The sequence below is a fragment of the Micromonospora andamanensis genome (assembly GCF_016863495.1).
Taxonomy (GTDB): domain Bacteria; phylum Actinomycetota; class Actinomycetes; order Mycobacteriales; family Micromonosporaceae; genus Micromonospora; species Micromonospora andamanensis.
The window spans coordinates 1-56,687 of sequence record NZ_BOOZ01000005.1 but is presented as its reverse complement, the minus strand read 5'-3'; the positions used below and the strand labels follow the sequence as shown (position 1 = coordinate 56,687).

52 protein-coding genes, 1 tRNA gene, 2 pseudogenes and 1 riboswitch (1 of these 56 running past the window's edge) are annotated in these 56,687 nt (G+C 70.8%); of the genes and pseudogenes, 24 read left to right on the top strand and 31 right to left on the bottom strand.

Features of this window, described 5'->3' with window-relative positions:
• A protein-coding gene (locus Van01_RS06820; protein ID WP_204002192.1) for a carbonic anhydrase crosses the window boundary here: on the top strand, positions 1-558 show its 3' portion. 141 nt of this gene lie to the left of the window's left edge; 558 of the gene's 699 nt are visible here — the last part of the coding sequence; its start codon lies off the left edge, out of view; it ends in the stop codon at positions 556-558.
• Positions 559-697: 139 nt separating this feature from the next.
• Here the strand turns inward: Van01_RS06820 and Van01_RS06815 are convergent, their stop codons facing one another.
• The 3 genes from Van01_RS06815 to Van01_RS06805 all read right to left on the bottom strand — a co-directional run bounded on the left by Van01_RS06815 (position 698) and on the right by Van01_RS06805 (position 3,934).
• Entirely contained in the window at positions 698-1,714 is a 1,017-nt protein-coding gene (locus Van01_RS06815; RefSeq protein ID WP_204002189.1) for a coiled-coil domain-containing protein, read from the bottom strand.
• A gap of 4 nt (positions 1,715-1,718) precedes the next feature.
• A riboswitch (cyclic di-AMP (ydaO/yuaA leader) is annotated at positions 1,719-1,849 on the bottom strand.
• 166 nt (positions 1,850-2,015) lie between these two features.
• Positions 2,016-3,362 (bottom strand): YibE/F family protein, encoded by a 1,347-nt coding sequence (locus tag Van01_RS06810; RefSeq protein WP_204002186.1) that lies wholly within the window; start codon positions 3,360-3,362, stop codon positions 2,016-2,018.
• 275 nt (positions 3,363-3,637) lie between these two features.
• Entirely contained in the window at positions 3,638-3,934 is a 297-nt protein-coding gene (locus Van01_RS06805) for a metal-sensitive transcriptional regulator (RefSeq protein WP_099847797.1), read from the bottom strand.
• Positions 3,935-4,049: 115 nt separating this feature from the next.
• On the opposite strand from Van01_RS06805, the gene Van01_RS06800 reads away from it, so the two are divergent.
• From Van01_RS06800 to Van01_RS06785, 4 genes are all read left to right on the top strand, one after another.
• Entirely contained in the window at positions 4,050-4,256 is a 207-nt protein-coding gene (locus Van01_RS06800) for a heavy-metal-associated domain-containing protein (RefSeq protein ID WP_204002183.1), read from the top strand.
• 32 nt (positions 4,257-4,288) lie between these two features.
• Entirely contained in the window at positions 4,289-5,263 is a 975-nt protein-coding gene (locus Van01_RS06795; RefSeq protein WP_204002181.1) for a DUF8832 domain-containing protein, read from the top strand.
• 11 nt (positions 5,264-5,274) lie between these two features.
• Positions 5,275-7,524, top strand: a complete 2,250-nt coding sequence (locus tag Van01_RS06790; protein ID WP_204002178.1) for a heavy metal translocating P-type ATPase — start codon at positions 5,275-5,277, stop codon at positions 7,522-7,524.
• A gap of 71 nt (positions 7,525-7,595) precedes the next feature.
• Positions 7,596-7,769: a CsbD family protein gene (locus tag Van01_RS06785; RefSeq protein ID WP_169598605.1), complete on the top strand. Its 174-nt coding sequence runs from the start codon at positions 7,596-7,598 to the stop codon at positions 7,767-7,769.
• A gap of 62 nt (positions 7,770-7,831) precedes the next feature.
• On the opposite strand, the gene Van01_RS06780 is transcribed toward Van01_RS06785, so the two are convergent.
• Both Van01_RS06780 and Van01_RS06775 read right to left on the bottom strand, forming a co-directional pair.
• Positions 7,832-8,791 (bottom strand): anti-sigma factor RsbA family regulatory protein, encoded by a 960-nt coding sequence (locus tag Van01_RS06780; protein ID WP_204002175.1) that lies wholly within the window; start codon positions 8,789-8,791, stop codon positions 7,832-7,834.
• Positions 8,788-9,633, bottom strand: coding sequence for an MEDS and STAS domain-containing protein (locus tag Van01_RS06775; RefSeq protein ID WP_239098909.1), 846 nt, complete (start codon positions 9,631-9,633; stop codon positions 8,788-8,790). The genes Van01_RS06780 and Van01_RS06775 overlap by 4 nt, the downstream gene beginning before the upstream one ends.
• 117 nt (positions 9,634-9,750) lie before the next feature.
• Here Van01_RS06775 and Van01_RS06770 point away from each other — a divergent pair, with 117 nt between their 5' ends.
• Entirely contained in the window at positions 9,751-10,329 is a 579-nt protein-coding gene (locus Van01_RS06770) for a sigma-70 family RNA polymerase sigma factor (RefSeq protein ID WP_373306217.1), read from the top strand.
• A gap of 14 nt (positions 10,330-10,343) precedes the next feature.
• Here Van01_RS06770 and Van01_RS06765 read toward each other — a convergent pair whose 3' ends face one another.
• The 3 genes from Van01_RS06765 to Van01_RS06755 all read right to left on the bottom strand — a co-directional run bounded on the left by Van01_RS06765 (position 10,344) and on the right by Van01_RS06755 (position 13,728).
• On the bottom strand, positions 10,344-11,195 hold the full coding sequence (locus tag Van01_RS06765; protein ID WP_204002172.1) for a zf-HC2 domain-containing protein: 852 nt from the start codon (positions 11,193-11,195) through the stop codon (positions 10,344-10,346).
• A gap of 69 nt (positions 11,196-11,264) precedes the next feature.
• Positions 11,265-13,064 (bottom strand): glycoside hydrolase family 15 protein, encoded by a 1,800-nt coding sequence (locus tag Van01_RS06760; protein ID WP_204002168.1) that lies wholly within the window; start codon positions 13,062-13,064, stop codon positions 11,265-11,267.
• A gap of 37 nt (positions 13,065-13,101) precedes the next feature.
• On the bottom strand, positions 13,102-13,728 hold the full coding sequence (locus Van01_RS06755; RefSeq protein ID WP_204002166.1) for a universal stress protein: 627 nt from the start codon (positions 13,726-13,728) through the stop codon (positions 13,102-13,104).
• A gap of 117 nt (positions 13,729-13,845) precedes the next feature.
• On the opposite strand from Van01_RS06755, the gene Van01_RS06750 reads away from it, so the two are divergent.
• The 3 genes from Van01_RS06750 (at position 13,846) to Van01_RS06740 (ending at position 16,591) form a co-directional block, all read left to right on the top strand.
• Positions 13,846-15,063: a D-arabinono-1,4-lactone oxidase gene (locus Van01_RS06750; RefSeq protein WP_204002163.1), complete on the top strand. Its 1,218-nt coding sequence runs from the start codon at positions 13,846-13,848 to the stop codon at positions 15,061-15,063.
• Complete coding sequence (locus tag Van01_RS06745; protein ID WP_204002161.1) at positions 15,063-15,428, top strand: sensory rhodopsin transducer; 366 nt, start codon at positions 15,063-15,065, stop codon at positions 15,426-15,428. Before Van01_RS06750 ends, Van01_RS06745 begins: the two co-directional genes overlap by 1 nt.
• A 62-nt stretch (positions 15,429-15,490) precedes the next feature.
• Entirely contained in the window at positions 15,491-16,591 is a 1,101-nt protein-coding gene (locus Van01_RS06740) for an FUSC family protein (protein ID WP_239098907.1), read from the top strand.
• Position 16,592: 1 nt separating this feature from the next.
• Here Van01_RS06740 and Van01_RS06735 read toward each other — a convergent pair whose 3' ends face one another.
• The 4 genes and pseudogenes from Van01_RS06735 to Van01_RS06720 all read right to left on the bottom strand — a co-directional run bounded on the left by Van01_RS06735 (position 16,593) and on the right by Van01_RS06720 (position 21,279).
• On the bottom strand, positions 16,593-18,206 hold the full coding sequence (locus tag Van01_RS06735) for an ABC transporter permease (RefSeq protein WP_204002157.1): 1,614 nt from the start codon (positions 18,204-18,206) through the stop codon (positions 16,593-16,595).
• Entirely contained in the window at positions 18,203-19,087 is an 885-nt protein-coding gene (locus tag Van01_RS06730; RefSeq protein ID WP_204002522.1) for an ABC transporter ATP-binding protein, read from the bottom strand. The genes Van01_RS06735 and Van01_RS06730 overlap by 4 nt, the downstream gene beginning before the upstream one ends.
• Positions 19,088-19,177: 90 nt before the next feature.
• A pseudogene (locus Van01_RS06725) lies at positions 19,178-19,588 on the bottom strand (cation transporter); the annotation flags it as partial.
• 80 nt (positions 19,589-19,668) lie between these two features.
• On the bottom strand, positions 19,669-21,279 hold the full coding sequence (locus Van01_RS06720) for a potassium/proton antiporter (protein ID WP_204002155.1): 1,611 nt from the start codon (positions 21,277-21,279) through the stop codon (positions 19,669-19,671).
• 306 nt (positions 21,280-21,585) lie between these two features.
• On the opposite strand from Van01_RS06720, the gene Van01_RS06715 reads away from it, so the two are divergent.
• A complete protein-coding gene (locus Van01_RS06715) occupies positions 21,586-22,341 on the top strand; it encodes a potassium channel family protein (RefSeq protein WP_204002153.1) in 756 nt (251 codons plus the stop codon).
• A gap of 212 nt (positions 22,342-22,553) precedes the next feature.
• Entirely contained in the window at positions 22,554-25,205 is a 2,652-nt protein-coding gene (locus Van01_RS06710) for an HAD-IC family P-type ATPase (RefSeq protein ID WP_204002520.1), read from the top strand.
• Between the two features lie 55 nt (positions 25,206-25,260).
• On the opposite strand, the gene crcB (Van01_RS06705) is transcribed toward Van01_RS06710, so the two are convergent.
• The gene (crcB, locus tag Van01_RS06705; protein ID WP_204002151.1) at positions 25,261-25,635 is read right to left on the bottom strand and encodes a fluoride efflux transporter CrcB; all 375 of its coding nucleotides are present in this window, start codon (positions 25,633-25,635) and stop codon (positions 25,261-25,263) included.
• Positions 25,632-26,114: a fluoride efflux transporter CrcB gene (gene crcB, locus Van01_RS06700; RefSeq protein WP_204002149.1), complete on the bottom strand. Its 483-nt coding sequence runs from the start codon at positions 26,112-26,114 to the stop codon at positions 25,632-25,634. Before crcB (Van01_RS06700) ends, crcB (Van01_RS06705) begins: the two co-directional genes overlap by 4 nt.
• Positions 26,115-26,304: 190 nt before the next feature.
• Here crcB (Van01_RS06700) and Van01_RS06695 point away from each other — a divergent pair, with 190 nt between their 5' ends.
• The 3 genes from Van01_RS06695 (at position 26,305) to Van01_RS06685 (ending at position 29,815) form a co-directional block, all read left to right on the top strand.
• Entirely contained in the window at positions 26,305-26,640 is a 336-nt protein-coding gene (locus Van01_RS06695; RefSeq protein WP_204002147.1) for a YnfA family protein, read from the top strand.
• Positions 26,641-26,663: 23 nt separating this feature from the next.
• Positions 26,664-27,668 (top strand): glycosyltransferase, encoded by a 1,005-nt coding sequence (locus tag Van01_RS06690; protein WP_204002143.1) that lies wholly within the window; start codon positions 26,664-26,666, stop codon positions 27,666-27,668.
• A gap of 260 nt (positions 27,669-27,928) precedes the next feature.
• Entirely contained in the window at positions 27,929-29,815 is a 1,887-nt protein-coding gene (locus Van01_RS06685) for an ABC transporter ATP-binding protein (RefSeq protein ID WP_373306219.1), read from the top strand.
• A 230-nt stretch (positions 29,816-30,045) separates the two neighbouring features.
• On the opposite strand, the gene Van01_RS06680 is transcribed toward Van01_RS06685, so the two are convergent.
• Genes Van01_RS06680 through Van01_RS06670 form a run of 3 tightly spaced genes read right to left on the bottom strand, consistent with a single transcriptional unit; the run spans position 30,046 to position 32,512 of the window.
• Positions 30,046-30,684, bottom strand: a complete 639-nt coding sequence (locus tag Van01_RS06680) for a copper resistance CopC family protein (protein ID WP_204002137.1) — start codon at positions 30,682-30,684, stop codon at positions 30,046-30,048.
• Positions 30,685-30,701: 17 nt separating this feature from the next.
• Positions 30,702-31,904 (bottom strand): Dyp-type peroxidase, encoded by a 1,203-nt coding sequence (locus Van01_RS06675; protein ID WP_204002518.1) that lies wholly within the window; start codon positions 31,902-31,904, stop codon positions 30,702-30,704.
• A 17-nt stretch (positions 31,905-31,921) separates the two neighbouring features.
• Positions 31,922-32,512 (bottom strand): copper chaperone PCu(A)C, encoded by a 591-nt coding sequence (locus Van01_RS06670; RefSeq protein WP_204002135.1) that lies wholly within the window; start codon positions 32,510-32,512, stop codon positions 31,922-31,924.
• 138 nt (positions 32,513-32,650) lie between these two features.
• Here Van01_RS06670 and Van01_RS06665 point away from each other — a divergent pair, with 138 nt between their 5' ends.
• On the top strand, positions 32,651-33,472 hold the full coding sequence (locus Van01_RS06665; RefSeq protein WP_204002133.1) for a helix-turn-helix transcriptional regulator: 822 nt from the start codon (positions 32,651-32,653) through the stop codon (positions 33,470-33,472).
• Here Van01_RS06665 and Van01_RS06660 read toward each other — a convergent pair.
• Positions 33,447-33,878: a DUF2000 domain-containing protein gene (locus Van01_RS06660; protein WP_204002131.1), complete on the bottom strand. Its 432-nt coding sequence runs from the start codon at positions 33,876-33,878 to the stop codon at positions 33,447-33,449. The genes Van01_RS06665 and Van01_RS06660 overlap by 26 nt on opposite strands.
• A 54-nt stretch (positions 33,879-33,932) precedes the next feature.
• Positions 33,933-35,984 carry a copper-translocating P-type ATPase gene (locus Van01_RS06655; protein WP_239098906.1) on the bottom strand — a complete coding sequence of 684 codons (2,052 nt, stop codon included), beginning with the start codon at positions 35,982-35,984 and terminating at the stop codon, positions 33,933-33,935.
• Between the two features lie 323 nt (positions 35,985-36,307).
• On the opposite strand from Van01_RS06655, the gene Van01_RS06650 reads away from it, so the two are divergent.
• The 3 genes from Van01_RS06650 to Van01_RS06640 are packed head-to-tail and all read left to right on the top strand — an operon-like array spanning position 36,308 to position 40,465.
• Entirely contained in the window at positions 36,308-38,812 is a 2,505-nt protein-coding gene (locus Van01_RS06650; protein WP_204002129.1) for a sensor histidine kinase, read from the top strand.
• Between the two features lie 40 nt (positions 38,813-38,852).
• Positions 38,853-39,257 (top strand): roadblock/LC7 domain-containing protein, encoded by a 405-nt coding sequence (locus tag Van01_RS06645; protein ID WP_204002551.1) that lies wholly within the window; start codon positions 38,853-38,855, stop codon positions 39,255-39,257.
• On the top strand, positions 39,254-40,465 hold the full coding sequence (locus tag Van01_RS06640; protein WP_204002127.1) for an ABC transporter substrate-binding protein: 1,212 nt from the start codon (positions 39,254-39,256) through the stop codon (positions 40,463-40,465). Before Van01_RS06645 ends, Van01_RS06640 begins: the two co-directional genes overlap by 4 nt.
• Before the next feature lie 112 nt (positions 40,466-40,577).
• On the opposite strand, the gene Van01_RS32885 is transcribed toward Van01_RS06640, so the two are convergent.
• Entirely contained in the window at positions 40,578-41,831 is a 1,254-nt protein-coding gene (locus Van01_RS32885) for a cellulase family glycosylhydrolase (RefSeq protein ID WP_239098914.1), read from the bottom strand.
• Between Van01_RS32885 and Van01_RS32880 the strand changes: the two genes are divergently transcribed.
• Positions 41,778-42,101 (top strand): substrate-binding domain-containing protein, encoded by a 324-nt coding sequence (locus tag Van01_RS32880; RefSeq protein ID WP_308442366.1) that lies wholly within the window; start codon positions 41,778-41,780, stop codon positions 42,099-42,101. The genes Van01_RS32885 and Van01_RS32880 overlap by 54 nt on opposite strands.
• 35 nt (positions 42,102-42,136) lie before the next feature.
• Here Van01_RS32880 and Van01_RS06630 read toward each other — a convergent pair whose 3' ends face one another.
• The 6 genes from Van01_RS06630 to Van01_RS32875 all read right to left on the bottom strand — a co-directional run bounded on the left by Van01_RS06630 (position 42,137) and on the right by Van01_RS32875 (position 47,374).
• A complete protein-coding gene (locus Van01_RS06630) occupies positions 42,137-43,141 on the bottom strand; it encodes a polyprenyl synthetase family protein (RefSeq protein WP_204002122.1) in 1,005 nt (334 codons plus the stop codon).
• A 48-nt stretch (positions 43,142-43,189) separates the two neighbouring features.
• Positions 43,190-43,606: a hypothetical protein gene (locus tag Van01_RS06625; protein ID WP_204002118.1), complete on the bottom strand. Its 417-nt coding sequence runs from the start codon at positions 43,604-43,606 to the stop codon at positions 43,190-43,192.
• A 104-nt stretch (positions 43,607-43,710) separates the two neighbouring features.
• A complete protein-coding gene (locus tag Van01_RS06620) occupies positions 43,711-45,000 on the bottom strand; it encodes a GAF domain-containing protein (protein ID WP_204002115.1) in 1,290 nt (429 codons plus the stop codon).
• A 130-nt stretch (positions 45,001-45,130) separates the two neighbouring features.
• The gene (locus Van01_RS06615) at positions 45,131-46,162 is read right to left on the bottom strand and encodes a sporulation-delaying protein SdpB family protein (protein ID WP_204002112.1); all 1,032 of its coding nucleotides are present in this window, start codon (positions 46,160-46,162) and stop codon (positions 45,131-45,133) included.
• Positions 46,156-46,725, bottom strand: coding sequence for an SdpA family antimicrobial peptide system protein (locus Van01_RS06610; protein WP_204002099.1), 570 nt, complete (start codon positions 46,723-46,725; stop codon positions 46,156-46,158). The genes Van01_RS06615 and Van01_RS06610 overlap by 7 nt, the downstream gene beginning before the upstream one ends.
• 58 nt (positions 46,726-46,783) lie before the next feature.
• Positions 46,784-47,374, bottom strand: coding sequence for a sporulation delaying protein family toxin (locus tag Van01_RS32875; protein ID WP_239098904.1), 591 nt, complete (start codon positions 47,372-47,374; stop codon positions 46,784-46,786).
• Between the two features lie 15 nt (positions 47,375-47,389).
• On the opposite strand from Van01_RS32875, the gene Van01_RS32870 reads away from it, so the two are divergent.
• Positions 47,390-48,076, top strand: a complete 687-nt coding sequence (locus tag Van01_RS32870; protein ID WP_239098903.1) for a helix-turn-helix transcriptional regulator — start codon at positions 47,390-47,392, stop codon at positions 48,074-48,076.
• Between the two features lie 137 nt (positions 48,077-48,213).
• Here the strand turns inward: Van01_RS32870 and Van01_RS06600 are convergent, their stop codons facing one another.
• Both Van01_RS06600 and Van01_RS06595 read right to left on the bottom strand, forming a co-directional pair.
• The gene (locus Van01_RS06600; protein WP_204002093.1) at positions 48,214-49,779 is read right to left on the bottom strand and encodes an SGNH/GDSL hydrolase family protein; all 1,566 of its coding nucleotides are present in this window, start codon (positions 49,777-49,779) and stop codon (positions 48,214-48,216) included.
• A gap of 431 nt (positions 49,780-50,210) precedes the next feature.
• Positions 50,211-51,473: an ATP-binding protein gene (locus Van01_RS06595; RefSeq protein ID WP_204002090.1), complete on the bottom strand. Its 1,263-nt coding sequence runs from the start codon at positions 51,471-51,473 to the stop codon at positions 50,211-50,213.
• Between the two features lie 200 nt (positions 51,474-51,673).
• Here Van01_RS06595 and Van01_RS33745 point away from each other — a divergent pair.
• A pseudogene (locus Van01_RS33745) lies at positions 51,674-51,793 on the top strand (IS110 family transposase); the annotation flags it as partial.
• Between the two features lie 206 nt (positions 51,794-51,999).
• Positions 52,000-52,072 (top strand) — tRNA-Arg (locus Van01_RS06590).
• A gap of 411 nt (positions 52,073-52,483) precedes the next feature.
• Here the strand turns inward: Van01_RS06590 and Van01_RS06585 are convergent.
• Positions 52,484-52,726, bottom strand: coding sequence for a hypothetical protein (locus Van01_RS06585; RefSeq protein WP_204002088.1), 243 nt, complete (start codon positions 52,724-52,726; stop codon positions 52,484-52,486).
• Entirely contained in the window at positions 52,719-52,973 is a 255-nt protein-coding gene (locus tag Van01_RS06580; RefSeq protein ID WP_204002085.1) for a hypothetical protein, read from the bottom strand. The genes Van01_RS06585 and Van01_RS06580 overlap by 8 nt, the downstream gene beginning before the upstream one ends.
• A gap of 383 nt (positions 52,974-53,356) precedes the next feature.
• Here Van01_RS06580 and Van01_RS06575 point away from each other — a divergent pair, with 383 nt between their 5' ends.
• Positions 53,357-54,580: a helix-turn-helix domain-containing protein gene (locus tag Van01_RS06575; protein ID WP_204002082.1), complete on the top strand. Its 1,224-nt coding sequence runs from the start codon at positions 53,357-53,359 to the stop codon at positions 54,578-54,580.
• 24 nt (positions 54,581-54,604) lie between these two features.
• Positions 54,605-55,072 (top strand): NUDIX domain-containing protein, encoded by a 468-nt coding sequence (locus Van01_RS06570; protein WP_239098902.1) that lies wholly within the window; start codon positions 54,605-54,607, stop codon positions 55,070-55,072.
• A 423-nt stretch (positions 55,073-55,495) separates the two neighbouring features.
• Here the strand turns inward: Van01_RS06570 and Van01_RS33455 are convergent, their stop codons facing one another.
• Positions 55,496-56,038, bottom strand: a complete 543-nt coding sequence (locus Van01_RS33455; protein ID WP_204002079.1) for a cell division protein SepF — start codon at positions 56,036-56,038, stop codon at positions 55,496-55,498.
• Positions 56,039-56,687 lie beyond the last annotated feature (649 nt).

Sequence of the window (56,687 nt, the reverse complement as noted above, 5' to 3'; positions counted from 1 at the left end):
CCCAACCAGAATGCCGGGCGGCGGGCCGCCGTCGCGGCCGAACAGCATCCCTTCGCGGTGATCGTCGGCTGCTCCGACTCCCGGCTCGCCGCCGAGATCATCTTCGATCGCGGGCTCGGTGACCTCTTCGTGGTCCGCACCGCCGGGCACACCGTCGGCCCCGAGGTGCTGGGCAGCGTGGAGTACGCCGTGGCCGTGCTGCGTACGCCGCTCGTGATGGTGCTCGGGCACGACTCGTGCGGTGCCGTACAGGCGGCCCGCGACGCACTCGCCACCGCCACCACGCCCCCGGGCCACCTGGGTGCTGTGGTCGACGCCGTGGTGCCCAGCCTGCGTCGGGCTGAGGAGGCCGGAGTGCAGGATCTGGACGGGATCGTGGACATCCACATCGCGCGGACCGTCGAGGCGATGCTGGAATCCTCCACGGCCCTCGCGGCTGAGGTGGCCGCCGGACGGTGCGCGGTGGTCGGCATGTCGTACCGGCTGGCCGCCGGTGAGGTGCGGGCGGTGGCCGCGGAACCCGCCGAACTGGTCGGCGCGATGGTGGCGGCGCCCTGATCCGCGACCTCGCCGGCTGACCCGCCCAGCCATCGGCGACCAGCAGTCTGCACCGGCCGTCGAAGGTGGCCCGCTCCGAACGACGAGGGCCGTCCCGCCACGGCTGGCGGGACGGCCCTCGGTGCGTCGTGTCGGGCGATCAGAGCAGTGACACGTGGACGTGGTCCGTGTGGTTGGACGGGCCGCTGTAGGAACTCCAGCGTTCCGTCGCCGCGAACCAGATCTGCCGATTCCAGATCACGTAGTAGACGCCCAGTCGGTCGGCGTTGCGGACCAGGAAGGCCGCCAGATTGTTGCCGTAGATCCGGGTGTCGTTGTTGTGCCACGGGCTGAAGCCGCTGTTCTGCAACGACCAGTCACAGGCCCGGCCCTTGGGGTGCTCGAACTTGTCGCCCGGGCGGAAGCAGCCGACGAACCTGTTGAAGCCGGCCCGCTTGACCTCCTTGTACATGTGCAGCGTCCGGGGCGTGATACAGCCCGACGTGGTGGGGTCGTTCTGGCTGCACGACTCGGGCTTCCAGCCGCCGTCCGAGGCCCGGTTCGGCGCGATCCGCGCCACCGGCGAGGTGGCGTCCACCAGCCCGCCGGTCAGGCCGGTACCGCCGACCAGCCGGAGCGACTTCTCCGCCTCGCTCTTCTTGCGCGCCATGTCGTTCGTCAGCTTCTTCTGCTCGCGCACCTCGGCGTCGAGCGCGAGTTTGGCCTGCTCGGCGCGAAGCTTGATCGCGTTGACCTCGCCCAGCTTCTTGTCGTTCACCAGGTTTAGCTCGTCCAGTGCCGAGGCCCGGTCGATGAACGAGTCAGGCGCGTTGCTCTGCAACAGCATGGCGATCGCGCCGACCCGGCCGGTCCGGTACGACTGGGTGGCGATCTGCGCGACCTGCGGGGAGAGCGCGTCCAGGTCGGCCTGCGCCGAGCGGACCTCGACCGCCAGTTTCAGCTGCCGCTTCTTGGACTTCTCCAGCTTCGCCTTGGCCTTGGAGTAGTCCCGGTTGGTCGCCTCGATCAGATCGTTGAGCATCGGCGGGTCGTCGTCGTGCTCCGCCGGCTTGGGGTCGTTCGGCGCGGCCGTCGCCGGCATCGGACCGGCGAACACGGCGAACGCGGCGAACACGGCCACCACGGGTGTCAACCAGCGGCGTAGGGCTGCCGTCACTGTTTTCCCTTCCATCGACCGCCGACCGGGTTAGCTGACGGGTTCGGGACGGAAGTGGCCCCTACCGCTTTCGCGGATTCACCCCACGTACCTGGGTCCCCGGCTCGCCTGACGGCGATTGGGCGGTGGCACCGCTGGCGCCGCTGCGCGCCTCCGGCGGTGACCGGCAGTGAGGTTACCCGACAGTCCATCTGTGCTTCTACGCCCCGAACCCGACGAGATGCGTCATTTCGTAATCGCTTTGAGTGACCAGCGACACGGTTTCGAGCCGCATCGGCAGGGGCGGTCACACTGAGGAGTGTCACCATGTGGTGTCCGTGCTCCTGTCCGGGTCGGGCCACCCCGAAGGGGTGGCGGGGGACGGTTTTCGAGTGGGTGGTGTGCTGAGGGCGCGGAGCGCCTCGGCCCGGTCCGTCGCCGGCCGGGGAACTACGGGGGCGGGCTCACCGGTGGGGGTGTCGGTGTCGCCGCGCCCGGCGGTGCTGACCAGCGCGGCGAGCGCGGTGGTCAGCGGCACCGCGGCGATCAGCCCGAGCGTGGCGACCACGCTTCGGACGATCTCCGTGGTGAGGAACTCGCTGGTCAGAATCTGGCCCAGCGCGCGGGAGTCCGCGGTCAGCAGGAGCAGCAGCGGCAGCGAGGCACCGGCGTACGCCAGCACGATGGTGTTGACCACCGAGGCGATGTGGGCCCGCCCGACCCGGGTGGCCGAGCGGTACAGCTCCCGACGGGAGAAGCTCGGGTTGGCATGGCGCAGCTCGTTGACCGCGGCGGCCTGGGTGACCGTGACGTCGTCGAGGACCCCCAGCGAGCCGATGATGATGCCGGCCAGCAGCAGGCCGTGCAGGTCGACGTCGGCGCGGAACATGGACAGGGTGGTGGCGTCCTCGCTGCCGAATCCGGTCAGGTGGGTGGCGCCGGTCGCGGCCAGCCCGAGCAGCCCGGTCAGCACCAGACTGGCAAGTGTGCCGAGCACGGCCACCGAGGTCTGTGCGGATATGCCGTGGGTCAGGTACAGCACCACAAACATGATCAACGAGGCACCGACGATGGCGACCACGAGCGGCGGCCGGCCGGCGCTGATGCCGGGCAGCACGAAGGTCAGCAGGATGGCGAAGCTGGCGGCCAGGCCGCCCAGCGCCGCCAGGCCCCGCAACCGCCCGAAGGCGACGATGGCGGCGGCGAAGAGCACGGCCAGCCAGACCAGCGGCTTGCCGCGCTGGTGCTCGGCGATGTTGTAGGTGCTGACCGAGGGGTCCTCCGGGTCGGTGAGCGAGACCAGGATGACGTCGTCGTCGACATCCACGCGGGGTGCCCCCGGCCCGGTCGGGATGGGCGTCTGCACCTCCTGCCCTTCGTCCGGACCGGTCTCCACCCGTACGGTGACCGTGCCGCAGGGGCCTTCAGCGGCCGTCGGGGTGTCCTCGGGGACCACCGGGTTGGGTGGGCAGGGCTCGCTGACCACCCGGGTGACCGTGCCGTGGTAGCGGGGGGCGTCGTCGGCGGCTTCGGGGCGCGGGGCGTCCCGGGGCCAGAGCACGATGGCGGCGACCAGGGTGGCCAGGAACAGGGGGACCACCGTCACGACGAGTATCCGCCGCACCCCGGGCGGAGTGGGCGGAGCGGAACGGGTGTGGTCGGCGCCCATTCAGTGTCTCCCAACGATTTCAGGGCTGAGTACGTGTCGATGGGCGAGACGGTTCAGTGTCGCCGGACGACCGGGTCGGAGGGCAGCCCGAATGGCCTGAACGTGGCGGGGCGGCTGCGTACCGTGAGGTGTGGATCGGCTCGCGACGGCCCCGTCGGTGTGCGCCCGGCAACGACCTCGGGCCGCGAGGCACGGATTTCGGCTGGCCATCGTGTGCGAATGGTAACCAGCCGGACCTGCCGACGCCTGTCGTGAGGGTGCGTCGGCGGGTCGGGTCAGCCGCGCTTCATGAGGCGGCCGACGGCCGCCATCATCTCGGTCGCCATCTCGTCGGCGCGTCCCTCGGCGGCGCCTTCGTGCATGCAGTGCCGGGCGTGCCCGTCGAGCAGGCCGAGGGCGACCTTGTCCAGTGCGGCCTGGATGGCGGAGATCTGGGTCAGCACGTCGATGCAGTAGCGGTCGTCGTCGACCATCTTCTCGATGCCGCGCACCTGGCCCTCCACCCGGCGCAGCCGGGCGAGGAGTTGGTCCTTGCTGGCGGTGTAGCCACGGATCGGCGCGGGTGTGCTCATGCCGGCAAGAATAACGTACCCCTGGGGGGTATGGTACCGTCGATGCGCCGATACCCCCTGTGGGTATCTGGAGGGCGGGCGCTCGGCTCGCCCCTGGGAGTGGGAGGAGCGTTCCATGGTCAGCACGTATCAGGTGCAGGGCATGACCTGCGGGCACTGCGTCAACGCGGTGAGCACCGAGATCGGCGCGATCGAGGGCGTCACGGACGTCCAGGTGGACCTGGCCGCCGGTCGGGTCACTGTGACGAGCGAGAAACCGTTGTCCGAGGACGCGGTGCGCGCCGCCGTGGACGAGGCCGGATACGAGCTGGCCGGCGCCTGAGCCGGTCGGCAGGCGGGACCGGGAGGTCAACCATGAACACGGCGACGAAGCTGAGCGGCTTCGCACTGGGCCTGGCGGCGGTATTCGGCGCGGCCTACGGGGTGGGGCAGCTGACCGGTCCGGTGACAGTGGTCGCCACCGAGCACGACAGCGACGGCGTCGGGCATGGCGGTGACGTCCGCGACGAGGAAGCCGGCCACGGAGAGGGGACGGCGGCCGGGCACCTGCCCGGCGGCCTGCTCGTCTCCGACAGGGGATACACCCTGGTGCCGGTCGGAGCGCCGGCGGGTGAGTTCGCGTTCCGGATCACCGGGCCCGACGGCCGTCCGGTGACCGGCTACGACGTCACCCACGACGAGCGGATGCACCTCATCGTCGCCCGCCGCGACCTCTCCGGCTTTCGGCACGTCCATCCGGAGCTGGCCGGCGACGGCACCTGGCGGATCGCCTCGCCGCTGGACTCCCCCGGGGTGTGGCGGGCCTTCGCCGACTTCACCCCGACCGGCGGCGAGCCCCTGACGCTCGGTGTCGACGTGACGGTCCCTGGCGCGCTGACCGAGCGACAGCTGCCCGCCCCGGCGAGCAGCGCCACCGTCGACGGTTACACGGTCACCCTCTCCGGATCCCCGCAGCCCGGGCGCACCGCGACGCTGACACTCACCGTCGACCGTGACGGTGTGCCGGTCACCGATCTGGAGCCGTATCTTGGGGCGTACGGTCACCTGGTGGCGCTGCGCCGCGGTGACCTGGCCTACCTGCACGTGCACCCCGAGGGCACCCCGGGAGACGGGCGGACCGCCCCCGGTCCGCAGGTGAGCTTCGCGACCGAGTTCCCCTCGGCCGGTGCGTACCGGCTCTACCTCGACTTCCGCCACCGGGGCGTGGTGCGCACCGCCGAGTTCACTGTGCATGTAGGTGACCCGGGCAGCACCACCGGGCCGACCGACGAGCACGCCAGCGCCGAGCCCGAGGACGGGCACGGCACCCCCGGGCACGAGCACGACTGACGGGACCAGCCATGAGCACGAGTCGACCCCTGACCGCCGCACCGCACCTGATCGAGCTGGCCATCGGCGGGATGACCTGCGCGTCCTGCGCCGCCCGGATCGAGAAGAAGCTCAACCGGATGGACGGCGTGCAGGCCACCGTCAACTACGCGACCGAGAAGGCGACAGTCTCGTACGCCGACCCGATCACTCCGGACGACCTCGTCGCCACTGTCGAGAAGACCGGCTACCAGGCCAGCCTGCCGCCGCCGCCCACCTCGACCGGGCCGGCAGCCGCCGAACCGGCGGACCCGCTGCACGCCCTGCGTACCCGGCTGTGGGTGTCGGTGGCGCTGAGCGTGCCGGTGATCGTGCTGGCCATGGTGCCGGCCTGGCAGTTCACCTACTGGCAGTGGCTGTCGTTGACCCTTGCCGCCCCGGTGGTGGTCTACGGCGGGCTGCCCTTCCACCGGGCCGCGCTCGTCAACCTGCGTCACGGTGCCGCGACCATGGACACCCTGGTGTCGCTTGGCACGCTGGCGGCCCTGGGCTGGTCGGTGTGGGCGCTGTTCCTCGGCACCGCCGGCACCCCCGGCATGACCCACCCGTTCAGCTTCGACATCGGCCGCACCGACGGCGCCGGCAACATCTATCTGGAGGCCGCCGCCGGGGTGACCACCTTCATCCTCGCCGGCCGGTACTTCGAGGCCCGGGCGAAGCGGACCGCCGGTGCGGCCCTGCGGGCCCTGCTGGAGCTGGGCGCCAGGGACGTGTCCGTACTGCGTGACGGGGTGGAGACCCGGATCCCGATCGACCAGCTCGCGGTGGGGGACCGTTTCGTGGTGCGACCCGGCGAGAAGATCGCCACCGACGGGACCGTGGAGGAGGGCTCCTCGGCTGTCGACGCCAGCCTGGTCACCGGCGAGTCGGTACCGGTGGAGGTGGCGGCGGGTGACACCGTGATCGGTGGTTGCGTCAACGCGGGAGGCCGGCTGGTGGTCACCGCGACCCGGGTCGGAGCCGACACCCAACTCGCCCAGATGGCCCGGCTGGTCGAGCAGGCGCAGAGCGGCAAGGCGGCCGCCCAGCGGCTCGCCGACCGCATCTCCGGGGTCTTCGTGCCGATCGTGATCGCCCTGGCCGTCGGCACGCTGGGCTGGTGGCTGGGTAACGGTGCCGGACCGGCCGCGGCGTTCACCGCCGCCGTGGCGGTGCTGATCATCGCCTGCCCGTGTGCCCTCGGCCTGGCCACCCCGACCGCGCTGCTGGTCGGTACCGGCCGTGGCGCGCAACTCGGAATCCTGATCAAGGGGCCCGAGGCGCTGGAGTCCACCAGGCGGGTGGACACCGTGGTGCTCGACAAGACCGGCACGGTGACCACCGGACGGATGAGCCTGCTCGCGGTGACCGCCGCCGAGGGTGAGCGACGCGACGAGGTGCTGCGGCTGGCCGCCGCCCTGGAGACCGGCTCGGAGCATCCGGTCGCCCGGGCGGTGGTGGCCGGGGCCACCGAGGTCGGCGCGCTGCCGCCGGTCACCGGGTTCGCAAACGTGGCCGGGCTGGGCGTCACCGGCGCCGTGGACGGCCGGCAGGTACTGCTCGGTCGGGCCCGGCTGCTGCGCGAGGCGGGTCTGGTCGTACCTGACGACATCGCCCGGGCGGCGACCGACGCGGAGGCGGCGGGGCGCACCGGGGTGCTGGTCGGCTGGGACGGCCGGGCCCGTGGCCTGCTGGCCGTGGCCGACCAGGTGAAGCCGACAAGCGGGGAGGCGGTACGGCGGCTGCGCGCGCTCGGTCTGAAGCCGGTGCTGCTCACCGGCGACAACGCCACAGTGGCCCGTGCGGTGGCCGCCGAGGTGGGTGTCGACGAGGTGATCGCGGAAGTGCTGCCGACCGAGAAGGTCGAGGTGGTCGCCCGGTTGCAGGGGGAGGGCCGGGTGGTGGCGATGGTGGGCGACGGGGTCAACGACGCCGCCGCGCTGGCCCGGGCCGACCTCGGCCTGGCGATGGGCACCGGCACCGATGTGGCGATCGAGGCGTCCGACCTGACTCTCGTCCGGGACGATCTGCTGGCCGCGGTCGACGCGATCCGGCTGGCCCGCAGCACCCTCGGCACCATCAAGGGCAACCTGTTCTGGGCCTTCGCCTACAACGTGGCGGCCCTGCCGCTGGCGGCGGGCGGGCTGCTCAACCCGATGATCGCTGGCGCGGCGATGGCGTTCTCGTCGGTGTTCGTGGTCGCCAACAGCCTCCGGCTGCGTCGGTTCCGCCCGGTTTCTTGAACTTTTCCGGTTGGCCGCAGCCGGGCTGGGTACCTGACTGTTCGTAGCGACACGAACCCCGGGAGGCTGACATGGGCGTCGAGGACAAGTTCAACAACACCGCCGAGAACACCGGCGGCAAGATCAAGGAAGGCGTGGGTCGCGCCACTGACGACGAGCGCCTGGAGGCCGAGGGTCGCGGCGACCAGATGAGCGCCAACCTCAAGCAGGCCGGCGAGAAGATCAAGGACGCCTTCCGCAAGTAGTCCGGATACGCGGTACGACACCGCCGGGTCGGCTCAGGCCGGCCCGGCGGTCGCGTGTCTGCTCAGCCGCCCGGTGGCCGGCCCGCGGTGAGTCGCAGGGTGAAGCCATCGGCGTCGCGGTGGTGGGTGACGTGGTTGCACGACTGGTGGGTGATCCACAGGCCCAGCCCACCCGGTGCGCCGTTCACCGACGGCAGCAGCCCGGCGTACGGATCCGCCGGGCCGGCGCCGGCGTCACTGACGGTGGCCACGATGCGGTCCGCGCCCGCCCAGAGCCGGAACCGGACCGGGGAACGGCCGTGCCGCAGCCCGTTGGTGACGGTCTCGCTCACGGCGACGACGAAATCGTCGAACTCGTCATCCCTCAGCCCGCCCTGGCCGGCCTGATGCACCGCCGCGCGGGCCTGGGCCGCCGTCGGGTCGAGCAGATCGACGAGGGGCGGGATTATCTGGATCGGGTCGGGGGGCATCTGGCGCACCTGGCGTAGGAATGCCTCCGGGGCGACGTAGTCGGCACTCGGCAGATGCCGCCCGTCGGGTGCGGCGAAGCACGGATGGGTGGCGGCGACGTCCGCCAGCACCCCGGGCGCTGTGGTCCGGGTGTCGTACGCGCACATGCTCCACAACGGCCAGTCGTCGTACGCGCGGTTTATCGCCGACTCGTACCTGGCCCACCAGTCCCAGGTAGGGCCGAGGCCGACCGCCGGCACCTCGCCGATGATCCGGATCTGGGTGGCGCCGTCAGCCACCAGATCGGCGAGGAGCTGGCGGTACATCCGGATCGCGGCGGTGGGCCGGCCGTAGACGTCACCGCCGGACAGGAACTCGACCTTCGTGTCGGCGGGCAACGCGGCGCGGACCAGGTTGCCGGTGCGCTCACCGAGCGCCACGAAGGTGGGCTCGTTCGCCTCGACGCCGCCGACCAGGAACGGAACCACGACGGCGAGCAGTTCCTCGTCCGAGCCGTAACAGAGAGCTTCATGGAAGTAGCCGGTGCGCCCGGCGGCCGGACCAGTCCTCACCGGGCCACCTCCACCCGCAGCGCGGGCAGATCCAGCAGGGCGGCGAGCCGGGCCACCCCGGAGCGGGCGGCCCGCAGCACGACAGTCGCGTGCCGGTCCCGGGCGTACTCGCTCAGGTGGATGAGTGCCCGGTGGTCGAGGAAGCGGAGCCCGTCGGCGTCCAGCACCAACTCGTCGTCGACAGGTTGCAGATCCGCGCGGTCCAGCGCGGTGCGGAACAGCTCGTGGTTGGACGGGTCGAGCTCCCCGGCGAGGGCGGCCTGCCCCTGACGCAGCGGTACGGCGTACAGCCGGAACAGCAGGTGACCGAGGTTGTGCTGCGGGTGCAGGCAGGCCAACTCGGCAACGGCTGCCTCACCCAGCTGCGAGCGGTCGTACGCGCACATGGCCCGGAACGGCTCGGTGCACATCATCTCGTTGACGCGCTGCTCGTAGCGGCCGAACGAGTCGCGTTGCGCGGTCGTGCGGACCAGGTCGGTGGCGTCGGCGGCGACGCGCAGGCCGGTGTACCCGTCGGCGACCGCCTGCCGGGTGGCCACCCGATAGGCCGCCACCTGGCTCGCCGGGTCGATCACCGCCAGGCTCGTGTACGTGCCGTCCAGGGAGCGGACCTGGGCGGCGCCGGTCAGCAGTGCGTCGGCGAAGTCCCGGACACCGAGGAGATGGTCCCGGACCGGCTCGGCGGGGCCGGAGACGACGAACCAGACCTGCTCGCCGGCCGCCAACCCGGCCCGCAGGAACTCCACGGCATGCGTCATGAACCCGGCCGGATCGTCGTACGCCCAGCACAGGTGCCGGTAGCGCGGCGGCTGGCCGGTCAGCACGGCACTCCGCTCGCTCACCTCAGGTGCCCCATCGGTGCAGTCTACGGCGTCCTTCCACGTGAGCCCGATACGTAGGTCCTTCGATTGTTTACCCGCCCGGGAACCAATCGGCGGGTACCGCCGACCAATACGGCGATGACAGCCGTGACCGACGACATCAGCGGGTACGCGCTCGCCGCGGGCCGGGGCGACCAGGCCGCCGCGGCAGCGTTCGTGCGCGGCACCCAGCACGACGTGCGGCGGTTCCTGGCCCACCTGCCCGGGGTGCGGGAGGTCGACGACCTGGTCCAGGAGACGTACCTGCGGGCCTGGCGGGCGTTGCCGTCGTTCGCCGGCCGCTCCACCGCACGGACCTGGCTGCTGGCCATCGCCCGCCGGGTCGCCGTGGACCAGGTACGGGCCGCCACCTGCCGGCCACGGACCGCGAACCTCGGCGACTGGCAGGCCGCCGCGGAGTGCACACCGGCAGGCGTCCGTGCCGGGGTGGACGAGCAGGTGGTGCTCCGTGGGCTGCTCGACGATCTCGTACCCGAGCGTCGGGAGGCCTTCGTGGCCACCCAGTTGCTCGGCCTGTCCTACGCCGAGGCCGCTCAGGTGTGCGACGTGCCGGTCGGCACCATCCGCTCCCGGGTGGCCCGGGCCCGTGAGGATCTGGTCGCGGCGCTCCGGTCGGCGGAACACCAGGTGGACGAGCGGCCGGACGCTGCCGGCTGAGGTGCCTCCCGCCGTCAGGCGACCCGGCGCTTGCCACCGGTCCGCTCGTCGGTGCCGAGGTCGGCCCGGACGAGGCTGTGCCGGGCGTGGACGGCGCCGTGGCGGGCCTGGGCCGAATAGGGCGGCAGCAACCGCAGCGGGGCGGGTTCGTCGACCTCGTCGAGCCGCAACCGCCAGCGGGACCGCTCCGGCTGGTGCCTGTCACTCGGGTCGCCGGGCCGTCGGGAGCTTCGCGCCAGCAGCACGGTGATCAGGTAGCCGACGACCAGGAACCCGTGGCTCACCAGCCGTTCCACAGCTACCTGCGAGGCGACGAGATCGTTCACCGACAGCAGCACCAGGGTCACCACGAAGGCGCCGAGCATCGGCAACAGCCCCGACGGCGAGGTGCGGCGCAACGCGACGAAGAGGAAACCGGCCCCCACCGCGACGTTCCAGGCGGCGGACTCGTGCCACAGGTGCTGGCCGGTGGCGTGGATGTGTGCGGCGACCTCGGCCCGGCCGATCTGCGCGAGCCCGAGCACCAGTTGCACGGCGCCGAGCAGGCCGAGCGCGGCGCGCAGCCCATTGACCAGGGCCGGTCGCCCGGTGATCGTCGGCCACCAGCGACCCGGGACCGCCGAGGCGACGAGCGTGCGCCAGTGCCGGCGCGGCGGCGGGGCCGCGGCGAGGATCGCCTCGGTCAGGTCCGGCAGCGACGTCACCACCTGGGTACGCGCCCGGCGGGTCACCCTCGCCGCCGAGTCGAGCCAGGCCCGGCAACCGGCGCAGGTCTCCAGGTGCACTCCGACCCGGTGCTGCTCGTCCGCCGTGACCTCACCGTCCAGCTGCGCCGACAGAATCTCCCGCCACTGCTCACACCGCATGTACCCATAGTCGCTCCCCGGGCCGGCATGGTTCCCGGCCGGGACCGGCGGAACCTGTCGACGCCGAGGTCAGGAGCCACCCCGGTCGGCCCAGGCGTGCAGTGCCTCCCGGTCGCCCGCGCCGTCGAGGTTCAGCGCCGCCTCGATGAGCGCGAGATGGGTGAACGCCTGCGGGTAGTTGCCGAGTGCGGTGCCGTCGGCGGCGAGCTGCTCGGAGTACAGGCCGAGCGGGCCGGCGTACCCGAGGAGCTGGGCGAAGACCTCGTGGGCCTCGTCCCGCCGGCCGGCCAGCACCAGCGCCGAGACCAGCTCGAAGGAGCAGAGCAGGAACGCGCCCTCGATGCCGGGCAGGCCGTCGTCGGTGTTGTAGCGGTGCAGCAGGGCGGGCCCGATCTCCAGCTCCGCCCGCAACCGGTCGATGGTGGCCAGCATCCGGGGGTCGTCACCGGGCAGGAACCCGACAAGTGGGATACGCAGCACTGAGGCGTCCAACTCGGTCGAGCCGTACTCCATCACGAAGCTGCCCACCTGCGGGTCGAAGCCGCGCTCCAGCACCTCGGCGTGCAGCGCGTCGCGGGCCGTCCGCCACCGCGCCACGCCCGCCGTCTGGTCGCCGAGCAACTCCGCGAGCCGGATGCCCCGGTCCAGGCAGACCCAGGTCATCACCTTCGCGTTGACGTAGTGCCGGCGCGGTCCGCGCACCTCCCAGATGCCGTGGTCGGGCTCGTGCCACCTGTCGGCCATCACGTCGACGTGCCGGCGCAGCAGCGCCCACTGCTCCTCGGTCAGCTCGCCGGTGAGCTGGTGGTACACCAGCGCCGCGTCGAGAATGTGCCCGTACGTGTCGAACTGCACCTGCTCGGCGGCCTCGTTGCCGATCCGCACCGGCTGCGAGCCGGCGTACCCCTCCAGGTGCGGCAGCTCCCGTTCCTCGGCCCCGGTGCCGTGGATGCTCACCAGCGGGGTCAGCAGCTCACCCGAGCAGATGGAGATCAGGAAGTGCAGGTACCGCCGGCCCTCCTCGGCGTGGCCGAGCCGGAAGAGCGCGAGCAGCAGCAGAGCCGCGTCCCGGTGCCAGGCGTAGCGGTAGTCCCAGTTGCGTACGCCGCCGATCTCCTCGGGCAGGCTGGTGGTGGGGGCGGCGATGAGCGCACCCGTCTCGTCGAAGGAGAGCCCGCGCAGTACCAGCGCGCTGTGCCGCACGGCGTCGGCGCCGAAGCCGGTGTAGTCGCTGCGCGCGGACCACGTCTCCCAGGTCCGGCAGGTGCATCGGAGCAGTTCGTCCGGGTCGGCGGGCTCGGCGGGGTCGTCGCCGTAGCCGAGCAGCAGCGCTGTGGTCTGGCCGGCGGACAGCTCCGCGCTGAACCGCAGGGTGCCGTCGGCCACCTCGCCGGGCAGGTCGCAGTCGACGCGCAGCGGAGTGTCGGCAGCCCGCCAGCCTCCGTCAACCGCACGCCAGGTCACCTCCTTGGCGCCGTATCCGACCCGGGGCCGCACCTGGATGTCGAGCCGGACCGTGCCCCGCTCGGCAGTCACCCGCCGCACCAGCAGCTTGTCCGCGCGCAACGGTTGTTCGTCGTCGCCGGGCGCGACGGCGAGGAAGTCGTGGACGAGCGCCGTCCCGTCGGGAGTGTCGTACCGACTCTCCAGCACCAGGGTGTCCGGCAGGTAACGCCTGCTCGGCTCGGCGCAACCCTCCACTGTGAGTGCGAGGGCGCCGCCGGTGCGGCGGTCCAGCAGCCGGGCCAGCACGGCGTCGCCGGCGAAGTGCGGCACGCAGAGCCACTCGACGGCTCCGTCGGCAGCGACGAGCGCGGCGGTGTGCGTGTCGGAGAGGAAGGCGTACGAGTCGATCGGGGGATAGGTCATCGCGGCTCCGCAAGGTCGAAATCGGACAGGCTGGGGATCACCGGCCGGGCAGGCTGCCGAGCAGGACGGCCCGGGTCGACCGCTGGGTGAGGCCCTCGGCAACGCCGCCCAGCAGTCGGTCGCCGATTCCGTGTCCGTGCCGGCCGACCACAAGCAGGTCCACGTCCCGGTCGTCGGCCACCGTCAACAGCGCGTCGACGGGGTGACCGGTGAGGATCGCGGTGGTGGGCCGGGGTAGCCCTTCGGGCAGCCAGCCGGCCCGTTCGTCGACCATGCGACGGGCCCGCTCGTGTTCCCGCCGGGACTCGGCGTCGGACAGGTCGGGACTGGTCACGGTGACCAGGACGAGTTCGCTCGTGCTTCCGGTGAGGGTACGGGCGATGGCCCGCAACGCCCGGTCGGAGTGCGTCGAGCCGTCCACGCCGACCAGCACGCGCAGCCCGGTGCCGACCGGTTCGGACGGCCTGTGGCGTACGTCGACAAGCTGTGGGCGGGCCCGGCCCCGCTCGACGGCGATCGGCACGAACAGCGGCCCTAGCAGCGCGCCCACCAGATACCAGAGCAGGTTGCGGTGCCCGCCACGGGTGACGAAGACGGCCGCCGTGCCCAGGCCGATGGCCAACCACAGCACCGCCACCAGCGCCACGTACCACCACTCAGACACGACGTTTCCCACCTCCGGCGGGCTGCGATGCGGGAAGGTCGGGTTCGGCCATACCCATGACTACCCCGCCAGCGCGGGGGTAAGCGCGCGGTCCGTCCGTCACCAGGAGGCTGTGGGTTGTGCCGTCCGTTCGTGAACTGGTCCGGCAGTCTCACCTTCACCCCGTCCGGCTACGCCGAGCCGGCCGACGAGGACGAGGTACGTGAGCTGGTGCAGCGGGCGCGCGAGTCGGGGACCACCCTGCGGCCGGTCGGCTCGGGACATTCGTCGAGCCCGCTGGTACGCACCGACGGCACCCTGGCGAGCCTGCACCGGATGGCCGGTGTGATCGATATGGCAGGTGACCGGGCCACGGTCCGGGGTGGTAGCCGGCTCAAGGAACTGGGCGAGGGCCTCTACGACGCCGGGTTGGCAATGGAGAACCTCGGCGACGTGGACTACCAGTCCATCGCCGGTGCCATCGCCACCGGTACCCACGGCACCGGCGTCGGTTTCGGCAACCTGTCCACCCAGGTGGCCGAGGTACGCCTGGTCAGCGGCACCGGCGAGGTGGTGGATGTCTCCGCGACCAGCAACAGCGAACTGCTGCCCGCGGCACGGCTCTCCCTCGGCGTGCTGGGTGTGGTCACCCAGCTCACTCTCGAGTTGCAGCCCCGCTACGACCTACGCCGCCGGGCCTGGTGCGCGCCTGTCGAGTGGACCCTCGACCACCTGGCCGAAATGCAGCACACCAACCGCAACATGGACTTCTACTGGTATCCACGCAGCGATCTGACCCAGATCCGCACCATGAACCGTGCAGACGACACCGCCGAGGTGTCGCCGGGCGCCGCCAACCGAATGCCGAGGTCCGACGGGTGGTACGAGCCCAGAGAGCTGGAGGTCGGGCCGACCCACCGGACCATCCCGCAGAACCGGGAACTGCGCTTCGAGGAGATCGAATACATGCTCCCGGCGGAGGCGTTTCCGGCCTGCTTCGCGGAGGTCCGGCGACGGATCCTCGACCGACACCGGCGCACCGTGGGCTGGCGTGTGCTGGTCCGCAGCATCGCCGCCGACGACATCTGGCTGAGCAACGCGTACGGTCGCCCGACCACCACCATCGCCTGCCTGCAGAACGCCTCGTTGCCGTACGAGGAGTACTTCCGGGACATGGAGGCCGTCTTCCGGCAGTACGGCGGACGGCCGCACTGGGGCAAGAAGCACTGGCTGACGGCCGGCGACCTGCGCCCGCTCTTTCCCCGGTGGGACGACTTTCAGGCGGCGCGCCGCCGCCTCGACCCGGACGGGGTGTTCCTCACCCCCGACCTGGCCCGACTGCTGGAGGAGGCGTGATGGCGCAGGTGTGGGCGGTGCCGGGAGGACACGTTCCGTTCGGCGGCAGCGGCGGTGAGCCGGAGTTCACCAGTTTCGACAAGCTGTGCGTGCTGAACACCACCGATTCCGAGGCGGAGGTGACGCTCACCTTCTACTACGAGGACGCCGAACCGGTCGGACCGTACCGGTTCGCCGTCGGGGCCCGGCGGATCCGGCACGTACGGGTCAACGACCTGATCGATCCGGAGGCTGTCCGCCTCGACCGCCCGTACGGCTGCGTGCTCGGCTCGCCGGTGCCGGTGGTGGTGCAGTTCCTGCGGCAGGACACCCGGTTGCCGGGCACGGTGGCCCTCACCGGGACGATGGCCCACCCCGTCGGATAATGCGGGACAACGCCGCAGCTTGAGGCGGCTCACACCGGGTACCCGGGCCCATGCCGAACTCGGTGGCAGGGCTCCGGGGACGAGTCTCGGCCGCCGGCTGGCGCAGCTTCGGCCGGCTACGACAGCATCTGCTGCTGGCCGTCCAAGGTGGCCTGGCGGCGTCGCTGGCCTGGTTGGTCGCCGAACAGGTGCTCGGCAACTCGGACCCCACCTTCGCGCCGATCGCCGCGGTAGGTGTCATCGCCACCGCGATCGGGCGGCGGGCCCGCCGTGCCGCCGAACTGATCGTCGGCGTGATCGTCGGTGTGCTGATCGGCGACCTGCTCGTCGACACGATCGGCACCGGCGCCTGGCAGACGTTCGTGATCGTGTTCGGCGCACTGCTCGTCGCGGTGGCGGTGCGGGGCACCGGTGCCCTGGTGACCCAGGCCGGCGGTGCGGCGACGCTGATCGCCACCCTCACCCCGACCACGCCGGACGTCGTCCTGCCCCGGACGGTCAACGCCCTGGTCGGCGGCGCGACCGGGCTGCTGGTGGTGCTGGTGCTCGCTCCGATGAACCCGACCCGTAGCGTGCGCCGGGTCGCCGGGCCGGCACTGGACACCTTCGCCCGGCAGTTGACCTCGGCCGCAGAGGCGCTGGCCCGCCGGGACGCGCGCCGGGCGACGGAGGTGCTGGCTGAGATGCGGTCCGCCGAGGGGCAACTACGGCAGGTCGGTGATGTGATGACCGCGGCCGAGGAGGTGGTCCGGTATTCGCCCCTGCGGTGGCGGCGACGCCGGGCGCTGGCCGCGTACGGCGCCGGGGCCGAGCACCTGGACCGAGCGTTCCGCAACAGCCGGACGCTGGTCCGCCGGATCGCTACCGCGTTGCGCGACCAGGAACCGGTGCCGGCCAGCCTGGCCACCGCCGTCGAACAGATCGGGCAGAGCGTCCGCCTGATGCATGAGGAGTTCCTGTCGACGCGGGAGCCGGTGCGGACCAGGGAGCGGGTGCTGCGGGCCGTCCACGAGGCAGGCGAGGCGTGCCGGCAGGAGATCGGCTTTTCCGGCACCATCGTGGTGTCCCAGCTGCGGACCATCGCCAACGACATGCTGCGGGCCACCGGTGTGCCGGGCGATGAGGCCCGCCGGTTGGTCCGGCGGGCCGCCGCCGGCCAATGACTCAACCCAGCAGGTCACGCCGCCGGTGGCCGAAGCGCCCGAGAACGGCTGTCGCGACCGCGATCCCGACCATGACCAGCGCCGCCGTCCAGCCGGGTGACTCGGCCGGAACGGCCGCCAGATGGGTGAACGGTGAGATCACGGACACCCATCCGGGTAGGTCGGCGCTGTCGGCGAGCACCTGGAGCAGGAAGCCGCCGACCGCGGGTAGCGCACCGACGACCGCAGTGGCCCGGGGCAGCCAACCGAGCGCGAGCAGCCCCGCGCCGAGGCAGAGCAGCACCACCGGCAGCACGTTCCAGGTGCCGGCCAGGGCAGCGGAGAGCGGCAGCGGAGCGTCCACCAGACAGGTGCCGAGCCAGGTCGCCACGGCCGCCACGGTGACGAGGACGGCCACCCCGGCGAGGGTGGCAAGCGTCTCGGCGATCAGCAGGCGGCTGCGGCTGACCGGCTGGGCGTACAGCGACGTCAACCGGCCGTCCGTCTCGGCGGCCACGAACTCGGCGAGCCGGACCACTGTGAAGAGCCCGACCGGCACGGCGAGCAGGACGAACAGCGACGCGGTGTAGCCGCGTACGCTGCCCAGCTCGGTGAAGCCGGCCTGCGCGGCCAGTTCGGCGAAGCGCGGATTGTCCGACAGGAAGCGGGTCATCGACGTCGCAAGCAAACCGACAAGCAGGAAGTACGCCCCGATGCCGGCGGACCAGCCGGCCAGCGGGCGCAGCATCCGGCGTACCGCGAAGCCCTCGACCGTGCCGAGCAGCCACCGTCGGGGCGGGCGGCCGGCCGGGGCGGCGACCAGCCCGGCCCGCACGTCACGTCGCCGGGCCAGCGCCAGCCCCACCGCACCGGGCACGAGCGCCGCACCGGCGAGCACGACCAGCGGCAGCAGCCGGTCCTCGTGGTACGGGCGGACGAGGGCGAGCAGGCCGTACGGCGACAGCCAACGCAACCAGCCGAGCGCGGCGACGCCGTCGCCGATCATCCGGGCCAGCAGCCCGACGCCGAGTAGGGCCAGGGCCAGCCCGCTCGCCCCGGCACGGGTCGGCATCACCTGTGCGCTCAACAGTGCTGTCGACACGGCGAAGAGCGCGACGAGCGCGAGACCTACGGAGTACCGCAGCGCCCCGGCCGGTGGCGTGCCCGCCGCGACGAGCACGACACCTGTCGTCGCTCCGGCGGTCGCCACTGCGGCAGCCAGGACGGCGAGGTGCCGGCCGAGCACGGCCGGCACCGCCAACCGGCCAGCCAGCAGCAGGTCCCACCGGCCGCTCTCCTCCTCACCCCGGGTGGTCCGGGTGGTGGCGAGCACCCCCCACACCGAGAGCAGGACGGCCAGGACGGTGCCGGTCCGCCAGACGGTGAAACCGCCCGGGGTGTCCAGCGCGAACGGTTCGCCGAAGAGGGTGCGGATCGCGGGGTTCTCGGCGAGGGCGGCCAGCGCGGCAGCGTCGAGCGGGGTGCCGGCCGTGGTCTCGTACCCGACGACCACGATGGCTGTGGTGCCGGCCGCCAACGCGGACATGACGAGCGCGCCCCGGCGCACCTGGCGCAGGGCGAGGCGGGTGACGGCTGCCCTGGCGGTGCCACCGTCGACCGATCCGATGGTGGTCACCTGCCGCTCTCCCCGTAGTAGTCGAGGAAGATCTCCTCCAGGGTCGGCTCGCGCATGGTGAGGGTGGTGACGTCGGCCGCGGCCAGCGCCCGCAGCGCCGGACCGGGCGGCCCGGTGAGGGTGAACCGCAGGGCGGCACCGTCGACCTGAACGCCGTCGATCCCCTCGACGTCGGTCAGCTCCGGCACCGGGCCGGCGAACCGGACCAGTACCTCGGTGCGGTGCAGCCGCCGCAGCTCGGTGATGGTGGCGACGTCGACGAGGCGCCCGGCGCGCAGGATGCCCACCCGGTCGCAGACGGCCTCGACCTCGGCCAGTTGGTGGGAGGAGAGGAACACCGCGCTCCCGGCGTCGCGGGCCTCGACCACGGCTCGGCGGAACTCGCGCTCCATCAGCGGGTCCAGGCCGGCGGTCGGCTCGTCCAGCACGAGCAGCGGCGCACGGGTGGCGAAGGCGGCGACAAGTGCCACCTTCTGCCGGTTGCCTGTCGAGTAGGCCCGCCCCGGCTTGGACAGGTCGAGTGCGAACCGCGCCACCAGCTCGTCACGGTAGGCGACGTCGACGCCCGGCCCGGTGGCACCGAGCAGCTCCAGGATCTCCGCGCCGGTCAACTGCGGCCAGAGTGTGACATCGGCGGGGACGTACGCGACCCGCTGGTGTGCCGTGGCCACGTCGGCGGCGGCGGTACCGAAGATCCATGCCTGGCCGGCGGTCGGGCGGGCCAGGCCGAGCAGCAGTCGGATGGTGGTGGACTTGCCGGCACCGTTGGGGCCCAGGAAACCGAACACCTCACCGGCGGTGACAGTCAGGTCGAGGTCGTCGAGAGCGAGCAGGCGACCGTAGCGTTTGGTCAGGTGGCTGGTGCGGATGGCGGGTTCCACGGTGGCCTCCGGAGGGGTTGGGGACACGACCGCCGACCAGGCTTCCCGGCACACCAAGCTCACCCTAGACCCGGCCGGCAACGACGCAACCGCGGAGCGTCGACGGTCCAGGTCGCCGTGCTCGTGCGGGACGTCCGGCAGCGTCTCGGTGGTGGCGACGGCCTGCCAGGGTGGGCTGGCACCGGCCCGGCGGACCAGGTGCAGGCCGCCGAGATAGCAGGCGACGAGCGCGTACGAGACGGGATGCAGGCCGGCCACTGTGGCACCCGGCGCGAAGCTGCCCAGCAGGGCGAGCGACAGCAACGCGATGAGCAACGCGCCGAAGAGCACGTTCGACAGGGACGCCGCCGCGTGTTCCACGTTTGCCCGCCGGTGGAAGGCGTCGGCCACGGCAACCGCTGTGGTCTGCGCGGCGATGCCGCCGACCGCGTTTCCGTAGCCGAGTTGGGGTTGGGCGCCGGCCGCCGTGACCGCTGTCATCACGATCCCGGAAAGCCGGGTCCGAACCCGGCCGGCGCTGCCCGGTTGACCGGCGCGTCGTCACGCTCGCCGAGCGGCACCGGCCGCGCGGGCCGTGCTGCTCAACCAGCCGACTCGACGAGGACGGCTGGTGCCTGGTCACCGGTGTCGGCCGCCGGCGTCGCTCGCGGCGGGGCGGTGGGGATGTCCGGGTGCGGTCGGACCCTGGCCGGCTGTTCCGGGTCGCCGGTCTCGCCGCGCCAGTGGGCCAGTCGTCCGGCCCGGGCGACCGCCCGCAGCCGACGCTCCGCGCGGTCCCGGACGTGTGGCGTGGTGACCACGAGCAACTGATCACCGTGCCGTAGCCGGGTGTCCGGCTCGGGCACGAAGGCGGTGCCGTCGCGGACCACGAGGGTGATCGCGGCCGGCGGAGGCAGTCGTAGCTCGCGGATGTGCACGCCGTGCATCCGGGAGTCGGGCTCGACGTTGAGGTGCAGCAGGTCCGCGTCGATGGCGTCCAGCGGCGCGGACTCGACCTGGAGGTCCGGGCCGATCCCGGTCGCGCTGATCCGCAGACGCCTGGCCAGCCACGGCAACGTCGGAGCCTGGACCAGAGTGAAGGCGACGACCAGGACGAACACGATGTTGAACAGCTGCTCGCTGCCACCGACCCCGGCCACCACCGGGATGGTGGCCAGCACGATGGGCACGGCGCCACGCAGCCCGGCCCAGGACAGCAGCACCTGTTCGCGGAGCGGAATCCGGAACGGCAGCAGGGTGACGAGCACCGACAACGGCCGGGCGAGTAGCAGCAGCACCAGACCGACGGCGAGCGCAGGCAGGATCGCGGCGGGCAGTTCGCTCGGATTGGCCAGCAGGCCGAGCATCACGAACAGGCCGATCTGGGCGATCCAGCCGAGGCCCTCGGCCACCGACACGGTGGCCCGGCGGTGGGCCAACCGGGCGTTGCCCAGGATCAGCGCGGCGAGGTATGCGGCGAGGAAGCCACTTGCCGCGGCGAGCCCGGCGGCGGCGAAGGCGAAGATGCCGCAGGAGAAGGTGGCGATCGGGTAGAGGCCCGAGGCGGGCAGGGTGAGCCGGCGCAGGAACCACACTCCGGCGGTGCCGATCGCGACGCCTACCGCGCCACCGACGCCGAGTTGGTAGACCATCTGGGCCAGCAGCTCCAGCGGGCTGGTCGCGGTCAGCCCGGTGGCGCTGAAGGCGAGCACCAGGATGACCGTGGGCGCATCGTTCAGCCCCGACTCGGCCTCCACCAGCCCGGCCAACCGCCGGGGCAGCGGCAGCGTGCGCAGCACCGCGAAGACCGCCGCCGCATCGGTGGACGAGACCACAGCACCCAGCAGCAGGGCCAACTGCCACGAGACGTCGAGCAGCAGGTGTGCGCCGAGGGCGGTGACCCCGACGCTTATCAGCACACCGGCCGTGGCGAGCGCGGTCGCCGGTGCCAGCACCGGTCGGATGTCGGAGAACCGGGTGGTCAGGCCACCCTCGACCAGGATCACCGCGAGCGCCGCGGTGCCCAGGGCCTGCGCCATCGCGGCGTCGTCGAAGCGCAGGCCGAGTCCGCTCTCGCCGAGCAACAGCCCGATGCCGAGGTACGCCAACAGCATCGGTACGCCGACCCGGGTGGCCACCCGTGCGGCCGTGATGCTGACCAGCACTGTCGCCGCCGCCGCGATCATCAGCAGGTAGACCTGTTGCAGGGTCATCCCGGAACCCGTCCCAGCCGCCGTCGACCCATGCTTCGCTCCCTCGATGCTCGCGCCTCAGTTGGGTACGACGCCGGCACCCGCCCCCACGGGCCGCACAGCCGTCACCGCCCGACGCTGTCGGCCGGGTGGCGACGCGTGCCGCGGTGTGTCCCCGGCTCACGTTACCGGGCGGCAAGCCGCCGAATGCTCAGCGTGACGGTGATTTGCCGCCGGGGACGATCTGCGCACCGTCCATGAGGCGCCGGTGTCCGACGCGCGACATGGCTCGGTCACGCGTACGACGGAGAAGACGGGAGCCGGCTCATGAGCGGCGGGCCAGCAACGGAAACCGATCGACTCAAGGCATGGGAACGAGTCAGCGCCGCGCCGCTCACCGTGCTGTCCGTGCTGTTCCTGGTGGTGTACGCGGTACCGATCCTGCGTCCCGACCTGAGCCCCGGGTTGCGGGACGTGTGCGTCGCCACGACTGTCGTCGTCTGGTTGCTGTTCTGGGCCGACATCATCGTGCGGCTGCGGCTGGCGACCGACCGCCGGAGATTCCTCCGGGAGCACCTGTTCGACCTCGTGGTGCTCACGCTACCGATGCTGCGCCCACTGCGTGCCGTACGCCTGGTCATGGTGGTGCTGACCATCAACCGCCGCACCGAACTGTGGGCCCGTGGCCGGCTGGCGGTCTACGTCGCCGCCACCACGGCGCTGCTGGTGCTGTTCTCCGCGCTGGCCGTGCTGGACGCCGAACGACTCGCGTCGGACGCCAACATCACCTCCTTCGACGACGCGTTGTGGTGGTCGACGGTCACCATCACCACCGTCGGGTACGGCGACTACTACCCGGTGACGGCCATGGGGAGATTCGTCGCACTTGGCCTGATGATCGGTGGGATCGGCCTGATCGGTTTCGTCACGGGTTCGCTGGCGACCTGGATCGTGGAGCGGGTCTCGGCAGCCGCCGACAGGCCGGTGGCGGCCACCGGCGACGACGTGGCGGCCCTGCGCGCCGAGATCGCCGCCCTGCGGCGGCGTCTCGACCCCGACCCGGCCGACCAGTCCGCCGGCTGATCGTCGACTCCTGGCCCGGGGCGTGATCAGGCGTTCCGGCCTGCTGGATGGAGTTCGTCCCGGAAGATGGTGGACGCGGCGTCCGGCCGGCCACCGGGGGCGGAAACGGCGACCGGGTTGGGCGACGCGGGTCCGGTTCTCTGATCGTCGGCGGGGTGACGGTGACGCTCGAACAGTCGGCTGGGACGTCGCGGTCCGACGAGCACCACGGCATGTCCGCCCACGAGGTGGTGCTGCTGCTGGAGACGGATCCGCAGCGCGGCCTGAGCAGCGCGGAGGCCGCCCGGCGGCTCGGCCGGTACGGCAGGAACGTGCTGCCCGCAGCAGGTGGTGGCGGCCTGCTGCGTCGGATCGTCAGGCAGTTCCACAACCCGCTCATCTACGTGCTGATCGCGGCCGGCGTGGTCACCGCGGTCCTCGGGGAGTACGTCGACTCCACTGTCATCTTCGCGGTGGTGCTGATCAACGCCGCGATCGGGTACGCCCAGGAGTCGCGGGCCGAGGCGGCGCTGGACAGCCTGCGGTCGATGGTGCGTACCGAGGCCCGGGTGATCCGCGACGGTGAGCTGCGGGCGATCTCCTCCGATGACCTGGTCCCCGGTGACCTGGTGGTGCTGGAGGCGGGCGACAAGGTGCCTGTCGACCTGCGGTTGGTCCGGTTGGCCGAGTTGCGGGTCGACGAGTCGGCGCTGACCGGTGAGTCGGTCCCGGTGGACAAGCTGGAGGCGGAGTTGCCGGTGGGCACGCCCGTCGCCGACCGACGCAACATGGTCTGGTCGGGCACGCTCGTCGCGGCCGGCGGCGGTGCCGGTATCGCGGTGGCCACCGGAGCCGAGACGGAACTCGGACAGATCCACCGTCTGGTCGGCGCGGCGGAGGCGCTGGCCACGCCGCTGACCCGCAAGCTGGCCCGGTTCAGCAAGGTGCTGACCGTGATCATCCTGGTGCTGGCGGCGGTGACCTTCGCGGTCGGCCTGCTCCGTGGCCAGGACGCGGTCGAGACGTTCACCGCGGCCGTGGCGCTCGCCGTCGGTGCGATACCCGAGGGGCTGCCGGCGGCGGTCACGATCACCCTGGCCATCGGGGTGACCCGGATGGCCCGACGGCGGGCGGTGGTCCGTCGCCTGCCGGCGATCGAGACGCTTGGCAGCACGACTGTCGTCTGTTCCGACAAGACCGGCACCCTTACCGAGAACCAGATGACGGTGCGGACGGTGTGGACCCCGGACGGCGGGTTCGAGGTGACCGGCTCCGGCTACCGGCCGGACGGGGAGGTCCGCGACGCCGGTCGGGGTGGTGAGGCGCTGCGCTGGGCCCTGCTGGCCGGTGCCGGGTGCAACGACGCACGGGTCCGCGAGCAGGACGGCGAGTGGCTGCTCGCCGGCGACCCGACCGAGGGCGCCATGCAGGTGGTCGCGGCCAAGGTGGGGATCGACCACGGCCGGCTGGCGGCCGACTATCCGCGTCGGGACACCATCCCGTTCGACTCGAAGCGGCAGTACATGGCGACGTTGCACGACGAGCGGGCCACGGGCCGCGAGGTGGTCCTGGCCAAGGGCGGTGTCGAACGAATCGTGTCGATGTGCCGGGGCGAGATGGGTGCCGACGGGGAGATCCGGTCGCTCCGCGCCGACGCCGCTCTGCGGGCGGCTGAGGAACTTGCCGGCCGCGGGCTGCGGGTGCTCGCCACCGCCGTACGCCCGCCGGACGACCCGGAGCACGGGTTCGACGAGGTCGCACTGCCCGGCACCCTGGTCCTCACCGGGCTCCAGGCGATGCTCGACCCACCCCGCAGCGCCGCGGCACCGGCGGTACGGGCGTGCCACACGGCCGGCATCGACGTCAAGATGATCACCGGGGACCATGCGGCGACCGCCGGCGCCATCGCCCGTCAGCTCGGGCTGCTCGACTCGGAACGGCCGGCCCGGGTGGTCACCGGCACCGATCTCGAGGAGTTGCCCGCCGAGGGGTTCGCCGAGGCGGTCGACCGGGCCGCCGTCTTCGCCCGGGTCTCCCCGGAACAGAAACTCCGGCTGGTCGAGACGCTCCAGCAACGCGGCCACGTGGTCGCGGTGACCGGCGACGGGGTCAACGACGCCCCCGCGTTGCGGCAGGCGAACATCGGCATCGCCATGGCCCGCTCCGGCACCGAGGTGGCGAAGGAAGCGGCCGACATGGTCCTCACCGATGACGACTTCGCCACCATCGAGGCCGCGGTGGAGGAGGGGCGCGGGGTCTTCGACAACATCACCAAGTTCATCGTCTGGACGCTGCCGACGAACCTCGGCGAAGGGCTGGTGGTGCTGCTCGCCATCGTGCTGGGTGCCACCCTGCCGCTGCTGCCGACCCAGATCCTCTGGATCAACATGACCACCGCCGTCCTGCTCGGCCTGATGCTGGCCTTCGAGCCGAAGGAGGGCGGCATCATGCGACGGCCGCCTCGGGACCCGGCCCGGCCGCTGCTGACAGGTGCGCTGGTGATTCGGATCGTGCTGGTGGCAATGCTGCTGGTGGCCGGTGCGTGGTGGGTGTTCCAGTGGGAGCAGTCCACCGGTGCCGACGTCGCCCAGGCGCGCACCGCAGCGCTAAACGTCTTCGTCGTGGTCGAGACGTTCTACCTGTTCAGCTGCCGGTCGCTGACTCGTTCGGCCTGGCGGATCGGCTTCTTCACCAACCGCCTGCTGTTGCTCGGCGTCACCGCGCAGGCGCTCTGCCAGCTCGCCATCACGTACCTGCCACCGATGAACGCGATCTTCGGCACCGCGCCGATCGGGCCCGAAGTGTGGTTGCGCATCCTGGCCGTCGGAGCGGTCTCCGCCGTCGTGGTCGCCGTCGACAAGCGGCTGCGCCGCAATCTCGGCTGAGTGTCCGGCCGTCGCCACCGAGCCCGGTCACCGCCGGAGCAAGGCCAGGTGACGGTCAGGCCCACAGCAGCTCGGCGAGGGTGACCCCGACGAACGCGGCAGCCAGGCCGGCGACGACGCTGACGCCCACGTTGACGAGCGCATGACGACGGGCACCGTCCTCGAAGAGCCGGATCGTCTCGTAGCCGAAGGTCGAGTAGGTGGTGAGGGCACCGCAGAGGCCGACGCCGAGCAGGGCGACAAGCGAACCGGGTACCGCGTCCACGGCGGCGCCACCGATCAGGACGCCGAGAACGAGCGAGCCCACCGCGTTGACGGTGAGGGTGCCCCACGGGAAGACGGAATCGTGCCGTGCCTGCACCGCCCGGTCGACCAGGTAACGCAGCGGCGCGCCGAGGGCGGCGCCGAGCGCCACCAGGATGACAGTCATCCGCCGCTCCGATCCCGGCCCACACCCGTCGCCAGTCGGGCCAGGGTGATGCCCAGAAAGACGGCGGTGAGGGCGGCGACGATGGTGCCGGCGAGATACAGCAGGCCGGTCCGCGCCGCGCCGGCCGCCACCGCCTGCTGTACCTCGACGGCGTACGTGGAGAAGGTCGTGTAGCCACCGAGCACGCCGACGCCGAGGAAGGGCCGGACCAGTCGCGGCGCGGTCCACGCCTCGGTGATCAGCACCATCAGTACCCCGATGAGCAGGCAGCCCGAGACGTTGACGGCGAAGGTGGACCAGGGAAAGCCGTGGGGCGGGTGCGGAAGGGCCACCGCCAGTCCGTGCCGCGCCACAGCGCCGGTCATGCCGCCAACGGCGATCACGGCGAGCAGGCTGGCGGTCCCGCCCCGCAGTTCCGCGCGTTGGCGCGGAACGCTGAGATCGACATCCGGATCGACGGGTGGTCGCCGTGGCCCCATCGTCACCCCCTACCAGTACGCGTCTGCCCTGGCAGGGACCGTTGGCGGCGGGCGTCGCGGTTGCCCCGCACCGGCGGGGTGGCGGGCCCCACCGCCACGGGCACCTCCGGTGGATGCCCTGTGCAGAGGATAACGCCGCCCACCCGCCGTCCATCCAGGGCTCGACCTGCCGCGACGATAGGGTGCGGCGGTGACAGTGCTGCGTTCCGTGCTCCTGTTCGCCCTGGCCGCGATCGCCGAGATCGGCGGGGCCTGGCTGGTGTGGCAGGGCTGGCGGGAGCACCGGGGGCTGTGGTTCGTCGCCGCCGGGGTGCTCGCCCTCGGCGCGTACGGCTTTGTCGCCACCTTCCAGCCCGACCCGAACTTCGGCCGCATCCTGGCCGCGTACGGCGGGGTCTTCGTCGCCGGCTCCCTCGCCTGGGGGATGGTCTTCGACGGCTTCCGCCCGGACCGGTGGGACATCACCGGCGCCGGGCTCTGCCTGCTCGGCGTCGCCGTCATCATGTACGCCCCGCGAGGCGCCTGACCCGGTACCACTACGGTGACGCGATGCGGGTCCTGTTCGCCAGCCTGGCCTCCGTCGGTCACACCTACCCGATGATCCCTCTGGCCAGGGCGGTACGCGACGGCGGGCACGAGGTGCACTTCGCGGCTGGCGAGGCGGTACACGCCCCACTGGCGGCGAACGGTCTGCGACCGGTGCGTCCAGCGGACACCTACTACGAGATGTACGCCGAGGACCTGGCACCGGAACTGGACCGGCTCGCGCCGGACCTGGTCGTATACGGCTGGGGGGTGCCCGGTGCGGCGACAGCCGCCGACTCGGCGGGCATCCCCGGCATGTGGCACGGCTTCGGCCGAATGTTCCCGGACGGCATCGGACTGGAACCTCCCACCCGGATCGCCGCCGCGTCGGGTCGGCCCCATCTCGACATCTGCCCGCCCTCCCTCCAGGACCGGGCGTTCCTCGACTCGGCGAACCGCATCGAGTTGCGTCCCGTCCCGTACGCCGAGCCGGCGCCGCTGTCCGGGCTCGTCGACACCGGGCTGCCGCTGGTGTACCTGACGTTCGGGACCGCCTTCGCCACCCGGGACCTGCTCGCCGAGGCCGTGGCCGGCCTGGCCGGGCTGCCCGTCCAGGTGGTGGTCGCCACCGGCCGGGTGCCGGTGGCGGAACTCGGCGAGGTGCCGGGAAACGTCGTGGTCCGCCCCTGGGTTCCGCAGGCCGACCTGCTGCCGTACGTGGACGTGGTGGTGCATCACGGCGGTAGTGGCACGACGCTCGGAGCGCTCGCCGCCGGCCTACCGCAACTGGTCCTGCCGCAGGGCGCCGACCAGTTCGCGAACGCCGAGGCGCTCCGCGTCGCCGGTGCCGGGTTGCGGCTGACGCCGGAACAGGTGACTGCCGACGCCATCGCGGAGTGCACCCGCCGACTGCTGCCCGGCCGCAACGACCATCGGGACGCGGCGTGGACGCTGGCCAGGGAGATCGCCCGCATGCCCTCACCCGAGCAGGTCGCCCGCCGACTGCCGGAGTACGCCCGGGGGCGGTGACCGGGACCCGCTGCGGATGCTGGCGGTTCGGCGCGCCGACAGGGCTGGACCACGGCCGCGTCGGCAGTGACCATAAGTAGCTGGTCGGTCGCCTTTGGCTATGTCGGCGGCTCCGCCTCTCGGCGGTGCCGCTGTCCGGCGGGAGCGGCTGCCGCGTGTCGCCGACCCCAGGAGGTGTCCCCATGGCCGCCACGTCGACCCGGCGTCGTGACCGAGCGGAGCAGACCGGGTCGGCGACGGGGGAGTCGGTGCTCCCCGAGATGCGGGCCATGTGGTGGGAGACGGGCATGCGGGCGCGGACCGAGGCCGGCCTGCTCGCCGTCTTCGCCGAACTGCCCAGGCTGATCTGGGCCGCCCTGCGGATCAGTTGGCGGGCCGACCGGCTGCGTACCACAGTGGTCGCCGGTGCGACTGTCGGTGCCGGGGTGATGTCGGCGTTTGGGCTGCTCGCGACCCAGCGGGTGCTCGTGGAGCTGTTCGCCGGTGGGCCGACCGGAGACAAGGTGGTGGCCGCGCTGCCGGCGCTCGCCGTGCTGGCCGCCGCGACGGCGGCGCGGTCCGGGATGGCCATCGCCACCGGCTACGCCCTGAACGGGCTGACCCCCCGAGTGAGCCGGGAGGTGGAACGGGGCCTGTTCGAGGTGACCACCGCCGTACGTTTGGAAGCCTTCGACGCGGACGCCTTCGCCGACGACATGGAACGCGCCTCCCGGGGCACCGATTCCGCCGTCGACCTGGTACCCGCCTCGATGAACCTGCTCGCCGGGCTGGTCGGAGTGGTCGCGGTCACCGTGGCCGTGGTGGTGATCCACCCGCTGCTGCTGCCAGCGCTGCTTGTCGCCACCGTGCCGAACGCGTGGGCGTCGCTGCGGGCAGGGCATCTGCGGTACCAGACATACATCGCCGGGTCCGTCCGGCGGCGTCGGATGTGGTTGCTGCACCGGCTGATGGCCGAACGGGCGTCCGCACCGGAGCTGCGTTCGTACGGGCTGCGCCGGTTCCTGCTGGACCAGTACGACCGGGTGATGGCTGTGGAGACCGACATCGAACTGGCTCTGGCGCGTCGGGTGACCACGACGGTGACGGTGGGCTCCATGATCGGGGGCGTCGCCACCGCCGTGGTCTACGTGCTGCTCGGGCTGCTGCTCATCGACGGGCAGATCCCGCTCGCGGCGGCGGCCACCTGTGTGATCGCGGTCCAGGCGGCGCAGCGCTCACTGGCCGTGGTGACCTTCCAGATGGACCGCGTCTACACCGAGGGGCAGCACTTCCGTGACTACACGGAATTCATGACCCGCGCCGCCACCTATCTGCCGGCGCAGGTGACGGCGGCGGCACCCGACCGGCTGCGGGTGCTCACCGTGGACGAGGTGAGCCTGCGGTACCCGGATCGCGACACCCCGGCTGTCGATCGCGTGACGATCAGCGTCGAGGCGGGGCAGACGGTGGCCTTCGTGGGGGAGAACGGCTCCGGCAAGAGCAGCCTGGCCGCGATGATCGCCGCCCTGCGTACGCCCAGCGACGGCGTGATCCGCTGGAACGGGCGGCCCCTGTCCGAACTCGACCGCGACGAACTGCGTGGTCGCATCGCCGTGGTCACCCAGGAGTACCACAAGTGGCCGTTCACCGCCGCCACGAACATCGCCATCGGGGACATCGACACCGAGGCCCGGCAGGACCGGATCGAGGCCGCCGCCACCCGCGCGGTCGCCGACGAGATGATCCGCGAGCTGCCGCACGGGTACGAGACGCTGCTCGACCGCACCTTCGCCAAGGGACAGGATCTCTCCGGCGGGCAGTGGCAGCGGATCACCGCGGCCCGGGGCTTCCTCCGCGACGCCGAATTGCTGGTGATGGACGAGCCGTCCTCCGCGCTCGATCCGCGTGCGGAGGACGCGTTGTTCCAGGCCATCCGGGACCGGCGTGGTCGGGCCACCACCATCCTGATCACGCATCGGCTGGCCAACGTCCGGCACGCCGACCGGATCTTCGTGCTGCATCACGGTCGGCTGGTCGAGGAGGGCACCCACGACGACCTGGTCGCCGCCGGTGGCCGCTACGCCAGCCTGTTCACCCTCCAGGCCGCTGGCTACGCGGACACCGCCGGTCCGCCCGTCCCCCGGCAACACCCGCCCGCGGCCGGCTGACACCCGCCTCACGCGGGTCGGGCCAGCTTCCAGCAGGGCCGGGACCTGCGTCGCAAGCCGTACGCGTTGTTCCGCACCCGGATCGACGCCGGCCCGGTGCTGCTGCGCTGAGACCGTAGGTGCCGCCGGCCGGCCTCCCCGGCGAGCCTGAGCGCCGAGGTCCGGCCCGACCCGCTGACCGTCGTGCCCTGTCCCCGGCGACACTCACCGCGCCCGGCCGCCGACACTGCTCACCGCGTCGGGCCACCCCGGGTTGCGGCTCGGCGACGCAGCAGCAGCACCGCCGCGCCGGCCACCAGAGCCAGCAGGACCCCGCCGCCGGCCAGCAGCGCCGCCGTACCGGGGCTGTCGGAGGAGCCGCTCGCGGCCGGGCTGGCGGAAGCGGCCGAGGCGCTCGGTTCGGCACTCGGGCTCGCCGGCGTGGTCGGTGCCGGCTCGCTCGCCGTCGGGCTGGGGCTCGGTTCGGCGGTGGCCGTGGGATCGGCCACGGTGAAGGTGTAGGACCCCTGCACCGGGTGCCCATCGGCGGAGACCACCCGGTACGCGACCGTGTAGACGCCGTTGGGCAGCGTGGGATCGATGCTGACGATGCCCTTGGTGCCGCTCACCTCAGGCTCGCCGACCGTCACCTGCTGCTTGTCGGCATCGCTGAGGGTGATGGTGGTGAACTTGGGGTTCAGCTTCTGCAGGAACTCCAGGGTGATCTTGCTGGGTGCCTTCTTGAGCGTGGCGTCCTGCGCGGGCGTGGCCTTGCGCAGCACGTTGTGGGCGTACGCCGGCTGGACCGGCCCGATCAGCAGGGCGGTGGCGACGGTGAGCGCGGCGGCGAGGACGGCAGCTGTCGACCGTCGGCGGAGGTGGCTGGACATGCTTGTCATTCTCCTCGTCAGTCGAGCAGTTGCTGACCTACCCAACCGCCCTCCGGGCAGCCGGGTGGGACGGCGAAGACGGCGGAGCCGATCGGAGTGGTCCACTCGTTGAGCAGGTCCCGCTCGGCTAGCCGCCGCTGGATGGGTAGGAACTGGGTGGCGATGTCGGCCTGGTACGCCGCGAAGATCAGCCCACTGTCCGCGGTGCCGTCCGCGTCGGGTACGCCGTCGTAGTTGTAGGGGCGGCGCAGGATCCGGAACCGGTCGTCGGTGACGTGCGCCCGGGTGAGGTGGGAGAAGTCCGGGATGACAGTCAGCCCGTCCGGGCCGAGGGCGGCGAAGTCGGGTTCGTCGTGTTCTCGGGTGCCGGTCAGCGGGGCACCGCTGTCCAGCCGTCGCCCGACCGCGAGTTCCCGGTCGGTACGTCCGAGCAGATCCCAGGTTTCCAGGTTCATGCTTATCCGCCGCACCACGAGTGTGGTGCCGTTGCGTAGCCACTCCGGACCGTCATCGATCCAGACCGCCGTCTCCACAGGCGTACCCGGCTTCGGGTTGGCGGTGCCGTCGAGTTGGCCGAAGAGGTTGCGTTGGGTCCGGCCCGGCTCGGCGCCGGCCGCCCGCCGGAAACCCTGCTGCACCCAGCGCACCGTGGCGAACGGTCGGCTGTCCTTGATCAGAACCCGCTGCGCGTGGGCGACGGTGATCGGGTCGTCGGCGCAGATCTGCACCAGCAGGTCCCCGCCGGACCAGCGGGGTTGCAGCCTGTCGATCGGGAACGGGGGCAGCTCGGCAATCGAGGGCGGACGACGGTCGTCGAGACCGGCGGCGGTGAACAGGCCCGGGCCGAAGCCGAAGGTGACGGTGAGCCGGGCCGGCAGCAGCCCCAGCTCGGGTTCGGTGTCGGCGAGCGCGGGTCGGCCCTGGGTGAGCCGGGCGGCGTCGTCGGAGAGCAGCCGGAGCAGCCGCGCGAGGGCGGCCCGGTCGGTGGCCGGGCGCAGGGTGAAGGCGACGAATGCGGCATGCGCCTGGGGTTCGTTGACGACTCCCGCCTGCCGGACCCCGTGGAACGGCTCGATCGCCTCGCCGACAGCCACCGCCACCGGCGTCCGCTCCGGTTGGCGTACCGGTGGCTCGGCGCGGGTGACGGCGACCGCTGCGGCACCCGCGAGCGTGCCACCGGCGGCCAGCGCGCCGCCGGTGAGCAGGCCACGCCGGCTCACCGGCCGGCTGGGGGGAGTCACGGTGCCGGGCTGGGGCTCGCCGACATGGAGGGCATGGGCTCGCCGTGTCCCGGCGCGTAGGACTCCTGCGCTCCGGTGAACGGCTTGGCCACCGCGCTGAACGTCTGGCTCCGGCCGTCGGCGAAGGTCAGGGTGAAGGTCAGCTCATCACCGGCCTGCACCGGCCGGGCCAGGTCCATCAACATCAGGTGGTCGCCGCCCGGTTCGAGCTTGTACTCGCTCCGCGCCTTGATCACCACACCGTCCTGCTTGGCTCGCATGACCATCTTCCCGTCCGCCATGGCCATCTCGTGCAGTTCCATAGGTGACACGTCGGTGGCGGCACCGGTGATCGTGACGTCGGTGTCTCCGTCGTTGACGAGTGTGGCGAACGCCGCGGTCATCCCCTCGTCGGCGGCCTTCACCCACGGGTCGCGTACGCCCAGCACGCCGGCCTCGGCACTGGCGTCGGCGGTGGCGGTGGCGGACGGTGTGGGAGCGGCCGAGGTCTCCCCGGACGACCCGCAGGCGGCCAGGGACACGATGAGCACGGCCCCGGTGAACAGGACCGCCGGGCGCAGGAACCGGCGAGGCAGGACGCTGGGCATGGAGTTCCCCTCGAAGATCGATGTCATCAGGTTTGTCGGCCCGGACCGCCTGAAAGTTCCGCCCGCCACAGTTGCCCCGGTCACCAACGGCCAGGTGACAGCCGCTGCGCGACCGGGCGGAGCGGTTACAGTTCGGCGGTGTCCGGCCGACAGCAGGTACGGGTCTGGTCGCCCTCGGTCAGCGGGATCACCGAGGTGCTGCACGCGAGATTCACCGATCACGCCTACCCGATGCACATCCATGACAGCTGGGCGCTGCTCGTGGTCGACGAGGGAGTCGTCCGGTACGACCTGGACCGCCACGAGCACGGCGCGTTCCGGCGGGTGGTCACGCTGTTGCCACCGCACGTGCCGCACAACGGCTCCCCGGTCACTTCGCAGGGGTTCCGCAAGCGGGTCCTCTACCTCGCCCCCGGGCAGCTCGACGAGCACCTCGCGGGTCGGGCGGTGGACCGGCCGGCCTTCGACGACGAACCCCTGCGGCGGCGGATCGATCTGCTGCATGCGGGGCTTACCGAACCGGGTGACGAGTTCGCCGCCGAGGTGCATCTCGCGCTCGTCGTCGCGCGCCTGCGGGCGCGACTGGACCGTCGTACGCCGGTTGTCCCGCCGCCACGGGACGCACGGATCGCCCGGCGGCTCCGGGACCTGCTCGACGAACGCATCGTGGTGGGCGTGACCCTGGCGGAGGCCGCCGGTCTGCTCCACGCCCACCCGACCCACCTGGTGCGGGCCTTCTCCGCGGCCTTCGGCATCGGGCCGCACAAGTATCTGATCTCCCGGCGGGTGGATCTCGCCCGACGGTTGCTGCGGGAGGGCCTGCCGGCCCGGGAGGTGGCCGTCGCCGCCGGCTTCCACGACCAGTCACACCTGAGCCGGCACTTCAAACGGATCCTCGGCTTCAATCCCGGCCAGTACACCCGCCGGGGCCGGGTCACGGGTGCATCCGGGCCCCCTTGAGGACCTTGTCCACGGCGTTCCTCGGGCCGTACACGGCCAGCCCGGTGAGGTCGAGGTGGTCGCGGCCGACGGCACGAACCGCCGCCCGGTTGTCCCTGTCGTTTCCGGTCCGGAACAGGTCCGAGGTGAAGACGGCGAGCGGCAACCCGCGGGCCACGGCGCGATGGTGGGCGGCGGTCACTGTCTCCTTCCCGCCGGCGAACACCAGCACAGGCTGCCGGAACATGGGCAGGTAGGCGGTGTCGTCCGCGTCGGCGTACGGTTCGCCGATCACCTCGGGCGCGGCCTGACCGATGCCGCTGACCAGGAACGCGGTCATGTTGAGCCGCTGCCAGGTCGGCAGGTCGTCGCGGAGCAGGACCGCGATCTTGGTGTCGAAGCGTACGGGCTCGGTGACGGTATCCATGCTGCCGAGTCTGGGTCCGGCACCCCGACGCAGTCTTGTACGAAACTGCCCTGTTCAGTCCGGCGGGCGCAGTTCGACGCGGCGCAGCAGTTGGGCGTTGAGCGCGACGACGATCGTGGAGGCCGACATCAGCACGGCGGCGACCGCCGGGCTCAGCGCCACCCCGGCCCAGGCCAGGACCCCGGCGGCGAGTGGTAGCGCGATCACGTTGTAACCGGCGGCCCAGGCCAGGTTTTGAAGCATTTTCCGGTACGCGGCCCGAGACAATCGGATCACGCCGGTCACGCCGCGCGGATCGGACGAGGCGAGCACCACCCCGGCGGACTCGATGGCCACGTCGGTGCCGGCGCCGATCGCGATGCCCACGTTCGCGCGGGCCAGGGCGGGAGCGTCGTTGACCCCGTCGCCCACCATGGCCACCCGCAGTCCTCGCCGCTGCAACTCTGTGACGGTGTCGTCCTTCTCCGCCGGCAGCACCTCGGCGAAGATCTCGTCCGCACCGGAGCGGAACCCGAGGTCGGCAGCGACCGCCTCGGCGACCGGACGCGCGTCTCCGGTGATCATCACAATCTTGCGGATGCCCTGCCCGCGCAGGTCGGCGACGGCCTGCCGGGCCTCCGGCCGAACCTGATCGGCCAGCGCGAGGGCGCCGAGGACCACTGCCCGGTCGTCGCCCAGCCGGAGCAGGTAGAGCACTGCCGCGCCCCGGCGCGACCAGTCGCGCCGGTGCTCGTCCAGCTCATCCGGGACCGTCACGCCGTACTCTCGCAGCAGCGCCGGACCGCCTACGGCATAGGTCGTCCCGTCCACCTCGGCGCGCACACCACGGCCGGTCAGCGAGTCGAACCCGGTCGCCACCCGCCGGTGCTGCTGGTCGGCGGCGGCAGCCACGATCGCCCGGGCGAGCGGGTGTTCGCTGTCGGCCTCCACCGCCGCCGCGATGGCGAGGACGTCACGCCCGGTCGTGCCGGTGCTGGCGGCGACGTCGGTGACGACGTGCTCGCCCCGGGTCAGCGTGCCGGTCTTGTCGAACAGCACCGTGTCCACAGTGCGCATCCGTTCCAGGGCCAGTCGGTCCTTGACCAGGATGCCGGCCTTTGCGGCAACCGCGGTGGACAGCGCGATGACAAGCGGAATGGCCAGGCCGAGCGCGTGCGGGCAGGCGATGACAAGCACCGTCACCGTCCGCACGACCGCCTCGTCCACGTTGCCCAGCAGGGACCAGACCGCCAGGGTCAGCACGGCGGTCGCGGTGGCGATGTAGAACAACCAGGCGGCGAACCGGTCGGCCAGCACCTGGGCCCGGCCGCTGGACTGCTGGGCCTCGCCCACCAGCCGCTGAATGCCAGCAAGTGCGGTGTCGTCACCGACGGCCTCGATCCGGACCCGCAGCGCCGCGTCGGTGGCCACCGTGCCGGCCACCACCCGGTCGCCTGTCGAGCGCGGCACCGGCCGCGACTCACCCGTGATCATCGATTCGTCCAGCTCGGCGCGACCGTCGACCACCGTCCCGTCGGCCGGGACCCGCGAGCCCGGCCGGACCAGGACCACGTCGCCGACGCCCAGTTCGGCCACTGCCACCCGTTGCGGCTGCCCGTCCGGGTCGAGCCGCTCGGCGTCGTCGGGCAGCAGGGCGGCAAGTGCCGACAGGGCGCCCTGGGCCTGGCCGATCGCCTTCATCTCCTGCCAGTGCCCGAGCAGCATGATCGTCACCAGCGCGGCCAGCTCCCACCAGAAGTCCAGGTCGAAGGCGCCGAACGAGGTGGCCAGCGATGCCACGTACGCGACAGTGATGGCCATCGCGATGAGCAGCATCATCCCCGGTGCCCGATCCCGGATCTCGCGTACCGCGCCCTGGAGGAACGGCCAGCCGCCGTAGCCGAAGACCACAGTGCCGAGCACCGGCCCCACCAGGCCGATCCCGGGAAAGTCCAGGTCGTAGCCGAGCCAGTCCATCACCATGTGACTGGTGGCCACGATCGGCACGGTCAGCGCCAGGCTGAGCCAGAACTTGCGGCGGAACGCCGCCGGATCGTGTCCGGCATGCTTGTCGTGCCCGCCGGGCCCGTGCTGCTGCGGGTGGTGCTGGGCGTCGTCGTGGGACATGTCATCGCCTCCCGACACCACCATATACCCCATGGGGGTATGGGTACGTGCATAACAAGATCGAGCCGGATCGGACCTCGCCCTTTCCTCCATTCGTTCACAACGATTGGTCGAACAAGTTTCGCTGTCGTGCCTTCGGTTCATGTCCGAGACGTCAGTCAACCCACCGGCGGGCGAGTGGGGATCTAGAGGTGAACCGATACATCGTGGTAGGAATGGCGCTCTGACGTGGGCAGGCACGCCCACCCTCCACCATGTAACCGACGCCTGCGTCGGTTCCTGCTGAGATCAACGTCGATGAGGCAAGGGGGCGGAGTACGCCTGTGACACGTGCTACAGCGGCAGCCGCAGTGCGTACCCATGCCGAAGCGCGTCGGGGATGGCTGGCCCGGGGCAGCATCGTCCGCCTGCTACGGCTGCTGGTCGCCGTACCACTGATCGCGGTCGTGGCCTTCGCCGGCCTGGCCCTTGAGGGTACGGTCCGGCAGGTGCTCAACGCGGGCACCGTGCAGGACGTCGTCAGACTCTCCACTCAGGCCGGCGCGCTGGCCCGGGCCCTACAGGCCGAACGGGTGATCGCCGCGGTCGAGGTGACCACCCAGAGTCAGGCCGCCAGCGCCGCCTTCGACGATCAGGTCGCCCGGACCGACGCCGAGATCGTCGAGTTCCAACGCGACAGGGCCGAGGTGTCGAGCGGGAACTCCGCCCTGCAACGGATCGACGCCGGTCTGACGGCGCTCGGCGCGGTACGCGAGCAGGTCCGCTCAAGCCCTCGCGCCACGCTGTCCGCGATCGCCTTCAGCTACCGCATCCTCGTCGCGGACCTGCTCACCTACCGCGCGTCCGTGGCCACCGACACCTCGACGAACATCGCCGACGACGTCCGGGCCGCGGTGGCGGTCTCCGAAGCGGGCGAGGCGATCGGCCAGCTCCAGGTGATCGTGCTGCGCAGCCTCGCCGGGGGCGAGCTGACCCCGGCCGGGCAGCAGGAGATCGTCGGTGCCCAGGCGCGGTACGCCGAGGCCACGAACGCCTTCCTGGCCCTCGCCGAACCGGGGTGGGCGGCGAGTTGGGAGCAGATCGGTACCGATCCACAGGTCGTCGCCGCGCAACGGCTGCAGGACCAGGTGGGCCGGACGCTTCCCGATGGACGGCTCGCCGTCGACGCGAACGCCTGGGTCGAGGCGACCGACGGCTGGGTCAGCCAGATGTTCCGGATCCAGAGCGACCTGGACGCCGCCGTGGCGGACCGGGTGTCGACCGAGCGCGGGCAACTGCTGCGTAACGCGCTGCTCCAGGGCGTCGGTATCTTCCTGGTCCTGGCGCTGACCGCCGTACTCACAGGTGTGGTGGCCCGGCGGATCACCCGGCGGCTGCGGTCCCTGCGCAACACGGTGACAACTGTGGCGTACGACCGGCTGCCCGCTGTCGTCCGGGAACTCAGCGCCGCCCCACCCGGCAGCGTGCAGCCGAACGAGGTCGCCGACCGGTCGGTGTCGGAGTTCCGGATCACCGGCTCCGACGAGATCGCCGAGGTGGCCACCGCGACCCGGGCCCTGCACCGGGAGGCGGTCCGGATCGCCGGCGAACAGGCGGTGATGCGGGCCAACATCGCGGAGATCTTCGTCCACCTGTCCCGGCGTGAGCAGCGGCTGGTGGACGCGATGCTGGCCCAGGTCGACGAGGTCGAGCGGGACGAGGCCGACCCGGAGCGGCTCCAGCAGCTGTACCAACTGGACCACCTCGCGACCCGGATGGCGCGGATCAACCAGAGCCTGCTGGTGCTCGGCGGTTCCGGCATCTCCCGGGTACGCCAGGAGCCGGTACCGCTCGACCACGTGGTCCAGGCGGCGCTGTCCCAGATCGAGCACTACACCCGGGTCCGAATCGGCTCGGTGGACCAGGAGCTGGCGATCGCCGGCACGGCTGTCGACGAGATCGTCCACCTGGTCGCCGAGCTGCTGGACAACGCGACCGGATACTCCCCGCCGGATGCCGAGGTGCTTGTCACCGGGCACGCCCTCTCCGACCGGGCCATCGTCCAGGTGGTGGACCAGGGTGTCGGGCTCTCCAGGCAGCGGTGCGAGCAACTGAACGCGGCGCTCGCCAACCCGTCCTCGGTCGACGTGTCGGGGGTGCGGGCCATGGGTCTGACAGTGGTCGCCCGGCTCGCTGCCCGGCACGCGGTGAAGGTCGAGCTGCGTCCCGGACCGACCGGCGGCACGGTGGCCGAGATCGCGCTGCCGGCACCGATCGTCGTGCGCCGACCGGTCCAGCAGCCGCTGCCGGTGGAGTCCGAGCTGGGGCGGACCCGCCCGTCCGCAGCCGGCGGGCGGCCGGCGATGGCCGCCGTGACCCGCGCCGACGTTCCCGTGGCCGGCTCCGGCGCCCGCACGCCGAACGCCGGGCGGGTGCCGGTCGGCGTCGCCACGTCCGGCACCGTGCGGGCGAGCACTCCGGTGCCGTCCAGCTCGGTCGCCCCACCGCCGGTACCCGCACCGCTGTTCCAGCCAGCGGCTCAGCCGCAACCCGCCGCGGTGGGGCTGCCGGTCGGGCCGACGGTGAACGGCTGGTTCAAGACTGCCTTCGACGGCGACTCGGTGGCCGTCGTCTGGCCAGCCGATGCCGGTGAGAAATGGGCGACCACGACGACAACGGTGGCCACCCAGGTCGGGTTGCCGCGCCGGGTGCCGCAGCCGCACCTCGTTCCCGAGGTACCGCAACCGAGCGCGGACCCGCGGCGGAAGCTGGACCCGGCCGCCGTGTCGGCGGCGATGTCGGCCTACGCCAAGGGCGTCGCCGGACGCCGGGCCCCCAACTCCTTCTGACGCCTACTGCCCCAACCCCTCCCCGATCTGGAGCGACGTCGTGACAAGCCCGAACGACCTGAGCTGGCTGTTGCAGAACTTCGTGAACCGTACTCCCGAGGTCAGCCATGCCCTCGCCATCTCCACTGACGGGCTGGTCCTGGCGCACAACCACGGCCTGCCCCGCGACCGGGCGGATCAGCTCGCCGCGACCGGAAGTGGGCTGATCGCCCTGCTGGTGGGCGCGGCCCGGTTCTTCCAGGCGGGCTCGGTGATCTCGAACGTGACCCAGATGGACGGCGGCTTCATGTTCTGCATGTCGTTCAGCGACGGGGCTTCACTGCTGGTGCTGGCGTCCCCGGTCTGCGACGTGGGCCAGGTCTCGTACGAGATGACCGACCTGGCGAACCGGATGGGTGAGGTGCTGACCCCGGCGGTGCGGTCCCAGCTGCTGGGGATGCTGTGAGCACCAGCCGTACCGCCCGCCCCGCCGTTGCGTCCGCCCGCCGGCTCGTCGCGGCGCTGCTGGCCGGCGTTCTGGGGGCCGGCGCCGCCGCCTGCGACGGCGGGTCGGAGCCGGGTCGTCAGACGATCCGGATCGGGATGATCACCGCCTTGTCCGGCTCGCTGGAGGCGCCGGGCTCCGAGCTGCGCGACGGTTTCCAGCTCTACCTGGACATGCGCGGCGGACAGTTGGGCGGCCACCCGGCCGAACTGATCGTCGCCGACGAGGGGTACGAACGCGACGTCACTGTCGAGTCCGCCACGAAGCTGCTGGAGCAGGACCGGGTCTCGGCGATCACCGGCATCATCAACGGCGGTAGCGTCGCGGCCATCCTTCCGCTCATCAACGAGAACAAGGTGCCGCTCGTCGGCGCGCTGGGGCGGCCGGCGCTCACCGACGTGACGTACGTCTGGCACACGAACCTGATCTCCGTCGAGCCCGGGGTGGCCATGGCGCCCTTCGTCAAGCAGGAGGTGGGGCAGGGCCGGGTCTACGCCATCGGGCCGGACTTCCAGAGCGGTCGTGACGAGTTGCGCGGATTCGTCGAGACGTTCACCGAACTCGGCGGCCGGTTGGCCAATCCCGGTGGCGAGGCAGTCTTCAGCCCGTTCCCGGTCACCGAGGACTTCGGGCCGTATCTGGACGAGATCGCCGAGTCCGGCGCGGAAGCTGTCTACTGCTTCTTCGACGCCCAGAACGCCATCACGTTCGTCAAGCAGTACGCCGCCTCCGCCGTCGCCGATCTGCCGCTGTACGCGGCGGGTTTCGTGACCGAGCCGGCGAGCCTGGTGGAGCAGGGCGACGCGGCCGAGGGCATCTACAACGGCCTGAACTACTCACCGGACCTCGACAACGCGGCCAACCGGGAGTTCGTCGCCGCCTGGAACGCGGCCTACCCGGGCCGGGTACCCACCTCGATCGTGATGGCCTCGTACGACGCGGCAGCCGTGCTGGACCGGGCGATCGCTGCGGCGGGCACGAACCCCAGCCCGGAGCAGATCAACACCGCGATCGCCGGCCTCGGGCAGCTCAACAGCCCACGCGGGCCCTGGCAGTTCGCGAAGACCACCCACGCGCCGATCCAGAAGTGGTACCTGCGCCAGGTCCGCCGGGACGGCCGGGCACTGACGAACGTCGTCGTCTCCGAACTGGCCACCCTCGGCGGTTGATCTCGGTCGGCATCAGCCGGTCGGGATCCGGTTGTCGCCGAGGCCGATCCGCCCTGTCGACACCCGGTCCGTGGCCGGTGCGGGAACCCGCACCGGCCACGCCGCATGACGGTCAGGCCGGGCTGCCGGTGACCGAGCTGCCGGATTTCGTGAGGCGGTAGGCGATCTGTGTGCCACTCCAGAAGTGGAAGGTGAGCGTGACGGGTCCGTCGTTGACCTCGGCGAAGAACTCGGGCGTCAGCAGGATGGTGTTGGCGCTGTAGTCGGGGCGGAAACTGCTCCAGAACTCCTTGTACGGGGTCCAGTTGGCCGGTCCGGCGGGACTGCCGTCGGCGTACTTGGCCTCCATGGTCGCGAGTTGGTCACCGCGGAACTGGGTGGGAATGGTGAGTCCGCTTGTCGTGCCGGTGGCGGTGGCCTGAGTGGGTGGGTCGTAACTGATGACGCTGATCCGCCACGGCACGCCCTGGGAGAAGCGCGCCTCGATCGTGGCGTTGACGCCGGTGGCGCGGTTGCCGACCAACCGGGTGACAGCCGCCTGAGTAAGCGTGAGGGTGCTGCCGGAAATGGTGTAGTCGGCGCCGCTTGTCAGTTGGGTGCTGCCGTGCCAGAGGCTCCGGAACGAGGTGCCGTTGAGGTTGAGGGTGAGCGACCTGCTGGTGATGCCGCCGGTGCGGGGCACGTAGATCTGGTCCGAGGACGCGGTGGCGGAGCGGGTTGTCAGGCTCGCCTTCATCATTTCGTAGCTGCCCTGGTCCCGCCAGCGCAGCTCGGGCCGGTGCAGGAACGAGCCCGCGTCCCACAGCATTGTGGTGAGCTTCCGGGTGCGGGCGTGGTGGCCTACCGCTTCGAAGAACTTCAGCAGCTCACCCCGTTGGATGATGCCCGGGCGGGTGTAGTCGTAGCTGAGCAGGGCCCACTCACCGATGATCACCGGGATGTCCCGGGAGACGAACGTGTTGTACGCCCGGTCGAAGGTGCCGATGATGTCCTGTTCGACGTTGCTGTCGTAGCGCGTACCGCCGGCGATGTTGACGCTGAACGGCCACCAACCGTAGAAGTGGATGGTCGCGACGAGGTGGGGGTCGTCGAGTTCGTCGAACGTGGTCATCAACGCGTCCATCCGGGCCTGCTCTCCGCTTGTGTGCAGGGTCGGCAGCACCAGCAGCCGGGTGGCGTTCCCGCCGCCGGACCGGCGTACCAGGCGGACGAACTCGAGATTCAGCTCGTGTAGCACCTGGTCGCTCTCCGCGTCTCCCGAGGTGCCGGCGAACTGGGGTTCGTTGATGCTCTCGAACACCAGCCTCGACGAGTGGCTGCGGAACGTGGTGGCGAGCTGGTTCCACAACGCCTTGTACCGGTTCATCACGCCCGCGCGGTCGGTGGGCTGGGCCTGCGCATCCCTGCCGACCTGAGCGTGGTCGGCTTCGACGACCTGCCGATAGCGGCCCTCGTCGATCCGCCGCTGACCACCGTCCACCAGCCGCTCATCGAGATGGCCGTCACGGCCACCGAGCTGGCGCTCGCGCTCGGTCGCGGCGAACGGACGCCGCAGGCGGGCCTGGAACTGGGCACCACGCTCACCGTGCGGCACAGCACCGCACCGCCCCGCACGGCGCGCGAAGCGACCTGTTGAACCTGTTCGGCGGGGAAGGGCCGGCGTGCCGATCGTTACCGGCTGCGCTCCACGACGTACTCAGGTAGGCCGAGCAGGAACCTGCCGTCCTCGGTCTCGACCGCCGCCGGACCCAGCGCCTGCCGTCCCTCCCGCCACGCGGCGGCGGCCAGCTCGCGGGCGCTGCGGCGGGCGGACTCGACGCAGTCGTAGGCGAGCAGCCGCCCGTGCAGCCACCGCACCTCCGCCGCCGTGCGCTGCGCCCGGGACCGGCTGAGGAACGCGGCGGTGCGCTCGCGCTCGTCCCCGGTGCAGCGGCGCAGGAAGTCGATGAGAATCAACGTCCGCTTGCCCTCCCACAGGTCACCCGCGATCTCCTTGCCGTACCGGGCGAAGTCCCCGACAAGATTGAGCGCGTCGTCCTGGATCTGGAACGCGGCACCCAGATACCAGCCGTAGCGGTCGAGGACGTCTACCGAATCGTGCTGACCGGTGGCGACGAGGATGCCGGTACGGCACGGGTAGATGCAGGTGTACCAGGAAGTCTTCTTCAGACACATCCGGTAGTAGTCGTCCGCGTCGAGGTCGCACACGTTGTCCCGGATCCAGCCGACCTCGATCGCCTGCCCCTCCAACGAGTGCCGCAGCATGAGTTGGGTCTCGTCGAACAGCCGCCAGGCGATCCCCGATCCGAGGGCCCTGCGGTTGGCGGCGAGCCGTTGCAGCGCGAGCAGGTTCGTCATGTTCCCCACGTTGAGCGCGACACCGACGCCGTACTCGCCGTGCAGCGTCTGTGCGCCGCGCCGCTGCTCGCTCTCGTCCTGGATGTCGTCGTGGATGAGGAACGCGTTGTGGAACAGCTCCACTGTCACCGCCGCGTTGAGCCCCACCGACGCCGTGCCGCCGAAGGCCCGGCAGGCCGCGAGGCAGAGCGCGGCACGCAGCCCTTTGCCCCAGCGTCGCGGATACTCGGTCACCAGGTCGTAGAGGTAATGCGGTCCGCCCGACGGCACGTCAGCGAGGAGCGCGCCGATCGCGAGGGCACGATAGCGCTCCAGCATCTGCGTGACATGGCCACGAGTCACGCCTGTGGTCGACACGGCAACCGGCTACCTGTCCGACGCTGCGGGCTTCTGCGGGGACTCCGACGAGAGACGGTCGACAAGCCCGTTCGCCACGTCCGGCACCAGCCGCGCGAGGTTGAGCACGCCGTCCAGGGCCTCGTGTGCGTCCGAGGTGTACCTGCGGATCACCTCACCGCGCCTGTCGTCGGAGGTCTTCAACTGTGCGACGACGGTGTCGATGAGTGCGTGTCCGTCGGTGCGGACCCGCGTCACAAGTTCGTCGAACGCCTCCGGATCCACCCGGCGATCGGCGGTCAGCTTCTCCTCAAGCCGACGCGCGCTGGCAATGCCCGCCGCGAGTTCCTCCTCCAGCACGCTTGCCGCATGGGTCACGGTCTCGGAGGTCTCCTCGGCCACCTTCTCGAAACGCTCGTCGCTGCGCTCACGCCCACTGCTCTCCATGGGAGAAGTGTTGGCTCCGCCCGCACAGCCGGATAGGGATGTGTCGAGATGGTGACTCACTGTGACATGGCGCAGTGTGCAGGGCCTGTGGCGCGGGACGGCGGTCAGCGGTTGAGGTAGGCGGCCAGGCCGCCGAGTTCCTCACTGGCGATGAAGACCGCCCGTACGTTGAGGATGGCTTCCTCGACGTGACCGGGACAGCCCCACGCCGAGTCGCCCCACGAATCGGCGATCTTGATCTCGGCCGGCGCGGTGCACTCCTGGGTGCCGCCGAGTTGACAGCGCTCCGGGTGCGGGGCGGTGGCCTGCGCGGCAGCGGCGGCACGCACCTGGGCGTTCAGTTCCGCTGCGGCAGCGGCGCGCTGCTCGGCCTCGGCACGCAGTTCCCGCTCCGCGCGTACCGCCTTGGCGAGCTCGTCATGGGCCGCTCTGGCCTGCGCCTCGGCGGCGAGTTTCGCCTGCTCGATGTGGTGGCGCTCGATGGCCAGGGCCGCGGTGCCGGCGAAGACCCGGGCGAGGGCCAGGTCGGTGTCCTGCGGAACGCGCGGGGTGCGGTGGTACATCGCGAAGGTGCCCAGCAGGCTGCCGTCGCGGGCGAGGATCGGCGTGGACCAGCAGGCGGCCAGCCCGGCCCGCCCGGCCAGGTCGCGGAAGTCGGCCCAGAACGGATCGGCGGCGATGTCCGTGACGATCACCGGTTCCCGCCGGTGGGCGGCGGTGCCGCAGGATCCGACGCCCTCGCCGGTGGCGATCCCGTCGATGGCCTGGTTGTAGAAGTCCGGCAGGCTGGGCGCGGCACCGTGGCGCAGGTGCTTGCCGTCGGGGTCGGCGAGCAGCACGGAGACGAGCATCTCCTGCGGGGCCAGGTTCTCGATGCAGCGCGCCATCCCGTCGAGCACCTCGGCCAGCGGTGCCTGGCGGGCGATCTGCTCCAGCATGGCGCGGTGCTCGGCCATCAACCGCTGGGCATGCTTGACCTGGGTGATCTCCACGCCGATCACCCGGATGCCGATCACCGTGCCGCCGGCGTCCCGGCGCGGCTCGTAGGTGAAGTCGAAGTACGCCTCCCGCGCGTGCGGCTCCTCACCGAGGACGATCCGGGCGTCCCGGCCGGTGTAGGGCTCACCCGTGCGGTAGACCTGGTCGAGCAGGGCGATGAAGCCCTGATCGGCCAGCTCGGGCATGATCTCCACGAGGGGTACGCCGGTGCGGGCCCGTTGCTCGCCGATGGCGGCGAAGAACGCCGGGTTCGCCGTCTCCACCAGGTGCTCCGGCCCGACCAGCGAGGCGAAGACGGCGATCGACTGCCCGAACAGCGTCCGCAGATCCTCAGCCGCCTGACCGGTGCCCGCCGGGTCCGAGGCAATGGGCAGCTCACCTGGTACCGCTGTCATGGTGACCCGCCTCTCCGCTGCTGAACGATCGGTGCCGCGCCGGGCGCGGACGGCTACCGACACGCGAGCCGCCGGGACGCCGCCGGTGCAGCGTACCGGCCGCCGGAGTCGGCTTGCGGGCACCGCGTGCTCAGGGCGACGGCTGACCGGCGAGCTGGTCCGCCATCACCGGTTCCTCCTTCCGGCGCCCGGTCGGCCGGGCACCCACGTCGCGGACAACCAGGTGAGGCTCCGGGGCGCGGCGCAGGTCGACCCACTCCCGGACCGTGCGCCAGGAGTCGGGCAGGTGGGCTCCCATCGGTACGAGCAGCAGCACCTGGGCGGCGATCATGATCAGCGAGAAGCTCCACAACCCCATGAGCACCGCGATGCCGACGTGCAGCAGAACACCGAACGGCAACAGCCACCACCGTACGGCGGGACGCAGCAGCAGGCTGACCGCCAGGGCGAACTCGATGGCCAGCGGAGTCCAGGTCAGCACGGCGACTGACACCGGCCGGGTCACCAGGGCGTCGGTCACCGGTTGTAACCAGCCGGGAGCGCCGAAGCTGTGGTGGTTGAGCCAGTAGTACATCACCGTGCCGTCGGCCCACTCCGCCTTGCTGAGCTTGGCCACCGACGCCTGGAAGTAGATGCCGGCGACCTGGAGACGTATCGCGAAGAGCAGGACCACCGCCATGGCGACCAGCACCACGCCCCGACCGCCGGGGCGCACCACCCGGTCCGCCGGGGGTGCCGGCTGCCAGTGCCAGCGGCGTGGGTCGGCCAGCAGGACCGGCACCAGCAGCAGGGTGAGTACCTGGTTGACCTGCTCGCCGCCGTCCGGGATGGACGCGCTGGTGCTCACGCTGAATGCGATCCACCAGTGCGGCAGAGCGGTGAACCGGGGCCGCCACCCGCTCGCCACCACCAGCAGTACCGTGACACACGCCCACCGCACCAGGTTCGCGTGCTCCGGCCCGGCCAGACAGAAGGCGCCGATGTCGGACAGGCCGGTGCAGTGCGGCCCCGGCCCTCGGCCGAGTAGTGGCGTGAACAGCGTGTCGGCGTCAGTGAACACAAGTGTCGCGGCGGTCGCGGTGGCGAGCAGCGTACGGGCGAGCCCCAGCCAGGATCCCCAGGGCACCGCAACGGAAATGCCGGACGGGCGGCTGGTCAGCATGACACCTCCAAGCGGACGACGTGGGTGAACCGGATCTCGCCGGCGACCAGGTCCCGGTACGCCCACGGCACCGGCTCGGTACGGGCGATGACGACCGGGCCGCAGACCGAGGGCGTGTCGTCGCCGCTGCGGACCGGTGTGGCCGGCGTCGGCAGCGCCTCGGCGAGGCAGGCCGCTGTCGGTTGCCGGCACTGCTGCCAGGCCGATCCGGGGATTCGGGAAGCCAACAGAGCAAGTTCGGTGGCCTGCGCGCGGGCGGACCGGTCGAGCCCGAAGGCGTACCGCGGCTCGGCGTACGCGCCGGTGGTGATGTCGTCCAACCGACCGTCGGGGCGGATCGCGTGGACGGAGAGATCGGGGGAGCGGGGCGACTTGGTGAAGAACGCCCACCCCTGCGGCAGGAGCGCCCGGAATGCTGGGGCGACCTGCTGCTGGCCGGGCAGCGTGACCGCGTTGCCCGGTAGGAACGTCTGCAGGTTGAACAGAGCGACCAGGCCTACCAGCAGCCCAATCCAGAACACCGGGCGGCGGGGTACGACCACCTGGTTCCGGTTGTCCGCCATGTCATCTCCTCGCGGAAGAAGGGGCGCGGGTGGGCACGTGAGTCCCACCCGCACCGGTTCAGATGGTGCGCAGCTCGGTGGCGAACAGGGCCATGAGCCGTTCGGTCTCCAGGTCGCGGCCGCCCAGCGGCCGTTCCCGGCTGTCGAGCAACGCCACCAGAACGATTACGGCGGCCATCGTGATCGCCACGGCCAGGGCAACCGCGACGGTTCCGACGTTCACCACCGCGATGGTGGTTTCCACCATGACCGCCGTGTCGGTGCCCTCTTCATCGTCATCGCTGAACAGGATCGGCCGATCTCCCAACGCCGCCTCCAACGCCGAGCCGGCTTCGGTCAGCGCGGTCTCGACCTGGTACGGATCGCCGCTGCGCATGCCGGTGGAGAAGCTGGCGAGCAGTCCGGGCTGGGCCGCCTCGGCCTCCTCGATCAGCCGGGTCACCGCCTGCACCGCCTCGGCAGACCGGTTCTTGCGCAGGTTCTCGGCGTCCATGAAGACGTACGGCAGGCGCTCCAGCTTCTGGCCCACCTCGCCCTGCAGGAAAAAGCCGTCCAGGAGGCTCGGCACGAACCGGCGCTGCACGACACCGCGCTGGCGGTCCTGTCCCACATCCGGTTCGCCCAGGGCCGGCACGCCGAGGCGCGACACCTGACCGGCACGCTGGTGCAGCCCGGCCGCGGACAGCTCCGCAGACGGGACCTGCAGCCCAAGTGGCTCGCCGGGCACGCCGAGTTCCTGCTGGCCGGTGGCCTGCTCGACGAGGCGTACGCCTGGTCCCAGCGGGCTGAGGTCGCCGCCGGGCTCGGCCTGGAGATCCGGCGGGCCGAGGCACGCCTGGCCACTGCGCAGGTGCTGCTCGCCCGCCGGGACCCCGCGAGCGCGCTGGCCGCCGCCCAGGACGCCATCCGACTTTTCACCGATCGGCAGGCTGACCTGTCGCTCGGGCAGGCCCACCTCACGGCAGCCGGCTGTCTCGATGCGCTACGCGAAACCGGTCCCGCCCGGGAACACATCCACCTCGCCCGGGTGATCGCCGAACGCACGCCCTCCGAGTGGTTACGCCAGCAGGTGGTGAACGCCCAGCGCCGACAAGGAGCCGGACAGCGCCGGTGGGCCGTCGTCGCCGGTCCCGACCTCACCCGGGCCGAGCACAGGGTCGCTGTCCTGGTCGCCGAAGGTCTCACCAACCGCGCCGTCGCGATGCGACTCTACGTGACCGAAAGGACCGTCGAGGCCCACCTGACCAGGGTGTACCGCAAGCTGGGAGTCAGCTCGCGGGCCACCCTGGCAGCTCTGCTGCGTGACGCGGGCGGTGCGGTACGGCCGGGTGAAACCCAGGCGACATGGTGACTCTCCTGGCGTCCTCGCCCTGCCCGGCGCTCTGCTGTTGACCCGTCGAGGCGGCGACCTATGCCGGTGTCGGGCACCCATGGCGGACCAGGGTGCCCGACGGCCGGAGACTTCGACACAGGGGCTGGGCGGAGACGTCAGAACGGGGGGAGGACCTGGGCCAGCCGGGTCGCCATCGCCTGGTACCCCGGGGCGTTGGGGTGGAACGAGTCGCTCAGCGGCGAGGTGAGGCCGTTGGCCCATACGCCGTTCGTGCTGCAGAGCCGGTGACCGCGGAACAGGTCCAGGCCGTTGACGTAGACGACGCGGGAGTCACCGGTGGCCAGCACGGCGTCCCGGATCATCCGGTCGGTCTGGGCGGTCGCCTCGTAGATCGCTCTCCGTTCGCTCTCGACGAGGTTGCTGCCCAGATTCGGGCAGCGGTCCTGAGCCGGCGGCGGGTCTGCCGGATCGTCCGGGTTGGGTACGACGGCCGGGTAGCTGAGCACCATGAGTTTTCCGCTGGGGTGCATCTCCGCCCTGATCTGTCGATACAGGGCCGTGAGCTGGACCCGGACCTGATCGAGTTTCTGCTGAGTGACCAATGGCCCCCCGGCGGCACAGTCGGCGCCCAGGTAGCAGCCGGTGAGCTTCAGCGAGAAGTCGAGGTCGTTGCCGCCGATGGTCAGCGTGACGAGCCGGGTGTGTGGCTGTATCGCGTCCAGTTGGGGTGGCAGGCCGGGATGCTGACCCACGTACAGGTCGATGATCTTCCCGCCATGACACGCCGCCAGGGTCGGCCGGTCCACCGGCAGTCCGGACAGGACTGTTCCGGTGATCAGGTTGGAGTAGGTCGCGGGTGCCCGCCGGCACAGTTCGTCGGAGTACGGTGGCGCGCCGGTGCCCGAGGAGTAGGAGTCACCAAGTGCGACATGCCGGATCACCGGGGGCTGCAGCCCGGTCCCGAACGACCCGGTGCCCAGCACGATGTGCAGCAGGTTGGTGCCGAGCCCCTCACACAGCAGGTAGCGCAGCCCCGGTATGGAGAAGCAGCCACCCCAGTAGACCCCGACCGGAGCCAACAGGTACAGCTCGAAGGCGATCTCCACGTTGCGGCCACCGTCGAACAGCTCGCCGGGAATGCTGAGTCCGCCCGAGGTCGCGCCGTAGTAGGTCGGCCCGTACGTGCGGGGCGCCGTGGTGTAGAGGAACTGGCCGTCGAAGCGACCACGATCGATTACGCCGGTGGCAATGTAGGCCGCGTCGAGCCAGAAGTTGCAGCCGAACTCCGCCAGGTAGGAGATGTTCGCCGCGTAGTTGGTCTGATTGGGTGCGCCGCTGACGGAGGCGTTCCGGGTGATCGCCTCGGTGCAGTACAACCCGGTCGGCGGGTCGTCGGGGTCGGCCTGCGGCGCTGCCCCACGGAAGGCTGGCCGGTCGGCCTTGCGGACTGCCGAGCGGGCCGCGCCGTCTGCCTTGAGCGTGGCGCCGGGCCCCTTCGTGGCACCCGGCAGCGCCTCGGGCTGTTGCGGGCTCAGCGGTTTCGCGAACGGGGTGATCTTCTTGGTGGTGCCGGGAAGGGTCACCGGGTCGGGCTTCTGGATATCGGGCTGCCAACCCTCGCCCCGCGCCGTCGGTGGGGCCGCGGCGCCGTCATCGACGACCGGCGTTGCGGCCAGCGCGGGTTGTGCGCTGACGAGTAGCCCACCGATGACCGCAACCACTGCGAGTAACCGCGCGGGTCGTCCCGATGGCACGGCTCTAGGTGATCTCACTGCCCAACCTCCTAGCGTGATGTGATCGCCACGTGACAGGTGGTGAGATCGATGCTAGGCAATCAGTAACTGGGCGCGGATCCGTGAAAATACGCAAAGAGGCGTGCTCGCTTGCTGAAGATCAGCAGAGCGGGCCTCCCGGGGCAATCGTGGAAGGGGACACCGCTACGCCGCGTCGCTATGGGTCGGTTGGGCAGTGACGATGGGCTGCGGGAAAGGGTTCTGGCGACACTGATCAGCGTGGGGCACGCCCTGCCACCCCAGCGGAACCCCAGGTCGCTAGATCGTGCCCTCGCGTCCTCGTAGCTCAGGGGGATAGAGCATCGGTTTCTAACCCGACGCTCCGTGCGTCTCGGCTGAGGAGCGGCCTGCGAGCGAAGTCAATCTGCTGTCGAGGCGGAAACCTGCCACAGGGCGCTGACCGGCATGGCACGGAGTCTGTCGCCGAACGGCAGCGTGGCGGTTCCGGTATAGAGGACGATGCCGGCGATGAAGTCGTCGCCGAGGCGGTCGGCCAGTCGGCGTAGGCCGCGGAAGTCGTCGGGTCCGACGGTGCTGGCTGCTTTGACCTCGATTCCGACCACCTGACCAGCTCGGTTCTCGAGCACCGCGTCGACTTCGTACCTGCTCTGGTCGCGGTAGTGGGACAGATCGACGAACTCCTCGGACCAGGTGAGCTGCCGGGACAGCTCGGACAGCACAAATGACTCGAGCAGTGGGCCGAACGGTGCACCCGGCCGGAGCAGTGCCCGGGCGTCGGTCGCGATTTCATTGGCGGCGATGCCCGAGTCGACGAAGATCAGCTTCGACGCGGCGGTGGCACGGGTGCCCAGGTTGCGGGACCAACCGGGAATCCGTTTGATCAGGAAGATCTCTTCCAGGGCTCGGAGGTATCGGGCGATCGTCGGCCGGCTCAGTCCGAGGGTGGATTCGAGGGAGTTCGCGGCGATGATGGTCGCGGATCTGGCCGCGAGGAGGCGTACCAGCCTGCGTAGCTCGCCCTTGCGCTGGATGTCGGACAGCTGCCGGACGTCGCGGTCGATGAGCGCCTGGACGTAGGCGTCGAGGAATCGTTGGCGGCGGCGTGGGTCGGTACGGGTGGTGGCCTCGGGTAGGCCGCCGCGCACGATTCGGGCTGCGTAGTCGGCGCGGGTCACGTCCGACTCGTGTCGTAGGTCCGGACCGAGCGCGAAGACGGCGTCGATGAATCCGTCCAGGGCTCCGTCGAGTTCGCCTTGGGAAAATGGCCAGAGCTCGACGGTTTCCATCCGACCGGGCAGCGCGTCCGGCGCAGCCACCATGCCGAACAGCCGAGACGATCCGGTGAGCAGGTACCGGCCAGGACGGGGATCCTCGTCGACGGCAGCCTTGATGGCCAGCAGGAGCTCCGGAGCGCGCTGGATCTCGTCGATGACCAAGAGCTCGGAGGAGTCCACGAACCCGACCGGATCGGCGATCGCCGCCGCCCGGTCCTGAGCCCGATCAAGATCGCGGCGCTCGGCCAGACGGTCGCCGGCAACGAGGCGAACCAGGGTGCTCTTGCCTGCTTGGCGTGCCCCGCTGATCAAGACGACGCGGGTGTCCGCCAGAGCAGCGTTTACCTGCGCGGCGGCGCGGCGGGGGATTAGATGCGGTGTGGGCACGGCGTCATGATAACCGCCGCATTTCCGATCTGCGGGGCCGCTTGCTTTCGATCTGCGGCAAGGCAGGCGTTCGACACGCGGTTGTTTGATGTTCGATTTGCGGGAGAGGCGCACGGGGCGGTTCGTGGAAGGGGTCCACCGCTACGCACGGACAACTGCTCCGGCGCCGGTGTCGAGGTAGGCCAGCCACCACGGCTGGTCGCGCCGAAGGCAAAAACCACCGGCAAGCCATACTCGCCCTCGCCCGACGACACGTTGACGTCCTCTGGGCACTGATCCGCGACCGCAAACCTATACCCGGCCAGCAACGCCGGTCCGCGCCGCAGCCTGAACCAGCCCGTCACCCCGCCGATGAGACCCTGGTCCCGCCGGCTGATCCACCCGGTCTGCCAAGATCACCCGGAGTCGCATGGCGACTTCGAGTGCGGTCCTGGGCTGGGAGAACGGCGGTCCGGGGAGCGTGGGTGAACGGGGGCCACTCCCTGCCACCCCAGGTGAACCCCAGGTCGCTAGACTGTGCCCTCGCGCCCTCGTAGCTCAGGGGATAGAGCATCGGTTTCCTAAACCGTGTGTCGCAGGTTCGAATCCTGCCGGGGGCACCTCAAAGATCAGCCAGAACGTCCTTTTGGCCTGCGGATACGCTTCCCCATCGATCGGCCGAGGTGTGCAGCCGAATGCCACCCGAAGCCGCCGTTGCAGCGGCCGTGCAAAATGCGTGCAATGATCTTGGACGCTTGAGTCAAGCTTCCGAGCAGGTCAGAGCCCGACCGCAGCGGCCAATCACCCCGACCACGACGACGCCTGGACCCGTTCGGGACGGGTTGCGCCCGGCCACCGCCGAGGCAGGCAGCCGTACCGGCCGAACACCCGCAACGCCGCCCGCCGCTGCGGACACGGACCCTCCACACCACAGACAGGACAGCGCCCATCCACGCTCGACGAGATGTGCCGGTCAAGCTGCGACTGCGCCGCCCGCAACTGATCCCGCACCGCCTCCGACAGATACGTGGTCACCGCACCTCGCCCTTCGACGCCAGCAACCGGGTCGGCACGAGGACTTGCGTGCGTTCGCCGCGTTGGTGGCGTGGGTTGACCTTGGTGCCCTCGACCCAGATCCACTGCTCCCGCTCCGGCCGGTTGAGCACCAGGCGAACCCCGGTCACTCGCAACGTCATTGGCCCGTCGGTAGGGCGGTAGCGGTCGGCGGCGTCGATGTGCAGCACGGCGCCGAGTCGTACCCGTAGGTCAAACACCACGTCTCCTCGTCGTCTGCCGTGCCGTTCCCGACGGACCGGCGGGTAGTTGAGGGTTGATCTGAAGGCCGGCGATCCGCGCAAAGACCTCCCGCCGCGCCAACGCCTCCCCGGTGGTCGGGTTGATGGCGTAGCCGGCGAGCCAGATCCAGCCGTCATACGTCGGCCGGTCACAGATCGAGGACACCCGCAGCCACAGCGCCCGGTCACCGCCGAACTGCACCGATGCCCGACCGTCCAACAGCACCAGGTCACCCGGATTCGGTGCGCCCGGCGGGAGGGGTTGCTGCCTGCGAGGCACCGAGGCGGGCGGGCTCAGTCGGGACCGTCGTTCGGGTCGCGGTCCCATGCCAGCACCCACCCCGGGCCAGCCTCAGCAGGACACCGAACGACCGGACCCCGCACAGTCCAGGCAGGACCGCCGGGCCAGCGGGCGCGTGCGCTCCGCTCCCCGGCCGATCGCCCGGACCTGGGAACGGGCGAGGGTGTACTTCCAGCCCACGCCGGAGCAGGATTGGCAGTTGGTCGATACGTTCAGCCCCGTCATGCACACAGGCTGTGGCACGAACCGTCCAGCGACCCGGAAAAACCTTCCGGGGTCGCCGCCGACCGAGGGGAGACAGTGAACCCATGCGCGGGACCACCACCACCCTGACCATCGGCGAACGCGTCGCCTGGTACCGCCGTCGACGCGGCCTATCGCAAGAAGTCCTCGCCGGACTCATCGGCCGAACCGCCGACTGGCTCGGCAAAGTCGAGAACAACCGGATAGACCTGGACCGCCTGTCCGTCATCAAGTCGCTCGCCGAAGCCCTGGACATCTCCCTCGGCGACCTGCTCGGCGAACCCTCCCTGCTCGACTGGACCACCGAAAGCGGCACCCACACCGTGCCCGCGCTGCGCGCCGCCCTGATGAACTACCGCGCCCTCGCCCCGTTCGGCGGCGACACCGACGCGGAACCACCCAGCATCGCCGTGCTCAGGAAGGAAGTCGGGGCACTCTGGGACGCCTACCAGGACTCCCGATTCGGGTACGTCACCAGCCGGCTACCCGACCTACTCCACCGCGCCCAGGTCGCCGCCGACCACCACGACGGCGACGACCAGGACGACGCCCGCCGGCTCCTCGGCCTGGCCTACCAGCTCGCGGCCACGCAGCTCACCAAACTCGGGGAAAGTGACCTCGCCTGGATCGCCGCCGACCGCGGCCTGTCCGCCGTCCGCCCCACCGGTGACCCGCTCATCACCGGCTCCCTGTTCCGATCCGTCGGTCACGCCCTGCACGCCACCGGCCGCTACACCGACGCCGTACGCCTCACCGAAGACGCCGCCAGCTACCTCGAACCCCACCTCAGCCACGCCACACCCGAACTGCTGTCCGTCTACGGCACCCTGTTCCTGTCCGGCTCCATGGCCGCCGCACGCGCCAACGACCCGGGCACCACCCGCACCTTCCTCACCGCAGCCGACCAGGCCGCCAGCAAACTCGGTGCCGACGCCAACCACCTGTGGACCGCGTTCGGCCCGACCAACGTCGCCATCCACCGCGTTGCCACCGCCGCCGAACTAGGCGACCTGCAAGTCGCCATCGACCTCGGCCCCCGCGTCGACACCACCGGCCTACCCATGGAACGCCGAGTCCGGCACGCCCTGGAGGTCGCCCGCGCCTACAGCTCGTGGAACCGGGTCGACGACGCCCAAGCCATGCTGCTCGACGCCGAACAGATGGCACCCGAACAAGTCCGCCACCACTTCCTCAGCCGCCAACTCGCCCTCACCTGGGTCCGCCGACAACGCGGCAAACCCTCCACCGAACTGGTCAGCCTCGCCCGCCGGCTCAAGGTGCTCGACTGACCCCAGCCCGTTTACGCTGCCCTGGTGACGGCCAACGAGACGCCACCCATGGCAACCCCCCGCGTCGCCGCAGGCGCCCTCTTCTTCGACGCCGCGGGTCGAGTCCTCCTCGTGAAGCCCAGCTACAAAGACCACTGGGACATCCCCGGCGGCTACGTCGAACCCGGCGAATCACCCCGCTCCGCCTGCTTGCGCGAGGTCGAAGAGGAGCTTGGCCTCACGGTCCGAATCGGCTCGATGCTGGTCGTGGACTGGGCGCCCGCCGAACACGAAGGCGACAAACTCCTCTTCATCTTCGACGGCGGAACACTCACCGAGAAGCAAGAACACGCCATCCGCTTTGAAGACGCGGAACTCACTGAATGGCGCTATGTGGCTGCTGAGAGGCTGGAGCAGCACGTACCGTCCCGGCTTGCCCGAAGAATCCGTACCGCGATTGCGGCCCATAGCACCAGAGGCTCCGCTTACGCAGAGCACGGCGACGCAATCTAACGGAATGGTGTCAGAGCCGACGGAAGCCAGCCACAGCAGGAACGGGTTGCCAAGCCATCGTTCAACTAGCCTGCCCGCTCTCCTCCGCCGCCTCGCTGTCACGCTCGGGCTTGGCCTCGTCATGGGCGGTAGCGCTGGCATGAGCCCGGTTGCCGGCGAGGAAGCTGTCGCCAGGGAGACCGATGCAGTTACTGCGATCGCCGCGCCCGCAACGTCATGGCCAGACAAGATTGACACAGTCCCGGCAGATAAAAAGAGTCCCGCGAGAACGAAGGCAAAGACTTGGGCGCGGCGTGCGAGCGCTACTGCGGATCGGCCCATCTCATGACGGTACTCTTGCTCTAGAGCCAGGTAGTTCTCACGAAAGGAAAGCGGTGCAGTCTTTCGGCTTCTTTGCTTGGGAGGTCCTGCTGTGCTGGTCATTTATGCACTCCTGCCAGCGTCACGGATTACCCATCCGACTTGACCTGCGGGCTGGTCGTAGCCTTGATGGGAGCTCTGTGGCGGGACTTCGAATGCACTATTGGCCGGCGTTAAGAGGAATGTGGCCCGACTGACTCTCGCTATGGTGCCTCGAAGCCCGAACACTAGCCCTGCGGCGAAATCAACGCAGCGCTTAGCGATTTGCTCATCAGTGTAACGCAGGTCAACAAACACCGACTCGCCATCCATAACCGCTCGGGCAATCTCGCGAAAGTCGTCGTATGTGTCCACTCTGATCGTTACCGTTGCGCCCGCAGGAACTTCCAGCGGCTCCGGTTCAACGCCAGTCGAAGACGCGTGCTTTCGTGGATTCGCTCTTCCTTTGTAGTCGGTACGGAATTGAAGTTCGCTGCTCCTTAACCTTTCTTCATCTGACGCGAGCGCTCCAGCCGCCCCAACGTTCGAGAGGAGCGCCGATCTGGTGCCTTCCCCCGCGAGATCAATGACAGAGCCAAGACCGATAATCCAAGACCATCGACGCATTGAGCGCAATGGAGCTGATGTAGGGGGTGGCTTGGGAGCGCGCCCCCGGCTCTTGCCCACAAAAATCACCCCATTACTTCCCGTAAGCTAGAAGCTACACCAAATGGTTGCTCCGATGCGTCAGCCACATGGGGGAGCCAGACGTAGAGCTCAAGCTATCTACGACGGCTACGCAGAGCGTTCGGCACCGTGTGCAGCGTCGCGGCCTCGTCAACCAAGATCAGGCCGCGCCCAGGCCGTCAAGGGGAGCCAGTGGTGGCCAGCGTTGGCCATCGACGACATGTACGTCAGCAGGTCAGCGTCGCAGTCGTTCGGTTTGATCGACAAAGACCCCTGCCTAGATCAATACCGCTGGAAGTGACCTGCTGCCAGATCACCCCGGATGGAAGATCTAACCGGTGGGGCGCACGCCTCGGTACCCTTCGTGCCTACGGCGTCGCGCGGCAAGTCGAAGCTGTGGCAGCACTGGGCTGTGTGGTCCTAACGGTGCTCCTGCTGGCCTGCTGTCCCACGGTGCCACTGCGTTTGGGCCGGCCGTCTACGCGGTGCTCCTTGGCCTCTTGCTTGTCTTGAACATGATCGCGATCGGGGGGCGGGCAGATGCGGGGGCGAGCTTCGCGTTATCTCGCTACACACGGCGAGACCACTT

Coding starts and splice junctions, on each gene's coding strand:
- Van01_RS06810 (WP_204002186.1), bottom strand. CDS start 3,362: ATGGGCGCCGACCACACCCGTTCCGCTCCGCCCACTCCGCCCGGGGTG.
- Van01_RS06805 (WP_099847797.1), bottom strand. CDS start 3,934: ATGAGCACACCCGCGCCGATCCGTGGCTACACCGCCAGCAAGGACCAA.
- Van01_RS06800 (WP_204002183.1), top strand. CDS start 4,050: ATGGTCAGCACGTATCAGGTGCAGGGCATGACCTGCGGGCACTGCGTC.
- Van01_RS06795 (WP_204002181.1), top strand. CDS start 4,289: ATGAACACGGCGACGAAGCTGAGCGGCTTCGCACTGGGCCTGGCGGCG.
- Van01_RS06790 (WP_204002178.1), top strand. CDS start 5,275: ATGAGCACGAGTCGACCCCTGACCGCCGCACCGCACCTGATCGAGCTG.
- Van01_RS06785 (WP_169598605.1), top strand. CDS start 7,596: ATGGGCGTCGAGGACAAGTTCAACAACACCGCCGAGAACACCGGCGGC.
- Van01_RS06770 (WP_373306217.1), top strand. CDS start 9,751: ATGACAGCCGTGACCGACGACATCAGCGGGTACGCGCTCGCCGCGGGC.
- Van01_RS06765 (WP_204002172.1), bottom strand. CDS start 11,195: ATGCGGTGTGAGCAGTGGCGGGAGATTCTGTCGGCGCAGCTGGACGGT.
- Van01_RS06760 (WP_204002168.1), bottom strand. CDS start 13,064: ATGACCTATCCCCCGATCGACTCGTACGCCTTCCTCTCCGACACGCAC.
- Van01_RS06745 (WP_204002161.1), top strand. CDS start 15,063: ATGGCGCAGGTGTGGGCGGTGCCGGGAGGACACGTTCCGTTCGGCGGC.
- Van01_RS06720 (WP_204002155.1), bottom strand. CDS start 21,279: ATGACCCTGCAACAGGTCTACCTGCTGATGATCGCGGCGGCGGCGACA.
- Van01_RS06715 (WP_204002153.1), top strand. CDS start 21,586: ATGAGCGGCGGGCCAGCAACGGAAACCGATCGACTCAAGGCATGGGAA.
- Van01_RS06710 (WP_204002520.1), top strand. CDS start 22,554: ATGTCCGCCCACGAGGTGGTGCTGCTGCTGGAGACGGATCCGCAGCGC.
- crcB (WP_204002151.1), bottom strand. CDS start 25,635: ATGACTGTCATCCTGGTGGCGCTCGGCGCCGCCCTCGGCGCGCCGCTG.
- crcB (WP_204002149.1), bottom strand. CDS start 26,114: ATGGGGCCACGGCGACCACCCGTCGATCCGGATGTCGATCTCAGCGTT.
- Van01_RS06690 (WP_204002143.1), top strand. CDS start 26,664: ATGCGGGTCCTGTTCGCCAGCCTGGCCTCCGTCGGTCACACCTACCCG.
- Van01_RS06685 (WP_373306219.1), top strand. CDS start 27,929: ATGCGGGCCATGTGGTGGGAGACGGGCATGCGGGCGCGGACCGAGGCC.
- Van01_RS06680 (WP_204002137.1), bottom strand. CDS start 30,684: ATGTCCAGCCACCTCCGCCGACGGTCGACAGCTGCCGTCCTCGCCGCC.
- Van01_RS06670 (WP_204002135.1), bottom strand. CDS start 32,512: ATGCCCAGCGTCCTGCCTCGCCGGTTCCTGCGCCCGGCGGTCCTGTTC.
- Van01_RS06660 (WP_204002131.1), bottom strand. CDS start 33,878: ATGGATACCGTCACCGAGCCCGTACGCTTCGACACCAAGATCGCGGTC.
- Van01_RS06655 (WP_239098906.1), bottom strand. CDS start 35,984: ATGTCCCACGACGACGCCCAGCACCACCCGCAGCAGCACGGGCCCGGC.
- Van01_RS32885 (WP_239098914.1), bottom strand. CDS start 41,831: ATGAACCGGTACAAGGCGTTGTGGAACCAGCTCGCCACCACGTTCCGC.
- Van01_RS06630 (WP_204002122.1), bottom strand. CDS start 43,141: ATGCTGGAGCGCTATCGTGCCCTCGCGATCGGCGCGCTCCTCGCTGAC.
- Van01_RS06625 (WP_204002118.1), bottom strand. CDS start 43,606: ATGGAGAGCAGTGGGCGTGAGCGCAGCGACGAGCGTTTCGAGAAGGTG.
- Van01_RS06620 (WP_204002115.1), bottom strand. CDS start 45,000: ATGACAGCGGTACCAGGTGAGCTGCCCATTGCCTCGGACCCGGCGGGC.
- Van01_RS06615 (WP_204002112.1), bottom strand. CDS start 46,162: ATGCTGACCAGCCGCCCGTCCGGCATTTCCGTTGCGGTGCCCTGGGGA.
- Van01_RS06610 (WP_204002099.1), bottom strand. CDS start 46,725: ATGGCGGACAACCGGAACCAGGTGGTCGTACCCCGCCGCCCGGTGTTC.
- Van01_RS06575 (WP_204002082.1), top strand. CDS start 53,357: ATGCGCGGGACCACCACCACCCTGACCATCGGCGAACGCGTCGCCTGG.
- Van01_RS33455 (WP_204002079.1), bottom strand. CDS start 56,038: ATGCGTCGATGGTCTTGGATTATCGGTCTTGGCTCTGTCATTGATCTC.